Annotated in this window: 44 protein-coding genes and 1 rRNA gene; 16 read left to right on the forward strand and 29 right to left on the reverse strand. The window is 71.3% G+C overall.

The annotated features are described in order from the left end of the window. The 3 genes from ACT2CW_RS44355 to ahcY form a co-directional block, all read right to left on the reverse strand. Positions 1-107, reverse strand: a 16S ribosomal RNA gene (locus tag ACT2CW_RS44355); the annotation flags it as partial. A 651-nt stretch (positions 108-758) separates the two neighbouring features. Beyond that, positions 759-1,376: a hypothetical protein gene (locus ACT2CW_RS44360; protein WP_445520705.1), complete on the reverse strand. Its 618-nt coding sequence runs from the start codon at positions 1,374-1,376 to the stop codon at positions 759-761. Positions 1,377-1,512: 136 nt separating this feature from the next. Continuing rightward, the gene (ahcY, locus tag ACT2CW_RS44365) at positions 1,513-2,970 is read right to left on the reverse strand and encodes an adenosylhomocysteinase (RefSeq protein WP_164436916.1); all 1,458 of its coding nucleotides are present in this window, start codon (positions 2,968-2,970) and stop codon (positions 1,513-1,515) included. A 515-nt stretch (positions 2,971-3,485) separates the two neighbouring features. Here ahcY and ACT2CW_RS44370 point away from each other — a divergent pair. Then, the gene (locus tag ACT2CW_RS44370) at positions 3,486-5,627 is read left to right on the forward strand and encodes a fructose-specific PTS transporter subunit EIIC (protein ID WP_445520751.1); all 2,142 of its coding nucleotides are present in this window, start codon (positions 3,486-3,488) and stop codon (positions 5,625-5,627) included. Positions 5,628-6,485: 858 nt separating this feature from the next. On the opposite strand, the gene ACT2CW_RS44375 is transcribed toward ACT2CW_RS44370, so the two are convergent. The 7 genes from ACT2CW_RS44375 to ACT2CW_RS44405 all read right to left on the reverse strand — a co-directional run bounded on the left by ACT2CW_RS44375 (position 6,486) and on the right by ACT2CW_RS44405 (position 14,938). Continuing rightward, entirely contained in the window at positions 6,486-7,409 is a 924-nt protein-coding gene (locus tag ACT2CW_RS44375) for a cation diffusion facilitator family transporter (RefSeq protein WP_445520706.1), read from the reverse strand. 106 nt (positions 7,410-7,515) lie between these two features. Further along, complete coding sequence (manA, locus tag ACT2CW_RS44380) at positions 7,516-8,712, reverse strand: mannose-6-phosphate isomerase, class I (RefSeq protein WP_445520752.1); 1,197 nt, start codon at positions 8,710-8,712, stop codon at positions 7,516-7,518. Positions 8,713-8,872: 160 nt separating this feature from the next. Further along, a complete protein-coding gene (locus ACT2CW_RS44385) occupies positions 8,873-10,195 on the reverse strand; it encodes an SIS domain-containing protein (RefSeq protein ID WP_445520707.1) in 1,323 nt (440 codons plus the stop codon). A 103-nt stretch (positions 10,196-10,298) separates the two neighbouring features. Further along, positions 10,299-10,481 (reverse strand): Trm112 family protein, encoded by a 183-nt coding sequence (locus ACT2CW_RS44390; protein ID WP_037954286.1) that lies wholly within the window; start codon positions 10,479-10,481, stop codon positions 10,299-10,301. A gap of 538 nt (positions 10,482-11,019) precedes the next feature. Continuing rightward, a complete protein-coding gene (locus ACT2CW_RS44395) occupies positions 11,020-12,378 on the reverse strand; it encodes a phosphomannomutase/phosphoglucomutase (RefSeq protein WP_445520708.1) in 1,359 nt (452 codons plus the stop codon). Between the two features lie 205 nt (positions 12,379-12,583). Continuing rightward, a complete protein-coding gene (locus ACT2CW_RS44400; protein WP_138915325.1) occupies positions 12,584-14,200 on the reverse strand; it encodes an L-lactate permease in 1,617 nt (538 codons plus the stop codon). 288 nt (positions 14,201-14,488) lie between these two features. Next, the gene (locus ACT2CW_RS44405) at positions 14,489-14,938 is read right to left on the reverse strand and encodes a DUF3499 domain-containing protein (protein ID WP_020870815.1); all 450 of its coding nucleotides are present in this window, start codon (positions 14,936-14,938) and stop codon (positions 14,489-14,491) included. Positions 14,939-15,284: 346 nt separating this feature from the next. Here ACT2CW_RS44405 and ACT2CW_RS44410 point away from each other — a divergent pair, with 346 nt between their 5' ends. Continuing rightward, positions 15,285-15,707, forward strand: a complete 423-nt coding sequence (locus ACT2CW_RS44410) for a metallopeptidase family protein (RefSeq protein WP_206282499.1) — start codon at positions 15,285-15,287, stop codon at positions 15,705-15,707. Between the two features lie 261 nt (positions 15,708-15,968). Here the strand turns inward: ACT2CW_RS44410 and ACT2CW_RS44415 are convergent, their stop codons facing one another. From ACT2CW_RS44415 to ACT2CW_RS44425, 3 genes are all read right to left on the reverse strand, one after another. Next, positions 15,969-17,546 carry a DUF5719 family protein gene (locus ACT2CW_RS44415; RefSeq protein WP_445520709.1) on the reverse strand — a complete coding sequence of 526 codons (1,578 nt, stop codon included), beginning with the start codon at positions 17,544-17,546 and terminating at the stop codon, positions 15,969-15,971. After that, positions 17,543-21,613, reverse strand: coding sequence for a glycosyltransferase family 2 protein (locus tag ACT2CW_RS44420; protein ID WP_445520710.1), 4,071 nt, complete (start codon positions 21,611-21,613; stop codon positions 17,543-17,545). Before ACT2CW_RS44420 ends, ACT2CW_RS44415 begins: the two co-directional genes overlap by 4 nt. A gap of 380 nt (positions 21,614-21,993) precedes the next feature. Further along, on the reverse strand, positions 21,994-22,257 hold the full coding sequence (locus ACT2CW_RS44425; RefSeq protein WP_004952403.1) for a WhiB family transcriptional regulator: 264 nt from the start codon (positions 22,255-22,257) through the stop codon (positions 21,994-21,996). A 707-nt stretch (positions 22,258-22,964) separates the two neighbouring features. On the opposite strand from ACT2CW_RS44425, the gene ACT2CW_RS44430 reads away from it, so the two are divergent. The 4 genes from ACT2CW_RS44430 (at position 22,965) to ACT2CW_RS44445 (ending at position 27,111) form a co-directional block, all read left to right on the forward strand. After that, a complete protein-coding gene (locus ACT2CW_RS44430; RefSeq protein ID WP_445520711.1) occupies positions 22,965-23,486 on the forward strand; it encodes a cysteine dioxygenase in 522 nt (173 codons plus the stop codon). 49 nt (positions 23,487-23,535) lie between these two features. Then, positions 23,536-24,498: a 2-phospho-L-lactate transferase gene (gene cofD / locus ACT2CW_RS44435; protein WP_164437226.1), complete on the forward strand. Its 963-nt coding sequence runs from the start codon at positions 23,536-23,538 to the stop codon at positions 24,496-24,498. Positions 24,499-24,514: 16 nt separating this feature from the next. Then, positions 24,515-25,903 (forward strand): coenzyme F420-0:L-glutamate ligase, encoded by a 1,389-nt coding sequence (locus tag ACT2CW_RS44440; protein ID WP_445520712.1) that lies wholly within the window; start codon positions 24,515-24,517, stop codon positions 25,901-25,903. A 296-nt stretch (positions 25,904-26,199) separates the two neighbouring features. Then, entirely contained in the window at positions 26,200-27,111 is a 912-nt protein-coding gene (locus tag ACT2CW_RS44445; protein ID WP_445520713.1) for a DNA-3-methyladenine glycosylase family protein, read from the forward strand. Between the two features lie 458 nt (positions 27,112-27,569). Here the strand turns inward: ACT2CW_RS44445 and ACT2CW_RS44450 are convergent, their stop codons facing one another. Together ACT2CW_RS44450 and ACT2CW_RS44455 are read right to left on the reverse strand one after the other, a co-directional pair. Further along, positions 27,570-28,676 carry a sugar phosphate nucleotidyltransferase gene (locus tag ACT2CW_RS44450; RefSeq protein WP_164437220.1) on the reverse strand — a complete coding sequence of 369 codons (1,107 nt, stop codon included), beginning with the start codon at positions 28,674-28,676 and terminating at the stop codon, positions 27,570-27,572. A 71-nt stretch (positions 28,677-28,747) separates the two neighbouring features. Further along, positions 28,748-30,313: a peptidoglycan recognition protein family protein gene (locus ACT2CW_RS44455; protein ID WP_445520714.1), complete on the reverse strand. Its 1,566-nt coding sequence runs from the start codon at positions 30,311-30,313 to the stop codon at positions 28,748-28,750. Positions 30,314-30,441: 128 nt separating this feature from the next. Between ACT2CW_RS44455 and ACT2CW_RS44460 the strand changes: the two genes are divergently transcribed. The 4 genes from ACT2CW_RS44460 (at position 30,442) to ACT2CW_RS44475 (ending at position 36,163) form a co-directional block, all read left to right on the forward strand. Further along, positions 30,442-31,194, forward strand: coding sequence for a TIGR03089 family protein (locus ACT2CW_RS44460; protein ID WP_445520715.1), 753 nt, complete (start codon positions 30,442-30,444; stop codon positions 31,192-31,194). Between the two features lie 239 nt (positions 31,195-31,433). After that, positions 31,434-32,552, forward strand: a complete 1,119-nt coding sequence (locus ACT2CW_RS44465) for an LCP family protein (protein ID WP_414082299.1) — start codon at positions 31,434-31,436, stop codon at positions 32,550-32,552. A gap of 227 nt (positions 32,553-32,779) precedes the next feature. Further along, positions 32,780-34,471 carry an LCP family protein gene (locus tag ACT2CW_RS44470; protein WP_445520716.1) on the forward strand — a complete coding sequence of 564 codons (1,692 nt, stop codon included), beginning with the start codon at positions 32,780-32,782 and terminating at the stop codon, positions 34,469-34,471. 69 nt (positions 34,472-34,540) lie between these two features. Beyond that, positions 34,541-36,163, forward strand: coding sequence for an LCP family protein (locus ACT2CW_RS44475; RefSeq protein ID WP_164434506.1), 1,623 nt, complete (start codon positions 34,541-34,543; stop codon positions 36,161-36,163). Positions 36,164-36,270: 107 nt separating this feature from the next. On the opposite strand, the gene ACT2CW_RS44480 is transcribed toward ACT2CW_RS44475, so the two are convergent. Beyond that, complete coding sequence (locus tag ACT2CW_RS44480) at positions 36,271-37,287, reverse strand: glycosyltransferase family 2 protein (protein WP_037954319.1); 1,017 nt, start codon at positions 37,285-37,287, stop codon at positions 36,271-36,273. Positions 37,288-37,508: 221 nt separating this feature from the next. Between ACT2CW_RS44480 and ACT2CW_RS44485 the strand changes: the two genes are divergently transcribed. Further along, entirely contained in the window at positions 37,509-38,966 is a 1,458-nt protein-coding gene (locus tag ACT2CW_RS44485) for an LCP family protein (protein WP_445520717.1), read from the forward strand. Between the two features lie 38 nt (positions 38,967-39,004). On the opposite strand, the gene ACT2CW_RS44490 is transcribed toward ACT2CW_RS44485, so the two are convergent. Next, on the reverse strand, positions 39,005-39,580 hold the full coding sequence (locus ACT2CW_RS44490; RefSeq protein ID WP_182472573.1) for an acyl-CoA thioesterase: 576 nt from the start codon (positions 39,578-39,580) through the stop codon (positions 39,005-39,007). Between the two features lie 107 nt (positions 39,581-39,687). Between ACT2CW_RS44490 and ACT2CW_RS44495 the strand changes: the two genes are divergently transcribed. Further along, positions 39,688-41,007: an LCP family protein gene (locus ACT2CW_RS44495; protein WP_445520718.1), complete on the forward strand. Its 1,320-nt coding sequence runs from the start codon at positions 39,688-39,690 to the stop codon at positions 41,005-41,007. Between the two features lie 87 nt (positions 41,008-41,094). On the opposite strand, the gene ACT2CW_RS44500 is transcribed toward ACT2CW_RS44495, so the two are convergent. Next, entirely contained in the window at positions 41,095-42,270 is a 1,176-nt protein-coding gene (locus ACT2CW_RS44500; protein ID WP_267950773.1) for an acyl-CoA dehydrogenase, read from the reverse strand. Between the two features lie 165 nt (positions 42,271-42,435). Between ACT2CW_RS44500 and ACT2CW_RS44505 the strand changes: the two genes are divergently transcribed. Both ACT2CW_RS44505 and ACT2CW_RS44510 read left to right on the forward strand, forming a co-directional pair. Next, positions 42,436-43,776, forward strand: a complete 1,341-nt coding sequence (locus ACT2CW_RS44505; RefSeq protein ID WP_164434500.1) for a UDP-glucose dehydrogenase family protein — start codon at positions 42,436-42,438, stop codon at positions 43,774-43,776. A gap of 140 nt (positions 43,777-43,916) precedes the next feature. Next, on the forward strand, positions 43,917-44,285 hold the full coding sequence (locus tag ACT2CW_RS44510; RefSeq protein WP_445520719.1) for a VOC family protein: 369 nt from the start codon (positions 43,917-43,919) through the stop codon (positions 44,283-44,285). 24 nt (positions 44,286-44,309) lie between these two features. Here ACT2CW_RS44510 and ACT2CW_RS44515 read toward each other — a convergent pair whose 3' ends face one another. The 3 genes from ACT2CW_RS44515 to ACT2CW_RS44525 all read right to left on the reverse strand — a co-directional run bounded on the left by ACT2CW_RS44515 (position 44,310) and on the right by ACT2CW_RS44525 (position 47,411). After that, positions 44,310-45,512, reverse strand: a complete 1,203-nt coding sequence (locus ACT2CW_RS44515; RefSeq protein ID WP_164434495.1) for a dipeptidase — start codon at positions 45,510-45,512, stop codon at positions 44,310-44,312. 238 nt (positions 45,513-45,750) lie between these two features. Next, a complete protein-coding gene (gene purE / locus ACT2CW_RS44520; RefSeq protein WP_445520720.1) occupies positions 45,751-46,275 on the reverse strand; it encodes a 5-(carboxyamino)imidazole ribonucleotide mutase in 525 nt (174 codons plus the stop codon). Beyond that, a complete protein-coding gene (locus tag ACT2CW_RS44525; RefSeq protein WP_164434491.1) occupies positions 46,272-47,411 on the reverse strand; it encodes a 5-(carboxyamino)imidazole ribonucleotide synthase in 1,140 nt (379 codons plus the stop codon). The genes purE and ACT2CW_RS44525 overlap by 4 nt, the downstream gene beginning before the upstream one ends. 162 nt (positions 47,412-47,573) lie before the next feature. On the opposite strand from ACT2CW_RS44525, the gene ACT2CW_RS44530 reads away from it, so the two are divergent. Next, positions 47,574-48,101: a GtrA family protein gene (locus tag ACT2CW_RS44530; RefSeq protein ID WP_164434490.1), complete on the forward strand. Its 528-nt coding sequence runs from the start codon at positions 47,574-47,576 to the stop codon at positions 48,099-48,101. Between the two features lie 22 nt (positions 48,102-48,123). On the opposite strand, the gene ACT2CW_RS44535 is transcribed toward ACT2CW_RS44530, so the two are convergent. Both ACT2CW_RS44535 and ACT2CW_RS44540 read right to left on the reverse strand, forming a co-directional pair. Then, positions 48,124-49,374, reverse strand: a complete 1,251-nt coding sequence (locus ACT2CW_RS44535; protein WP_044574320.1) for an ATP-binding protein — start codon at positions 49,372-49,374, stop codon at positions 48,124-48,126. 22 nt (positions 49,375-49,396) lie between these two features. Beyond that, complete coding sequence (locus ACT2CW_RS44540; RefSeq protein ID WP_020870789.1) at positions 49,397-50,077, reverse strand: response regulator transcription factor; 681 nt, start codon at positions 50,075-50,077, stop codon at positions 49,397-49,399. A gap of 326 nt (positions 50,078-50,403) precedes the next feature. On the opposite strand from ACT2CW_RS44540, the gene ACT2CW_RS44545 reads away from it, so the two are divergent. Beyond that, the gene (locus ACT2CW_RS44545) at positions 50,404-51,930 is read left to right on the forward strand and encodes a peptide MFS transporter (protein WP_414082291.1); all 1,527 of its coding nucleotides are present in this window, start codon (positions 50,404-50,406) and stop codon (positions 51,928-51,930) included. A gap of 99 nt (positions 51,931-52,029) precedes the next feature. Here the strand turns inward: ACT2CW_RS44545 and ACT2CW_RS44550 are convergent, their stop codons facing one another. The 6 genes from ACT2CW_RS44550 to ACT2CW_RS44575 form a co-directional block, all read right to left on the reverse strand. Continuing rightward, positions 52,030-53,448 (reverse strand): hypothetical protein, encoded by a 1,419-nt coding sequence (locus ACT2CW_RS44550; RefSeq protein WP_445520721.1) that lies wholly within the window; start codon positions 53,446-53,448, stop codon positions 52,030-52,032. Between the two features lies 1 nt (position 53,449). After that, complete coding sequence (locus ACT2CW_RS44555) at positions 53,450-54,529, reverse strand: hypothetical protein (protein ID WP_445520722.1); 1,080 nt, start codon at positions 54,527-54,529, stop codon at positions 53,450-53,452. Further along, positions 54,526-55,551 carry a COG1470 family protein gene (locus ACT2CW_RS44560; RefSeq protein WP_445520723.1) on the reverse strand — a complete coding sequence of 342 codons (1,026 nt, stop codon included), beginning with the start codon at positions 55,549-55,551 and terminating at the stop codon, positions 54,526-54,528. The genes ACT2CW_RS44555 and ACT2CW_RS44560 overlap by 4 nt, the downstream gene beginning before the upstream one ends. Positions 55,552-55,577: 26 nt before the next feature. Next, positions 55,578-56,372: an LPXTG cell wall anchor domain-containing protein gene (locus tag ACT2CW_RS44565; protein ID WP_414082287.1), complete on the reverse strand. Its 795-nt coding sequence runs from the start codon at positions 56,370-56,372 to the stop codon at positions 55,578-55,580. Positions 56,373-56,542: 170 nt separating this feature from the next. Then, positions 56,543-57,070: an ATP-binding protein gene (locus tag ACT2CW_RS44570; protein WP_445520724.1), complete on the reverse strand. Its 528-nt coding sequence runs from the start codon at positions 57,068-57,070 to the stop codon at positions 56,543-56,545. A gap of 183 nt (positions 57,071-57,253) precedes the next feature. After that, entirely contained in the window at positions 57,254-57,622 is a 369-nt protein-coding gene (locus ACT2CW_RS44575; RefSeq protein ID WP_037954359.1) for an STAS domain-containing protein, read from the reverse strand. Positions 57,623-57,671 lie beyond the last annotated feature (49 nt).

A 57,671-nucleotide genomic window follows, 5' to 3' on the forward strand; every position in this document is an offset into this window, starting at 1 on the left:
CACCCGTTCGCCACTAATCCCCGGCCGAAACCGGTTCATCGTTCGACTTGCATGTGTTAAGCACGCCGCCAGCGTTCGTCCTGAGCCAGGATCAAACTCTCCGTGAATGCCTCCGGGATATCCCGGTAAACACTGCACGAGAGCGGAACCACCAGAGGAATAATCCAGTGGTTCACAGCGTCCTCGCTGTGTTTTTCTTCAAAGGAACCTCGTCCACGAGTGGACGGGGTATCAACATATCTGGCGTTGACTTTTGGCACGCTGTTGAGTTCTCAAGGAACGGACGCTTCCTTCGAAACCGTTTCACCGGTTTCTCCGGGCGCTTCCCTTCGGTGTTTCCAACCTTACCAGATCCGATTTCCGGTCGTTTCCGATCCGAATTCCGTTTCCGGTGGCCGCTTGGAGGGCCTTGCCTTTCGGCGTGTTTTCGACTTTAGCAGATGATCATCGGCCGAACCTAATCGGCTTCGCGTGATGCCTGCGGGTGTCAAAAGGTGCTCCGTTTGGATTTCCATCCGTCTGCGGAGCGGTTCAGATGCGCTTGGGGGGTGAGCAGACCCTGCTCACCACAACCGTTTAAACCTACCTCCCCGGACTACCTCGGTCAAGGACTCCGGGCAAGATTCTTTGTGCGGTCCGGCCGGAGGGCCTGTGCACTCCGTTCACCGCGACCTTCAAACGTACGCATCGGGGCTCCCCGGGTCAATAGGTTCCCGGAGATTTCTCATCGCCGCAGGTCAGAGGCGGTGAGATGACCGTCAGGCCGCGAAGGACGACGGTGGGCTCTCCAGGTGCTCCAGCTCGATACCCGGGGCGGCGAGCACCACGTCGCCGGCGATGTGGACCGTCCGTAGCTCTCCGGTGTCCAGCTCGGTCACCTGGTACTCGTCCACAACGAGCGGCCCGGTGTCGGTGGCGTGACCCTTTCTGTCGAGAAGTGCCCAGGACTGATCCAGGGTGAGGGGCGCGAGGACCGGATCGGTGAAGGCCACGAGGCGTACGCGGACGGCTCCGGCGCCCGGTTCCAGGCGTAGCAGCCGGGAGACGGCGACCAGGAAGGCCGGGGAGGCGCCGGTGAAGGAGTGGGCTCGGACATTGCCCTCGGTCGCGTGCTCACCGGTGGGGTCCGTGCGGACCCAAGTGACCCCCTCCAGGGCGGCGCCCCTGACCTGCCAGCTGGATGCGTGCAGCTCCACCCTCAGCGGGCGGCCGAGCTCGTCGAGGGTGAGGTCCACGGACCCGGTGTGATCGCCGGAGGGTGAGGTCCGCTGTGCGACATAGCGCCAACCACTGGGGCCGGGAGCGCACTGGAAGTGCTCCTCGCCCAGGGGGGCGTGATCGTGCGGGTCGTGGAGGGAGTAGCGGCCGCGGGGCATGGTGAGGTCCTTGACGAGCGTCGGGCCCGCCCGGCCGGATGGCGCGGACAGGCCCTGGGGCCCCCGCCGGGGCGGGGGCCGGGTCAGCGGCCGCCGACGGGGTGGTCGGCGGCGCCGGTGCGATCAGCGGATGCGATCAGTAACGGTAGTGGTCGGGCTTGTACGGGCCCTCCACCGGGACGCCGATGTAGGAGGCCTGCTCGGGCCGGAGCGTGGTCAGCTTGGCCCCGAGCGCGTCCAGGTGGAGACGGGCGACCTTCTCGTCCAGGTGCTTGGGGAGCACATAGACGTCGGTCGGGTACGACTCCGGCTTGGTGAAGAGCTCGATCTGGGCGATGGTCTGGTTCGCGAAGGAGTTGGACATCACGAACGACGGGTGACCGGTCGCGTTGCCGAGGTTCAGCAGACGGCCCTCGGAGAGCACGATGATCTTCTTGCCGTCGGCGAAGGTCCAGGTGTGGACCTGCGGCTTGACCTCGTCCTTCACGATGCCCGGAAGAGCGGCGAGCCCGGCCATGTCGATCTCGTTGTCGAAGTGGCCGATGTTCCCGACGATCGCCTGGTGCTTCATCTTGGCCATGTCCGAGGCAAGGATGATGTCCTTGTTGCCGGTCGTGGTGATGAAGATGTCGGCGGTCTCCACCACGTCCTCCAGGGTGGCGACCTGGTAGCCGTCCATCGCGGCCTGGAGCGCGCAGATCGGGTCGATCTCGGTGACGATCACCCGGGCGCCCTGACCGCGCAGCGACTCGGCGCAGCCCTTACCGACGTCACCGTAGCCACAGACGACCGCGACCTTGCCGCCGATCAGCACGTCGGTGGCGCGGTTGATGCCGTCGACCAGGGAGTGGCGGCAGCCGTACTTGTTGTCGAACTTGGACTTGGTGACCGCGTCGTTCACGTTGATCGCCGGGAAGAGCAGCGAGCCGTCCCGCTGCATCTCGTAGAGGCGGTGAACGCCGGTGGTGGTCTCCTCGGTGACCCCGCGGATCTCGGAGGCCAGCTGCGTCCACTTCTGCGGGCTCTCCGCGATGGTGCGGTTCAGCAGCTCGAGGATGACACGGTGCTCGTCGTTCTCGGCGGTGGCGACGTCAGGGGCGGCGCCGGCCTTCTCGTACTCGACGCCCTTGTGGACGAGGAGGGTGGCGTCGCCACCGTCGTCCAGGATCATGTTGGGCCCGCCGGTGGGGGTGCCGGGCCAGGTCAGCGCCTGCTCCGTGCACCACCAGTACTCCTCCAGGGTCTCGCCCTTCCAGGCGAAGACCGGGATGCCCTGCGGGTTCTCCTGGGTGCCCTCGGGGCCGACGGCGACCGCGGCCGCGGCGTGGTCCTGAGTGGAGAAGATGTTGCAGGAGGCCCACCGGACCTGGGCGCCGAGGGCGACCAGGGTCTCGATCAGCACGGCGGTCTGCACCGTCATGTGCAGCGAGCCGGTGATACGGGCACCGGCCAGCGGCTGCTGCTCGGCGTACTCCTTACGGATCGCCATCAGGCCGGGCATCTCATGCTCGGCGAGGGTGATCTCCTTACGGCCGAAGGCAGCCAGAGAGAGGTCCGCGACCTTGAAGTCCTGACCGGAGACGGCTGTCGTCATAAGTGCTGCTCCTCCTCGATCGTGTGCGAGCGAGAGTGGTTCGGCTGGGCATGCGAGGCGTCGGGCAGGGTCCCGCGACAACGGGCACACCTGTCCCCTTCTACCTCACAGTGCGCAGTCCGTCGGAGGCCCTCTCTCCCTCGGCCGACCCGCGGTGCGGGCCGCCCGACCGCCATCAGCAGCGACGTCTGGCTCGGTCACGAATCTACACCGATCGGCGGAGCGAACCCCAGCCCCCATCGGTCATCTTCGGCCGTACGGCTATGACCAGGGACGACGGTCAGGGCGACGACCAGGGCAACGACCGGGAGCGACAGCCAGGGGGACGACCGGGGCGACGGGTGTGCTGCTCGGGGGTTCTCGGTCTGCGTCGTTCGGGGGCCGATGCTCGCGGTGTTTCCGGAGTCGGGGGTTCAGGTCGTCGCTTTGATCACGCCCGGATGTATTGCACGATGCCGCGAGCGCGGGGACGCTGGCAGCTTCCCGCGCCCGCTCAACGCGTTAAGGAGAACCACGTGACCAGTCCAGCCGATCCCCCCAACGGTGCGGGGGCCAGCGGACCGGGGCTCAAATTGCTCGCGGTGACCGCATGTCCCACGGGTATCGCCCATACCTATATGGCCGCTGAGAAGCTGGCCCAGGCGGCGGAGTCGCTCGGCCACAGCATGAAGGTGGAGACCCAAGGCTCGATCGGGGCCGAGAACGTACTGTCTGACAACGATGTCAGCGAGGCCGACGGCATCATCATCGCCGCTGACAAGGACGTCGACCGCAGTCGCTTCGTCGGTAAGAGGGTGCTTGTCGTCGGGGTCGCCGATGGCATCCACCGGCCGCAGCGGCTGATCGAGCAGGTGCTGGAAGCGCCGGTGTACGAGGGCGACGGCTCCGGTGCCGGGCGCGGTGCCTCGGGGGCGGCGGCTTCCGGGGGTGGTGGCGGTGGCGGTGGCGGCAGTAAGGGGCGCAGCGTCACCTATAAGGCGCTCATGAACGGTGTCTCGTACATGATCCCGTTCGTGGTGGTCGGCGGTCTGCTGATCGCGGTGTCGCTGGCCCTGGGCGGTGATACGACGTCCAAGGGCATCGTCATCCCCGACGACTCCTTCTGGAAGACGGTCAACGACATCGGGAGCATCGGCTTCGAGCTGATGATCCCGGCCCTGTCCGGCTATATCGCCTACGCCATCGCGGACCGGCCGGCGTTGGTGCCCGGCATGGTGGGCGGCTGGATCGCGGCGCACGGCGAGCTGTACGACAGTGAGGCGGGCGCCGGGTTCATCGGGGCGATCGTCACCGGCTTCCTGGCCGGTTATCTGGTGCTGTGGATCAAGCGGGTCAAGGTTCCCAAGTTCGTCCAGCCGATCATGCCGATCATTGTGATCCCGATCGTGGCGACCTCGGCGCTCGGCCTCTTCTTCATCTATGTCCTCGGCGAGCCGATCTCCTGGGTCTTCGAGCAGCTGACTGATTGGCTCGGCGGGCTGACCGGCACGAGTGCGGCGGTGCTCGGCATCATTCTCGGGCTGATGATCGCGTTCGATATGGGTGGTCCGGTCAATAAGACGGCGTTCCTCTTCGGTGCCGGGCTGGTGTCCAAGAACCCCGAGGTCATGGGGGCGTGTGCGGCGGCCATTCCGGTGCCGCCACTGGGTCAGGGGCTGGCCACGCTGCTGCGCCGCCGGATGTTCGACGACCAGGAGCGGGAGACCGGGCTCGCGGCGCTCTTCATGGGCTTCTTCGGCATCACGGAGGGCGCGATTCCGTTCGCGGCGGCGCGTCCCGCGCGGGTCATTCCGGCGAACATGGTGGGCGGTGCGGTCGCCGGGGCGATAGCCGGGGTGGCGTCGGTCGAGGACAACGTGCCGCATGGGGGGCCGATTGTGGCGGTGCTCGGTGCGGTTGGTGGGGTACCGATGTTCTTTGTCGCCGTGGTGATGGGTACGGCGGTGACGGCGTTGGTGACGATTGGGTTGATGTCGGTGGGTGGGGGTGCTGTTGGTTCGGGGGCTGCTGCGGGTGGTTCTTCCGGGGCTGCGTCGGGTGCGGCTGAGCCCGTTCTTGCCGGGGTGGGCGGCGGTGAGCGTGCCGGGGAGGCGAGTGGTGCTGCGGGTGCCCGTAAGGCGGTCGCTTCTCAGGGGGTGGCCGCCGCCGCCGAGACCGGCGAGACCGGCGAGACCGGCGAGGTCGAGGCTGTCCCTGAGGGGCAGGTGCTGTCCGGGTATCTCACTGAGCAGACCGTGAAGGAGCGGCTGGCGGCCGACGGTAAGGACGCCGCGATCCGTGAGATGGCTGAGTTGCTGGCCGCGACAGGCAAGGTCGCGGATGCGGAGGAGCTGGTGCGGGCCGCGTTTGCCCGGGAGGACCAGGGCACGACTGGGCTCGGCGAGGAGATCGCGATTCCGCATGCCAAGACGGATGCGGTGACCGCTCCGGTCGTCGGCTTCGCGCGGTCCCCTGAGGGGATCGAGTGGGGTGCGCCGGATGGGACGAAGGCTCGGCTGGTGTTCATGATCGCGGTGCCGGAGGCGGATGCGGGGGATGAGCATCTGCGGATTCTGGCGTTGCTGTCGCGGAAGTTGATGGCTGAGGAGTTTCGGGAGCGGTTGTTGGGGGCGGGGGATGTGGAGGGGATTTTGGGGGTGCTTGGGGAGATTGAGTAGGGCGGGGGGGGTGGGTTTCTCCCCCACCCCGCCCCTTCCCGAAACCGGGGGCAAAGCCCCCGGCCCCCCACCGGGGCTTCGCCCCGGACCCCAGCTCAGGAGCGCGGCCCGGGCTCCGGGCTCCGGTTCGGAGCTGTGCCGGGGCCCGAGCCCGAGTGCTCCGCACCGGGCCCCGGTTCGGGGGTCTGCCCGGCCCCAGTCGAGTGCTCCGCACCAGGCCCCGGTCCGGGGACCTACCCGACTCCCAGCCCAGCGCTCCGGCCCAGACCCCGGCTCAGGGGCTCTGCCCCTCCCCCAACGAGCGCTCCGCCCCAGACCCCGGTCCGGGGACCTACCCGACTCCCAGCCGAGCGCTCCGGCCCAGACCCCGGCTCAGGGGCTCTGCCCCTCCCCCAACGAGCGCTCCGCCCCAGGCCCCGGTCCGGGGACCTACCCGACTCCCAGCCGAGCGCTCCGCCCCAGGCCCCGGCTCAGGGGCTCTGCCCCTCCCCCGTCGAGCGCTCCGCACCGGGCACCGGTCCGGGGACCTACCCGACTCCCAGCCGAGCGCTCCGCCCCAGGCCCCGGCTCAGGGGCTCTGCCCCTCCCCCGTCGAGCGCTCCGCACCGGGCACCGGTTCGGGGACCTGCCCGACTCCCAGTCGAGGGCTCCGGCCCCCGGGGTTCCGGTTTGGTTCCTGGGGGCGGAGGCTCGGTTCCCCCGGCCCCTGCCCCCGGCCCCTGCTCCGCCGGCCCGGCGGGGCAGGGGCGGCGCATGCCGTTGGGGTTGGTGGTGCGTTGTCGGGTGCGGGCTGTGGCCGGTTTGTGCCCGCCCGTTCCGCCCTGCGGAACAGATGCGCACAAACCGGCCGGGTCTCGCTCAGGCGGACGTCGTGGTGCGGAGGATGTCGGGTTCCAGGTAGATGACTCGGGCGATCGGGACCGCCTCGCGGATGCGGGCCTCCGCGGCGTCGATCGCGCGGGCGACCTCCGCGGCCGTGTCGTCGTGTTGGACCGCGATCTTGGCGGCGACCAGGAGCTCCTCGGGGCCGAGGTGGAGGGTGCGCATGTGGATCACGCTGGTGACGGTGTCGCCGTCCACGACGGCTTCGCGGATCTTGGCGACCTCCGTGGCGTCGGCCGCCTCGCCCAGCAGCAGCGACTTGGTCTCGGCCGCGAGCACCAAGGCGATCAGCACCAGCAGGATGCCGATGCAGAGGGTGCCGATGCCGTCCCAGATGCCGTCGCCCGTCAGCAGGGTGAGACCGACGCCGCCGAGCGCGAGGACCAGGCCGACGAGGGCGCCGAAGTCCTCCAGGAGGACGACGGGGAGTTCGGGGGCCTTGGCGCGGCGGACGAACTGGGACCAGCTCTGCTTGCCCCGGATCTCGTTGGACTCCTTTATGGCCGTACGGAAGGAGAAGCCCTCGGCGATGATCGCGAAGACGAGCACCCCGACCGGCCAGTACCAGTGCTCCAGCTCATGGGGGTGCTGGATCTTCTCGTAGCCCTCGTACAGCGCGAAGACACCACCGATGGTGAACAGCACGATGGAGACGAGGAAGCCGTAGATATAGCGCTCGCGGCCGTAGCCGAAGGGGTGCTCGGGGGTGGCCTCGCGCTTGGCCTTCTTCCCGCCGAGGAGCAGCAGCCCCTGGTTGCCCGAGTCGGCGATCGAGTGCACGCCTTCGGCGAGCATCGACGACGAGCCGCTGAAGGCGAACGCCACGAACTTGGCTGCGGCGATAGCCAGGTTCGCGCCCAGCGCGGCAACAATCGCCTTGGTTCCGCCTGATGCACTCATATGTGCCGAATTTCCCTTCCGCTTACATGGCAGCTCATGGCGGCTTTGCCAGTGCTTTACCGCCTCACGGCGGGCCATTGTTCCAGCCCCTCGAGCGGGCCGTACCTCAGGCGTTCACTGTGGCCCTGAACACAGTGCCATCACCGCTCAGGGCGGCCTCCTCGCCGGCCGGTACGAAGGCCGACTCCCCGCGCTTCAGCGGGAGCGCGCCGTCCGCGCCGCGCAGCGAGACCTCGCCCGAGGCGCAGAGCAGGATCTGCGGGCCGCCCGCTGGCAGCGGGCGGGGTGCGGCGCCGTCGGCGAGGACGTGGCGGGAGAGCCGGAACTCGTCGATCGGGGTGGTGTAGAGCTCCTCGCCGGAGGGGTCCGCCTCGGGGCGCAGCACGGCGGGGGCGGCGCTCTCGAAGCGGACGACGCGCAGCAGCTCGGGGACGTCCACGTGCTTGGGCGTCAGTCCGCAGCGCAGCACATTGTCGGAGTTGGCCATGATCTCGACGCCCAGGCCTTCGAGGTAGGCGTGCGGTACCCCGGCGCCGAGGTAGAGGGCCTCGCCGGGCTGGAGGGTCACGAAGTTGAGCAGCATCGCGGCGATCACGCCGGGGTCGCCCGGGTAGTGCCGGGCGATGGAGGCGTACGCCGTGTACGCCGGGGCGTGCGGCCCGTCCTGCGCGCCGAGCCGCTCGGCGGCGGCGGTCGCCGTCCTTACGGTCTCCGCCATCGCCTCCGGGTCGGCTGTAAGGACGGCGGTCAGCACCTCGCGCAGGGCGTGCGACTCCGGGTGGGCGTGCAGGATGTCGACGTACGGCTTGAGCGAGTCGACCTCGAGGGCGGCCAGCAGCCCGGCCGCCTCGTTCGGGTCGCGGAAGCCACACAGCCCGTTGAACGGCGTGAGCGCGCATATCAGCTCGGGCTTGTGGTTGGCGTCCTTGTAGTTGCGGTGCGGGGCGTCGGCCGGGACGCCGCGCTCCTCCTCGTCCGCGAAGCCCTCCTTGGCCTGCGCCAGGTCCGGGTGGACCTGGAGCGACAGCGGCGAGGCGGCGGCCAGCACCTTCAGCAGGAACGGCAGCCGGGGCCCGAAGAGGCTCACGGCGTCCGCGCCGAGCTCGCCCTCGGGGTCCGCGGCGATCACCTCGGAGAGCGCGACGGAGCCCGCGCCCCGGTCGACCCGGGACGGCGCCCCCGGGTGCGCCCCCATCCACATCTCGGCCTGCGGCTCCCCGGTCGGCCGGACGCCCAGCAGCTCCGGGATGGCGGTGGTGGAGCCCCAGGCGTAGGGGCGCACGGTGTTGACGAGGCGGTCCATGCGGTGCGGTTCCTGACTGTGCAGTGAGGGACGTGGGGCGGGTGGTGCGTGCCTTACGGCCTTGAGCACGGCCTTGGCTTCGAGTACGGCCATACCGCTTTGAGTACGGCCTTACGGTCGTACGGTCGTGCTCAAGGCCTGCTCAAGGTCTATGACGGCCTCAAGTTCTATCCGGCGAAGCGAGCGCGAGGTAAACGGCGGCGAAATCCGTGATGGCGAGAAGTTCCGCGGCGCTCTCCAGTGAGGTGCCCTCGGCAGGTTCCAGCTCGCTGAACGCGGTCTCGTGCGCCAGCGCGAGCTCCCGGGCGGTCGGCACGGCCGAGATGGGGCCCACCGGCTCTTCGTGGAGCAGCACGATCCGGGCGCGGAGCGCCTCGGGCTCCTCCACCCGGTCGCGGAAGAAGTCGTCCGGGTCGGCCCCGCCCGCGAACGCCCCGGTCAGCAGCGCGCCATGTGCCGCGAGCGCCCCTGGGAGCTCGGCGACGAGCGCGGGGCGCCCGGCGAGCGCCGCGAGCAGCCCGGAGAAGCGCCGTCCGGTCGCGGCGGCGACCGGGCCCTCGGTCCACAGCAGCGGCAGCGCCCCGGCGAGCTCGGCCGCGAGCGTCTTGGCGGGGTTGGTGTAGGTGGCGATGGCCGGGCCGCAGCGCTCGGCGACCTGGTCGAGCCGGTCGGCGACCTGCTGGAGCGCGGTGGGCGGCGCGGACACCAGGCCGATTCGGTCGACCAGCAGGAGCAGCGGGGTGAGCAGGGCCCACAGCGTGCCGGGCAGCGCGGGGCCGGTCATCTCGTCGGGGGCGGTGCCGGGCGGCTCGACGGGCTGCGGGACGGACGGCGTCCCGTACGGGGCGGGGGCGTCGCCCAGGGCGCCCTCGGCGAGGGCGGCGTCCTCGGTGCCGGGCGCGCCGGGCGCATGCAGGTCCCCGCGGTACGGGTCGGTGCCGTACCCACCGGGGTCGTACCCGCCGGTGGCATACGGGGCCGAGCCGTACGGCGCCGTGGCCAGCGGCACCATCAGGCCGCGGGCCTGGGCGACCGCGTCGGCCAGCGGGGACTGGCCCGGGGCCACCGAGACGATCGCGCAGCCGCGACGGTACGCCTGCTCGACCAGGCGCGGCAGGCCCGGTTCCGTGCCATCCGGGGTCGCGAGGACCAGCAGGTCCAGCGGGCCCGCCCAGCCGGGCAGCGTCCAGCGCAGGGCGCCCGGCGCGGGGGCCACGCCGGTGGGCGCGATCAGGCTGACCGGGCAGTTGCCTCCGCTCAGCGCGCCGAGGAGGTCGGCGGTGCAGCTTCCGGCCGCCCCCGGGCCCGCGACCATGACGGCGCGCGGGCGCCCGTCCGGCTTGAGGTCGCCTATACCGGCCTCGGCGGCGTGCCGGGCGGCGGTACGGACGCGGGCGCCGGCCTCGGCGGCTCCGCGCAGCAGCCCGCGGGTATCGGCGCGGGCGAGTGCCTCGGGGGCGTCGAGGAGGGATTCGTCGAGCATCGTGCTTCGGCCTCCGATCGCCGTGGCGGGCGGTACGCGTGGGATCGCGCGGGGCTTACGCGTGGGACCGCGCGGGGCTGGGCCCCGGCGGCGGGCCGCCGGGTCAGGCCGGGCGGCGCGCCTCGTCGACGAGCAGCACGGGGATGCCGTCCCGCACGGGGTACGCGAGACCGCACCCCTCGCCCGTGCACACCAGCTCGAGGGTCTCCGGGGACTGCTCCTCGCGCAGCGGGGCGTGGCACGCCGGGCAGGCGAGGATCTCCAGAAGACCGGCTTCGAGCGGCATGAGGTCGTCCCTTCGGGTATGCGTCCAGCCGGACATCGGTCCGGCGAGGTCAGCGTACCGCCGGGCGGGCCCGGGGCGCGGCCGGTGTGCCCCGGAGCCCGGGGACGGGCGGCCCACGTATGCCGCGGCCCGCGTATGCCGGAGCCCCCGGGGACGTCCCCGGGGGCTCCGGTTGTGGTGTGGGTCCCGCGCGGCCTCCGTACGGACGCGAGGGCCTCCGCAAGGGCGCACGCGGCTGCGGGAGCCGCGCCGATGGCCGTAACCGCCGCAGGGGCGCTGCGGACCTCCTGCTGGCCCATCCGCCTCGCTCGGGAGTCGGATGGCCCCGCGCCGAAAAGCCGTAAGGGCTGCGGGGTGTCCCGCGGATCTTTCCCCAACTCCGCCCCTTCATCCCGTAACCAGGGGCCGACGAGCCGACCGCCGTCGGCCGCGGTCAGCCCGCCGGTCAGGACGCCGGGGTCTGGGGCGGAGTCCCAGTTGAGGGAAGGGGCGGGGAGGGGAACAGCCCGCCGCAGGCGTCAGGGTCCGTCGGGCGCCCCTAGGCGCGGACGATGGAGAGGACCTCGTCGCGGACCTCGGCTGCCGTCTCCTCGTCCCTGGCCTCGACGTTCAGGCGGAGGAGCGGCTCGGTGTTGGAGGGGCGGAGGTTGAACCACCAGTCGGGGGTGGTGACCGTAAGGCCGTCGAGTTCGTCGAGTTCGGCGCCCTCGCGGCGCTCGTACGCCGCCTTGACGGCCTCCATGCGCCCGGCCTGGTCGTCGACGGTGCTGTTGATCTCGCCGGAGGCCGCGTACCGGTCGTACTGGGCGACCAGGTCCGACAGCGGGCCCTTCTGGCCGCCGAGTGCGGCCAGGACGTGCAGGGCGGCCAGCATGCCGGTGTCGGCGTTCCAGAAGTCGCGGAAGTAGTAGTGCGCGGAGTGCTCGCCGCCGAAGATCGCGCCGGAGCGGGCCATCTCGGCCTTGATGAAGGAGTGGCCCACACGGGTGCGGACGGGGGTGCCGCCGTTCTCCTTGACGACCTCGGGGACCGACCAGGAGGTGATGCAGTTGTGGATGACCGTCCCGCCCGGGTGCTTGGCCAGCTCGCGGGAGGCGACCAGGGCGGTGATGGCGGAGGGGGACACCGGCTCGCCGCTCCCGTCCACGACGAAGCAGCGGTCGGCGTCGCCGTCGAAGGCGAGGCCGATGTCGGCGCCGGTCTCCCGGACCCGGGCCTGGAGATCGACGATGTTCTTGGGGTCGAGGGGGTTGGCCTCGTGGTTGGGGAAGGTGCCGTCCAGCTCGAAGTAGAGGGCGTCGAGCTCGAGCGGGAGGCCCTCGAAGACGGTCGGGACGGTGTGGCCGCCCATGCCGTTGCCCGCGTCCACGACGACCTTCAGCGGCCGGATGGCGGTCAGGTCCACCAGCGAGCGCAGATGGGCGGCGTAGTCGTCGAGGACGTCCCGCTGAGTGATGGTGCCGGCCTCGGCGGCGGGCTCGGGCGCGCCGCCCTCCGCCCATTCCTCGACCAGGGCGCGGATCTCGGCGAGCCCGCTGTCCTGGCCGATGGGGGCGGCGCCCGCGCGGCACATCTTGATGCCGTTGTACTGCGCGGGGTTGTGGCTGGCGGTGAACATCGCGCCGGGCAGATTGAGATATCCGCTCGCGAAGTAGAGCTGATCGGTCGAGCACAGTCCGATCTCGGTCACATCCACCCCGAGCGAGGCGGCGCCGCGCGCGAAGGCCCGCGCCAGACCGGGCGAGGAGGGGCGCATGTCATGGCCGACGACGATCGCGTCCGCGTCGGTCACCCGGGCGAAGGCGGCGCCGAAGAGTTCGGCGAGCGACTCGTCCCACTGGTCCGGGACCACACCGCGCACGTCGTAAGCCTTCACGATCTGCGACAAGTCGGGCACAGCCAACCCCTTCTGGAGGTCCTGGTGGAGATGTCTCTACGGACGTCTCCGCGTACGTCCCATGCGGAGTACGTCCCCGCGGAGCACGTCCCTGCGGTACGTCCCCGCGGAGCACGTCCCCGCGGACCTCAAAACCTACCCGCAGGACCTGGGCCGGAACTGTGAGCCCCGTCGCGCGGCGTGCTACCAGCCATCCCGGACAGGGTCACGGCAGCATCCAGCTCAGCAGGAACGACGACTGCGCGACGACGATCAGGCACATCACCAGCAGCAGCACGAGGCTCCACGGCAGCACCTTACGGAGCAGATCGCCCTCGCGCCCCTTCAGACCGACCGCCGCGCACGCGATGGTGAGGTTCTGCGGGGAGATCATCTTGCCGAGCACCCCGCCCGAGCTGTTGGCGGCGGCCAGCAGATCCGGGGACAGCCCGGACTCGCGGGCGGCGGTCACCTGGAGGGCGCCGAAGAGGGCGTTCGCGGAGGTGTCCGAACCGGAGACGGCGACGCCGAACCAGCCGAGCACCGGGGAGAGGAAGGCCAGCCCGGCCCCGGCGGCGGCGACGAAATGACCGATGGTGGCGGCCTGCCCGGAGAGATTCATGACATAGGCGAGCGCGAGCACCGAGGTGACCGTAAGGATCGCATGGCGCAGTTCGCGCACCGTGGCCGCCCACTCCCGCAGGGCGTCGCCCGCGGTCACCTTCAGCACGGCGGCGGTGGCCACCCCGGCCAGCAGCACCAGAGTGCCGCCGGTGGCGATCAGCGGCATCGAGAAGACATTGGCGCCCACCGCCTTTCCAGCGGGGTCGGCGACGTCCAGGAACGGCCAGTCGAAGGTACGGGTGGCCTTGGCCAGGAGGTCCTTGACCGGGCCGATCTGGGCGATGGAGAAGATCGCGACGATGAGTGCGTACGGGGCGTAGGCGCGCACCACCTCCCGGCGCGGGTCCTCGCGGTCCAGGTCGTCGCTGCGTACGCCGGTGAGCACGGCGGCGCGCACCGGCTCCTCGGCCGGGCGGCGGGCGGCGGGCACGGCCATCAGCACGGCCGCGCCGACCAATGCCGCCGCGATGTCGGCGAGCTGGACGGAGAGGTAGTTGGAGACGGTGAACTGGGCGATGGCGAAGGCGACCCCACAGGCGAGCGCGGGTGCCCAGGTCTCGCGCAGCCCGCGCCGCCCGTCGACGAGCACGACCAGCAGCAGCGGGACGACGAGGGCGAGCAGCGGGGTCTGGCGGCCCACGACGGAGGCCACGGAGTCCAGCGGCAGCCCGGTGACCTGAGCGAGCGTCACCACCGGGGTGGCCATGGCACCGAAGGCGACCGGCGCGGTGTTGGCGACGAGCGCGACGACGGCGGCGCGCACCGGGTCGAAGCCGAGCGCCACGAGCATGACCGAGCAGATCGCCACCGGTGCGCCGAACCCGGCGAGCGCCTCCAGGAGCGCACCGAAGCAGAAGGCGATGACGAGGGCCTGGACGCGGGGGTCGTCCGAGAGCCGGCCGAAGGAGCGGCGCAGCACGTCGAAATGGTCGGTGCGGACGGTCATCCGGTACACCCACAGGGCGTTGACGACGATCCACAGGATGGGGAAGAGGCCGAAGAGCGCCCCCTGGGCGGCGCTGGAGACGGCCTGGCCGACGGGCATCCCGTACGGGAGGCAGGCGACGAGAGCGGCGACGACGAGCCCTATGGGGCCCGCGTAGTGGGCGCGCATCCGCACCCCGCCGAGCAGGACGAGGACGGTGACGAGGGGAAGGGCGGCGACGAGGGCGGACAGGGAGAGTGAATCGGCGACGGGGTCCAGCTGCTGCACGAACACACGGGCCTCCCGGCATGGGCCATCCCTGGAAGGTCACATCCGTGATGCGGAAACGGAGGACCCTGGGGTGCACGCATGGTCGTGTCCGCGCCAAGTCACAGTCAATGCTCCGTCAGCAAGTGATCCCGGGGAACGCCGTGGAATGCCTCGGAACGAGGGAAGACCGCGTAACGCGGGAAGATCGCGGAGAAAGTGGGGCGGGGTACGCGCGAAGGTCGCGGGAGATCGCCGGAGCGAAACCGATCAGGGCTCGGGTGGGGAACCAACCAGGACTCGGGTGGGGACCGATCAGGGCTCGGGTGACCGCAGGACTCGCAGATGGCCGCGGCGCGCGACCTCACGCGGGTCGCCCTCCCGGCCGCCGTGACCGCCTCCGGAGCCGCCGGAACCGGCCGCCGCCCCCGCCGCGCGCTCATGCGGGCGTGCGGCCTCGCGGACCGCGTTGGCCAGCGCCTCCAGATCGTCACCGCTGGGCCGGGGCGGACCGCTGTCGACGGCGAGCCGGACGACCTCCCAGCCGCGCGGGGCGGTGAGCCGCTCGGAGTGCTCCGAGCACAGGTCGTAGCAGTGGGGCTCGGCGTAGGTGGCGAGCGGCCCGAGAACGGCGGTCGAATCCGCATAGACGTACGTCAGCGTCGCGACGGCGGGGCGGCCGCAGGCGGTGCGCGAACAGCGACGTACAGGGCTCACGACGTTGGACGGTACCGCACTCTTGAGCGGGCCGCGACGACTCTCCACCAGCTCACTCCGCCGTGTCGTCCCGGTTCGCACCGTGCACCCGAAACGTGAACTTACTGGTTGACCAGCGTGGACCGCTGACGCGGCCAGAACCGCCGACAACGAATCCGGTCAGCAGTCGAACCGAGAGGGATCATCCTGGGCCAGGGAAGCGACTCAAGAGACGTCCGTTTTTGGACCCAAGCATGGCTGGAATGCTCATTTGGCGACATCCGGCACGGCTGTCCGGTAAGCGCATGAGGGTGGGTCGGCGACGGCTACCCTCGGAGTGATGACCAGGCCCGTACACCCTCACCCTCAGCAGTCCGAGCCGCGTCCCCGTCGTCGCGATCGCCACGGACGAGGTATGCGCGGCCCCATCGCGCCTCCCCAGGTGCCACTCTCGGTCAGCCGCGCGGAGTCATTCGTCGATCTTGTGCAGGACTCGGCGGAGCGGCTGGAGAGACGCTGGCCACAGCTGTCCGGGGTCGACTTCACGGTGCTCGAGGTGCCCACGTCGGGGCTCGGCGGCCCGGGGTCGGGCGGTGGCCCGGGCGGGCCGCCGGGCGGGGCGGACGGCTGGGACGGCGAGTCCGTGCCGCTCGGGCGCTTCATCGCGGCCCGGGGGGACGCGCCGGACCGGATCGTGATCTACCGCCGCCCGGTCGAGATCCGGGCGAAGAACCGGGACGAGCGGGCGCTGCTGGTGCATGAGGTTGTGGTCGAGCAGGTGGCGGAGCTGCTGGGGCTGGCGCCGGAGTCTGTGGATCCGCGGTACGGGCAGGACTAGGCCGTGGGGCGGGTGGGGGCGGCCTGCGGTAGGGGCCGGGGGCAGCGGGCACGCCGTACGGGCAGGGGCGGGGGCGGGGGCGTCCGGGGGGCGTGGCGCCTGCGGCGGGGTGCTTTCCCCTACCCGCCCCTTCCCGTAACTGGGGCTCCGCCCCAGACCCCGCTCCTCAAGCGCCGGAGGGGCTGGAAGGCCAAACGTCGGAGGGGCTGGAAGGTGGGGCTCCAGCCTCGGCCTGGTCGTCGTTGAGTCCCCAGCCCCGCCCTAGTCGTCGTTGAGTAGGGACAGGTCCTGGCCCGCCTCGGGTACCGCGACCGTGCCTCGGTCGTCCGGGAGCGACTGGATCGTGAACATCGGGACGCCGTCCTGCGGCAGCGCCAGCATCCGCGAGGCGTGCACCGGGCCGCCGGAGAGCCGCTCGACCGTCACCGCGTACGGGCCCTTGCCCGAGGTTGGGCGCGGTGGTTCCAGGGCCTTGGTGGTGCCGCCCTTGACCTCGTAGGTCTTGCTGACCGGGCTGCCGCCCCCCGCGCCCGCCGAGGCGGTGACGCGCACCTTGGCGGACCCGCGCGGGGCCACCAGGGAGAGCGTGGAGCCCTTGGTGCGGTTGTCGGCCGCGGTGGCGCTGCGCTCGATCGGGGCGGTCGCGGGGATGAACGCCGTCTCCTGGTCGCTGCCCTTGCCCCGGGTCACCTGGAGCGCGGCCACGACCGGTGTGGCCCGGCCCTCGCCGCCCTCGGGGGTGAGCAGCAGCGAGCCGGGCTCGCCCTTGGTCACGTCGCCGAGGTCGATCGCGCTTGTCATCCCGCTCTTGACGTGCAGCGACTCATGTCCGGCCGGGGCGATCGCGTTGTTCGGCCCGGCCAGCCGCACCTTGAGGTCCGCGTCGTCGGACCCGGGCGCGAAGACGATCAGGCGGGCTGAGGTGGCGTCCTTGGGGATGCCGGGGATCGCGACGCTCGTCGAGGGCACCGCGGAGGCCGGGAGCCAGTCGCTGCCCGCCTTCTGGTCCACGGCCTGCACGGCCGCCCCGATCCGGCCGGTGCGGGCCGTCACATGGAGCGAGGCGCCGGCCGCCCGCTGGTCGGTGAGGGTCGAGAGCAGGATCGGGACCGTGGAGCGGGGCGGGACCGTGATCGCTTCGTCGGTGGAGGGCTTCAGCCGGCCGCTCGGGCCGTAGAGCTTCAGGTCCACCTCCGCCGCGGCGTCGTCCGGGTTCGTCAGATGGACGAAGTCCTGGCGGTTCCGGTCGGTGCTGACGCCGGGGAGCCAGAAGTCCGTGTCGGGCGCCGTGCACGCGGTGCCCAGCAGGCCGCGCCCGCTGCCCGCGTCGACCGTGGTGGTCTGCTGGACGGTCCAGCCGGGCGCGAAGCGGCCGTCGGCGGTGCCGATGAGCGCGGGCGCGCCCGCGCTGCTCTCCTCGGTGGTGACGGGCTTGCCGGGCTCCTTCAGGGGCAGCACGGGCTTGTCGCCGCCCGGGGCCGCCTGGCCGCCCTTCCCGCCGTCCTTGCCGTCCTTACCGTTCTTGCCGTCGTCCTTACCGCCGTCGCCGCCCGGATCCGCCGTGTCGTCGGCGGGGCTCTGGGCGGGCAGCAGTTCGGCGGTGCCGTCCGTGGCGTCCACGCCGTCCCGCTTGGGCGTGTACGCGGTGTAGGTGGTGCTGCTCACCTCCGAGGAGGAGGGCGTCGGGCACAGCAGCGTCGAGCGCTGCACGGGCAGCCGGGTGGCGGCCTTGGCGGAGGCGTCCGCGTCGTCGGAGGAGCCCCCGGTGAGGGCCGCGACGCCGGTGACGGCGGCCAGCGCCGTGGCGGCGCCGATCAGGGACAGGGTGGTGCGGTTCATCGCTGCTGATCGCTCCCGTCGCGGCGGTCCTCGGGGTCGGCGCCGCCGTACGTCGTGTCGCCCTGCGGGGAGTAGCCGCCGTCGGCATAGGGCTGCTGCTGGTCGTAGCCGTAAGGGTCGGCGTACTGGCCGCCCGCGTACTGGTCCGCTGAGTACTGGCCCTCCTGGTCCGCCGGGTACTGGCCTTCCTGGTAGCCGGCCGGATACCCGGTGTCCTGATAGCCGCCCTGGTAGTCACCGGCCGGGTACTGGCCGGTGGAGTACTGGCCCGCGTAGCCCTCGCCCTGGTACTGCTCGCCCTGGTACTGCTCCCCCGCGTACCGCTGCTCTCCCTGGTACTGACCGGCCGGGTACTGGCCGTATCCGGCGTCGGCGTACGTCTGCGCGTCCCACTGCTGCCCGTACTGCTGCTGGTGCGGCACCGCCGCGTACGGGTCGCCGGCGGCCGTCTGGTCGCCGTAAGGGTCGTTCGCCATCGCGTTGTCGCCGTAAGGGTCGCCCATGGCGGCCGGCTCGGCGGTCGGCCGCATCGGCGGTTCACCCGGCATGGGCGGCTCGCCCGGCATCGGCGGCTCCCCCGGCTGCGGGGGAATCTCGCCCGGCTGCCCGGGCATGGCGGCCGCGGCGGCCTGGTCCGTCTCCGGCAGCCCCTTGGCGCCCCCGTCCTGGCCGCCCCCGTCCTGACCGGCCTGCGCCGCCTGCGCCTCCGCGGCGGCCCGCAGCCGCCGCGCCCGGCGGCCGTCGCCCGCCAGGTCCTCGGCGGTGACGGCGGCGGCCGCGCCCTCCGCGTCCGGCATGTCGTCGTCGATGTTCCGGCGGCGGCCCGGCAGCGCGAGCACCAGCAGCACGACCGCGAGCAGCCCCTGCGCCCACACCCATGCGGTGTGCGTGATGGGCGTGTCGTACGTGAGGTCCAACCGGCCGCCGCTCGCCGGGAGTTCGAAGCCCTGCGCCCAGCCGTCGACCGTCGTCGGCTTCAGCGGCTTGCCGTCGAGCGTGGCCTGCCAGTCGGGCGCGGACCGGTCGGCGATCCGCAGCACCCGCCCGGCCGTGCCGTCCGGGACCGTGGTGTGCGCCTCGACGGGGCCGGAGGCCACATGCACGGGCTTGGCAGCCGCCCCGCCCGCCGGGCGGCCCGAGGACTCGGCCGGGACGATGGAGACCCGCGAGACCCGCTGGTCGACCCGCCACAGCACGCCGCCGTGCTCCCGGCTGAGCTGGGTGAGGCCCGGGGTCGCGTTCAGCACCCGCTCCATCTCGGGCGGCGCGCCCTTCTGGACGTACACATAGCGCACCGCGTAGCCGCCGAGCTGACGGGTCTGGTCGGCGCCGGAGCCCGCGATCAGATTGGCCACCACGCCGTCCAGCCGGGTGTCGGAGCCGCCCGCGGCCGCGAGTTCGCCGTCGCCGAGCCGAGCACCGGAGCCGCGCACCAGGGCGTAGTCGGTGTGGGCGGCGCCGCTGTCGCCGCCGAGCACCAGGGTGCGGGCCTGGTCCTCGGTGGCGCTCTCGGCCGCCACGAACGCCGGGACCTGCGAGGGGTCGCGCCGCCCGACCGGGCCGTCCGCACCGCCCGTCATCCAGGTGACGGCGGTGTACAGCGGCGCGGCGACCGTGGCGACCGCGATCAGCAGCGCCACCGGCTGGCGCCAGCCGAAGCTCTGCGCCGCCACCCGCTCCTTCGCGTCCTCGGCGCCGACCACGGCGGCGGTCAGCAGCGCCAGGCCGTAGACGAGGGTCGCGGGCCCGGCCCAGCCGGAGCCGTTCGTGAGCGCCGCGAAGAGGAAGCCGGTGAGCGCCACGGCCCACGCGGTGCGCACCACGGTCTGCCGTTCCCCGCGCATCAGGGCGGCGAGCGCGGCCAGCACGAAGCCGAGCAGCAGCAGCGTGCCGCCGCCGTTGGGGCCGCCGGGGCTGAGCGCGAGCAGGTCCAGGGCGGACGCGGACCCGGCGCCGCGGTCCAGCCCGGCCTCCTTGAGGAAGCGGGCCGGGTCGGTGAGGAGGTCCAGCGACCAGGGGGCGAGCACGACGAGCGGGGTGCCGACGAGGCTCAGGAACCGCAGCCCGTACCCCATGAGCTGCTCGGTGCCGCTCTGCCGGTGGCGCAGCACGAGCACACCGGCGCCCAGGAGGAGCGCCATCGGCCAGACGACCGGGGTGAAGGCCATGGTGAACGTCAGCAGCAGCGCGTACGCCCACGTCGCCCGCCAGCTCGGCAGCCGCGTCCCGTTGCCGGTGAAGCCGGTCGCGGCGGCCGCCGCGCGGGCCATCAGCGGCAGCAGTACGGCGAGCACGGCGGTGCCGAGCCGTCCGCCCGCGAGCGCCCCGGTCGCGGCCGGGAGGAAGGCGTACGCGACGCTTCCCCAGGCGCGCAGCAGCCGGGACTCGACCAGCGGCCGGGAGGCGAAGTACGCGATGAATCCGGCCAGCGGCACCGAACACACCAGCAACAGGGTCAGCGTGAAGCCCGTGGAGCCCAGGAAGACCGTGGCCAGCGAGGCGAGGGCGGCCAGATACGGCGGCGCGGACTGCGTGCCGCCGGTGCCGACCGGATGCCAGCCGTCCACATAGCTCGACCACAGCTCGGAGACATGGGCGGGCGCGGGCAGCAGGGCCCCGCCCGCGAGCGCGCCGGCGCCGAGCAGATCCCGGCAGGCGACCAGGGAGACCACCAGCAGCACGAGGAAGAGCATCGGGCCGGGCTTGCGCGCGATCCGCTTGAGCCGGGCGAACTGCTCGATCTCCAGGAAGTCGGCGTCGTCGCCGCCGGGCCCGGACTCGACCGCGCCGTGCCGCCCGCCTGAGGACAGCTCGGGCTCGGAACGGCCGCCAATATTGCTGGCGACTTGCTCCACCGTCGCCCTTACGGTCGCGCCGGGCGGCGGGAAGAGCGGCCGCAGCTCGCTCGGCTCCGTCGCGGGGCGGCCTCTGCGCTTACGTGCGGCGAGGATCCGCCCCGGCCGCAGCAGGACGCCGAAGAGACCGGCGACCTCGTCCAGGGCCTGCCCCGGCACCTTGCCCACGAGATAGGCCAGGGTGCGCAGCAGCGTGCCGAACATCAGCCGCAGCATCACATAGGGCAGCAGCGCGCCGCGGGTGTTGACCAGCAGGGTGTAGACGGCGCCCGCCTTGTCCACGCGGTGCGGGTTCGCTACCGAGCGCCCCACGCAGTCGATGGGCCGCCGCTCGCGCGCGGACGCCTCCGCGTGCCGCAGTACGGCGTCCGGGGCGACCAGCACCTGGTGCCCGGCCGCCTGGGCGCGCCAGCACAGGTCGACGTCGTCGCGCATCAGGGGCAGCCGGGAGTCGAAACCGCCCAGCTGCTCCCACACATCGCGGCGCACCAGCATGCCCGCGCTGGACACCGACAGCACCGGGCGCACCTGGTCGTGCTGGCCCTGGTCCTGCTCGCGCCGCTCCAGGCCGGTCCAGCGGCGGCCGCTGCGGGCGATGCTGACGCCGACTTCGAGCAGCTGCCGGCGGTCGTACCAGCCGCGCAGCTTGGGTCCGACGATCGCGGGCTCACGGTTGGCGGTGAACTCGGCGTCGACCACCCGCAGCAGCTCGGCCAGGGCGTCGGGCTCGGGGGCGCAGTCGTCGTGCAGCAGCCACAGCCACTGGACGGGCTCGCCGTGCGGCAGCTCCGGCATGTCGTACGCGTCGTCGCGCCAGGTGCGGTTGACGGGGTCCCAGCCGCTGGGGCGCTTGAGGTAGGTGAGCTCCTCGGGGCCCAGCACCGGGGCCGTACGGACCGCTTCGGCGACGGCCGTGCCGAAGCCGCTGCGGCGCGCCATGTGCAGCACCCGCTCCTCGCCGAGGGTCTCGGTGAGGAGCCGGGCGGAGTCGTCGGCGCTGCCGGTGTCGGCCGCGATGACGCTCTGGACCGGGCGCTCCTGGCCGAGCAGACCGGACAGCGCGTCGGGCAGCCAGCGGGCGCCGTCGTGGGCGACCAGGACGGCGGTGACGACATGACGCGGATAGGCCGGTGTCTGAACCGGTTCGTGAACGGGCGCAAACGCGGCGGTGGCGGCCGGGTATTGGGCCGCCGGGTGGCTGTGCACGGACATCGAGGTACGGGCCCCGGTTCGCTGGACTGCGGTGGACGCGCGCACCCCATGGGGGCGTTGGAGCGTCTCGGACGGGGCCCCACACTAACGGCTGTGTATGCGGCCGGTCCGCCTCCCGTCGCCATGGGCTCGGGGGCGGACCGGTCGCGGTGGCTCACTCCGCCGTGAACTGTGCGGATATGTCAGCGCGGGTCATGCGGTTCTGCCAGGGCCGACGGATCCGGCGGCCCTGACGACGGGCCCAGCGGATCCTGGCGACGGGCCCGGCGGATCTGTCCGATGTCGGGCGCCGTGGGTCGGACGGCGGGTGTCGGACGCCGTGGGTCGGACGGCGGGTGTCGGACGCCGTGGGTCAGACGGCGGGTCCCGGACGCCGTGGGTCAGACGGCGGCCTTCTTCAGGCGGCGGCGCTCGCGCTCGGACAGACCGCCCCAGATGCCGAAGCGCTCGTCGTTGGCGAGGGCGTACTCGAGGCACTCGGAACGGACCTCGCAGGCGAGGCAGACCTTCTTCGCCTCACGGGTGGATCCGCCCTTTTCCGGGAAGAACGACTCGGGATCGGTCTGGGCGCACAGCGCGCGCTCCTGCCAACCGAGCTCCTCGTCCGCCTCTTCGACCAGCAGTTGCTGGAACAACTCGGTCATGTGCGCCCCTCGTCTGTCTTTGCGTCCCCGTGCCTGATGCCGTTGGTGAAGCGGCAGAACGACACGAGTGAAATTACAAGTGTGCCGATCCGGGCCAGTCAAGCCGAGATCTGCTATTGGGCCTCTTATTCACTCTGCGGAACCAAGGCTGCGCGGAAAGTGTTCAAATCGGCCTAAACGCGACACCTTCCCCATCCGTTGCCCGGGGTCCCTCCTCTCACTCACTGAGGAGGACGCCATCGGCGCCGGTCCCGTTGCATCGCGTGGGAGATGGTGCGGAGTGGGCGGGTGGTGCGGGAGTGACGCGTTGATGCGCCGTGTCACCAATACAACGCGCGCACAAACCTTTCTGCCTCCACAGCGACCGGATGAGGTGAACCTTGACCTGAAACGTGAGATGAAGTTGACAGCGGCGCGGCGCTCCGGGTCTCCTAGGTCGCATGTCAGTGACCCACGCGCCCCTGCCGACCCGTGACCACGGGTTCCGCTGCGCTGTGCGGGCTCGCTGTCGCTGTTCGAGCTGTTGATGCCTTCCGAGCTCCAGCTGCCCCCGCGTTCCGCACGCGGCGTCTCGTACTGAGACCGCACACCGCGTCCAGATCGCACCTCGCGCCCTTACCGCGCACCTGCCGCCCCATCGCGTCCTTACGGCGCTCACGTCCTTACGGCGCCCTCTCCGCGCCCTTCCCGCCGAGGAACCCCACCGCATGAACAGCGACGTCCAGATCGCCGGTGACCCGCTCGCCATCCCGCATCTGCTGCCGCCCGTACCCGCGCACCCCGCCACCGTCTCGGCCTTCGCGGGCCTGGCCCGCACCATCGCGGCCGACCGCGACGGCTGGGCGCCCCTCGTCCAGTACGACGCCACCAGCCGCTGGTACCACCGGCTGCGCACCGGCCCCGGCTATGAGGTGTGGCTGCTCAGCTGGGTGCCCGGACAGGGCAGCGGCGCCCATGACCACGGCCGCTCCTCCGGGGTGCTGACCGTGCTCCAGGGCGAGCTCACCGAGCGGGTGGGGACGCGCGGCGCGCGGCATGCGCTGCACGCCGGCGCACAGCGCGTCTTCGCGCCCGGTTATGTGCACGACGTGGTCAACGACGCCCTCGAACCGGCCGTCAGCCTGCACATCTACTTCCCCGGGCTGACCGAGATGCCGCTGCACCCCACCCAGAGCGCCGAGTTGCCCGCCGGGGCCGGGGCGGAGGCGCTGGGCGCCCTCGGCGGCTGAGCCGCCCCGAACGCCCCCGATGTCCGAGGCTGCTGCAAGACTGTGCTCCATGCGCATTGTGGTTCTGGCAGGCGGTATCGGCGGCGCCCGTTTCCTTCGCGGTCTGATGTCGGCGGCTCCGGACGCCGACATCACCGTCATCGGGAACACCGGCGACGACATCCACCTCTTCGGCCTCAAGGTCTGCCCCGACCTCGACACCGTGATGTACACCCTCGGCGGTGGCATCCACGAGGAGCAGGGCTGGGGCCGGGCCGACGAGACCTTCACCGTCAAGGAGGAGCTGGCGGCGTACGGGGTGGGACCCGAGTGGTTCGGCCTCGGCGACCGCGACTTCGCCACGCACATAGTCCGTACGCAGATGATGGGCGCGGGCTATCCGCTGAGCGCCGTCACCGAGGCGCTGTGCGCCCGGTGGCAGCCGGGGGTGCGGCTGCTGCCCATGACGGACGACCGCGTCGAGACCCACGTCCTGATCGACGCCCCCGATGGTGAAGGCCGTAAGGCCGTCCACTTCCAGGAGTACTGGGTGCGGCTGCGCGCCTCCGTGCCCGCCCACGCCGTCGTTCCCGTCGGCGCCGACCAGGCCAAACCGGCGCCTGGCGTCCTGGAGGCCATCGCCGACGCCGATGTCGTCCTCTTCCCGCCGTCCAACCCGGTCGTCAGCGTCGGCACGATCCTCGCCGTGCCCGGCGTGCGCGAGGCCATCGCGGACGCCGGGGTCCCGGTCGTGGGCCTGTCCCCCATCGTGGGCGACGCGCCCGTGCGCGGCATGGCCGACAAGGTGCTCGCCGCCGTGGGCGTGGAGTCCACCGCCGCCGCCGTCGCCAAGCACTACGGCTCCGGGCTGCTGGACGGCTGGCTCGTCGACACCGTGGACGCGGGCGCGGTCGAGGAGGTCGAGGCCGCCGGGATCCGCTGCCGGGCGATCCCGCTGATGATGGCGGACCTCAAGGCCACGGCGGCCATGGCGGCCGAGGCGCTGGCGCTGGCGGAACAGGTGCGGGGATGACGGAAGAGGTGCGGGGATGACGGAACGTGCGTCGTACCAGGTGTGGGCCCTGCCCGGGATGCCCGAGGTGCGGCCCGGTGACGACCTCGCCAAGCTGATCGCCGACGCCGCGACCTCGGGTGGTCTGCCGGGGCTCGCGCACGGCGATGTGCTGCTGGTCACCTCCAAGATCGTCAGCAAGGCGGAGGGGCGCGTCGTCGAGGCGGCCGACCGCGAGGCGGCCATAGACGCCGAGACGGTGCGGGTCGTGGCGCGGCGCGGCCGCACGCGGATCGTCGAGACCCGTCACGGTCTGGTCATGGCCGCCGCCGGGGTCGATGCCTCCAACACCCCTTCCGGGACCATCCTGTTGCTCCCCGAGGACCCCGATGCCTCGGCGCGGGCGATCCGGGCCGGGCTGCGGGAGGTGCTCGGCGTGGGGGTCGGCGTCATCGTCACCGACACGTTCGGGCGGCCGTGGCGGAACGGGGTCACCGATGTCGCCATCGGGGCCGCCGGGGTGCGGGTGCTGGACGATCTGCGCGGCGGAGTCGACGCGTACGGGAACGCGCTGAGCGCGACCGTCGTCGCCACCGCTGATGAGCTGGCCGCCGCGGGTGACCTGGTCAAGGGCAAGGCCGAGGGGCTGCCGGTGGCCGTCTTGCGGGGGCTTCCGCAGGTGGTGGCGTTCGAGGGGCTGGACAGGGTTGAGGGAGCTGAGGGGCCTGAGGGAGCTGAGGGGTCTGATCGGCGGGGGGTTGATGAGGACGAGGGCGCGCGGGCGTTGGTGCGCGGCGCCGCGGACGACATGTTCCGGCTGGGTACCTCCGAGGCCGTACGGGAGGCGGTGACGCTGCGCCGTACGGTGCGGGAGTTCACCGATGAGCCGGTGGACGGCGCGGCGGTGCGGCGCGCGGTCGCCGCCGCCGTCACCGCGCCGGCGCCGCACCATACGACGCCGTGGCGGTTCGTCCTGCTGGAGTCGGAGGAGTCGCGGACGCGGCTGCTGGACGCGATGCGGGACGCCTGGATCGCCGATCTGCGCGGGGACGGCTTCTCGGAGGAGAGCATCGCCAAGCGGGTGCGGCGCGGGGATGTGCTGCGCAAGGCGCCGTACCTGGTGGTTCCGTGCCTGGTCGCCGACGGCGCCCATACGTATCCCGACCCTCGGCGGAACACGGCGGAGCGCGAGATGTTCGTGGTCGCGGCCGGGGCCGGGGTGCAGAACCTGCTGGTCGCGCTGGCGGGTGAGGGGCTCGGCTCGGCGTGGGTGTCGTCCACGATGTTCTGCCGCCCGGTGGTGCGCGAGGTCCTGGGCCTGCCGGACGACTGGGACCCGATGGGCACGGTCGCGGTCGGCCAGGCGGCGGTGCCGCCGGTGGCGCGGCCGGAGCGGGGGGTCGAGGGGTTCGTGGTGGTGCGGTAGGTGGGGTTCGCGGTGGGTGGTTGCGGTGGGTGTGCCGTGAGGGCTTGGGGTCGGGTTGTGCGGAGTGGTGGTGCGGTGGGGTCGCGTGCGCGGGGGTTGGGGGCGCGCGTTGTGCGGAGTGGGGGTGCGGGGGCGGGGGTGGTTGCTGGGGTGCGCCTTGGGGTTGGCCGGGGGTGGTTGGGGGTGGTGGTTGGGGGTGGTGGTTGGGGGTGGCTGGGCGCCGTGGGGGCGGTGCGCGGTCGGTGGTGTGGTGGGTGCCGGGCCGGTGGGGCGGCGGTGGGTCGTAGGGTGGCCGCGTGTGTGTGAGACGTGTCTGGAGTCCCCCAGGCCCCTGTGACCTCGCGCGTAACCTCGGTGTGTTGCAGCGAGGGCCGGGGGATCCCGCGTTTCAGGTCGGCGCGGACGGTGCGTTCTGGCGGGCGAGCCGGACTCCGGCCGGGCCCGGGACCCTACGGATCGCGCGCAAGGGCGCGGAGATCGAGGGGCGGGCCTGGGGGCCGGGGGCGGAGTGGCTGCTGGACGGTCTGCCCGCGCTGCTCGGGGCGGACGACGACCCGTCCGCGTTCGTGCCCCGCCATCGGCTGGTCCACGAGACGCACCGGCGTCATCCCGGCCTCCGGCTCATCCGGACCGGACTGGTCCTCGAGTCGCTGATCCCCTCGATCCTGGAGCAGAAGGTCACCGGCGTCGAGGCGTACCGGGCCTGGCGGCTGCTGCTCCAGCGCCATGGCGAGCCCGCGCCCGGGCCGGCCGAGGGGATGCGGATGCGGGTCATGCCCGATCCGCGGGGCTGGGCGCTGATTCCGTCGTGGGAGTGGCATCGGGCGGGCGTGGATGCGAAGCGCTCCTCGACGATTCTGCGGGCGGTGCGGGTTGCTGGGCGGCTGGAGGAGGCGGCGTCCATGGACCTTGCCGCTGCCTCGGCTCGGCTGCGGGTGATTCCGGGTATTGGGCCTTGGACGGCGGCGGAGACGTTGCAGCGCAGTAATGGGACGCCGGATGCGGTCACGGTTGGTGATCTGCATTTGCCGGGGATTGTCGGGTATGCGTTGGCGGGGGTGCGGGGGGTGGATGATGAGGCGATGCTTGAGCTTTTGGCGCCTTATGCGGGGCAGAGGTATCGGGCGGCGCGGTTGATTTTGTTGTCCGGGCGGGTGCCGGGGCGGCGGGCGCCGCGGTTGGCGGTGCGGGACTTTCGGGGGATGTAGGGCTTCGGGTTTTTGGGTGTGGTTGCCGTCGTTGTGGGTGCGGGTGCGGGCGCCGTTGCCGGGTGCGGTTGCCGTTGCCGGGTGCGGGCGCCGTTGCGGGGGCCGTGGGCGCCTTCGGCGATGAGCCCCACCCCGCCCCTTCCCGAAACGATGGGGCTCCGCCCCCTCGGCCCCCGCCGGGGCTCCGCCCCCGACCCCGCTCCTCAATCGCCGGAGGGGCTGGAATGCGGGGCTCCGCCCCGGGCTCGGCTGCTCCTCGGACGCCGGGAGGGCTGGGGTTGCGGGGCTCCGCCCCGGGCCCCGCTCCTCAATCGCCGGAGGGGCTGGATTTTCGCCGGAGAAGCTGGGTTCCTGCCGGAGGGGCTGGGGTTTCGCCGGAGAAGCTGGGTTCCTGCGGGGAGGCCAAGTTTCCGCCGTGGGCGGCTGAGGGTGGGTTGGGGGTGGTGGGCGTCAGGGCGTTACTGGTCGGAGGAGAAGCGGACCGCGCCCGCCGGGATGTCGGCTCCGCACCACACGCGCACTCCGTCTCGTAGCTCGTTGTCGGGGCCGACCAGGGCGCCGTCGCCTACTACCGCGCCCTGGAGGACCGTGCGGGCGCCGATTCGGGCGCCGGCGCCGACGAGGGAGTCGCGGACCTGGGCGCCCTCTTCCACGATGGCGCCCTCCAGCACCGTGCTGCCGTCGATGCGCGCGCCCGCGCCCACCCGGGCCTGGCGGCCGATGACCGTGCCGCCGGTCAGTTTGGCGTCGACCGCGACCGAGGCGCTGTCCAGGACGAGGCGGTCGCCGCAGCGGCCCGGCACGGCCGGGGAGGGGGCACGGCCGAGCACCAGGTCCGCGGAGCCGCGGACGAACGCCTGGGGGGTGCCCAGGTCGAGCCAGTAGGTGGAGTCGACCATGCCCTGGAGGTGGGCGCCCGCCGCGAGCAGACCGGGGAAGGTCTCGCGTTCCACGGAGACGGGGCGGTCGGCGGGTATCGAGTCGATGACCGAGCGGTTGAAGACGTACGCGCCCGCGTTGATCTGGTCGGTGACGATCTCCTCGGGGGTCTGCGGCTTCTCCAGGAACGCGGTGACCCTGCCCCGTTCGTCCGTGGGCACCAGCCCGTACGCGCGCGGGTCCGGGACCCGGGTGAGGTGCAGGGAGACATCGGCGCCCGTCGTGCGGTGGTTGTCGACGAGGGCGCGGATGTCGAGGCCGGTGAGGATGTCGCCGTTGAAGATGAGCACCGGGTCGTCGGGGCCCGAGCGCAGCCGGGAGGCGACGTTGCGGATGGCGCCGCCGGTGCCGAGCGGCTCCTCCTCCGTCACGTACTCCAGGTGCAGGCCGAGCGCGGAGCCGTCACCGAAGTACGGCTCGAAGACCTCCGCCAGGTAGGACGTGGCGAGCACGATGTGCTCGACCCCGGCGGCGCGGGCGCGGGCGAGTTGGTGGGTCAGAAACGGGACGCCCGCCGCCGGGACCATCGGCTTGGGAGTGTGCACCGTCATCGGGCGCAACCGGGTTCCCTTGCCGCCGACCAGGAGGATCGCCTCTGGCGATGGCGTTGCTGGCGCGTTGGTCACGTACGTCTCTGCTTCCTGCTGGGGCTCGCCGGTCGGCGGCCAGTGTATGCAGATCCCCGGACCGCGCCTGATCAGCGCCCCTGGAGGCGGGCGGCCGTCTTCCGTACCGAACCGAGCTTCTTGTAGAGACGCTTGCCGGGACACTCGGTGGCGAAGCCGTCGCGGTGACCCGCGATCACATGGAGCTTTACGCTGGTGCCCTTTTTGTACTTGTTGCCGCCGCCCGACACCAGATGCGTCGTACCGCGCGGATTCCGCTTGAAGAGGCCCAGTTTCCACGCGGTGAGCTTGGCGACGGCCTTCACGGCCTTGGCCGAGGGCTTCTTCGAGGTGAACGTGCCGAGGACGGCGATGCCCATGCTGTTGGTGTTGAAACCCAGCGTGTGCGCCCCGCGTACGGCTTTGGTCACACCGCCCGAGCGGCCTTCGTAGATTTTCCCGCACTTGTCGATGGTGAAGTTGTAGCCGTAGTCACGCCATCCCAGGCTCTTCACGTGGTAGCGGTAGATACTGCGCAACACGGAGGGCGCCTGTGAGCAGCTGTAGTTGTTGCCCGTCACGGTGTGGTGGATGAAGGCGACCTTCACGGTCTTGCTGTAGACATGGCCCGTTTCGCGGATCTTCTCGTCGGCGCCCCAGCCCGCACGCGTGACGATGCCGGGCCGCGGCGCGCTGTAGCGGGCGGCGCCCGCCGTGGCCGCCTCGGCCTCGGCGTCAGCATCGGTGTCGGTGTCGGTGTCGGTGTCGAGCGCGCTGGGCGGCGGGGTGGTGGTTACGGGTACGGAGGCGGAGGGTCTGGGGGTGGTCGGCTTCGCGGACGGCGCGGACGGTGTGGGGGGCGAGGACGGTTTGACGGACGGCCCGGAGGGCCCCCAGGACGGCCTTCCCGGCGAACCCACCACCGTCGGCTTCGCACCCGGCACGCCACCCCCTGACGCCGGCGCCCCGCCCCCCGCCGTCGGTGCCGGATGCCCCGGAAGCGCGCGGAGCGCGGCCCGGCCCGGGTCCGGCGGCGCCGGGGGCTCACCCGGGTCGATCAGCTCCAGCCGCAGCCCGGACGGCAGGTCCGCCGCCCCCGCGCCCTCCGCCCCAGCGTCCGACGCCCGCGCGTCCGCCCCCGCCCCCGCATCCGCCCCCGCCGACCCCACCCCTTCCGGCCGCACCCGCGCCTCGACCGCGTCCGAGGCGCCGACCCACAGCGGCGCGGTGCCGCCGTGCGCCCGTGCGCCACGGAGTTCGGGCGAGTCCGGGTCTGGGGCCTCGTCCCCGTACGGCAGCAGCTCGCGCCATGGCGACCACGCGCCGCCGACCGCGCGGGTACGCACCTGCGCCCGGCCGCGGAGCTCCGCGGCGGGCCGGTCCCAGACGACGCCGACGAGCGAGAACGGCCGTACGCCCGACGCGGTGACGCCCCGCTCGACCGCGGCGTCACCGCGCCCGGCGGCCACGCCCCGGTCCGTCCCGCCGCCCACACGCGAGTCCAGCGAGTCCAACGGGCGCAGCGGCAGCGACCGCGTGGAGCCCGCGGCGACGGTCCGCTCGGCCCGGGCGTGGGCGGTGCCGGGATGCAGGGCGAGGGGAAGGGCGAGGGCGGCGGTGCACGCGACGCCGATCGAGGATGCCAGGTATGCACGCATGATTGAAATCGTCTACATAAGGGGACAAACCTGTCCATTCGGAAGAGCGCACACGTCGCGGACCGTCCGCCGACCCGGACCCCACCGACCCCATCCGCGCGGCATCTTCGGCGCGTAGGCTTGCGCGGGTGAACGCCACCGATCGCACCCCCGCCGACCTGCTGGGATCCGCGCTCGACGCGGACCCCTCCCGCCCGCTCGTGACCTTCTACGACGACGCCACGGGCGAACGCGTCGAACTCTCCGTGGCCACCTTCGCCAATTGGGTGGCGAAGACCGCCAATCTCCTCCAGGACGATCTCGCCGCCGCGCCCGGCGACAGATGCGCACTACTGCTCCCCGCCCACTGGCAGACCGCCGTGTGGCTGGTGGCCTGCTCCTCGGTCGGGGTCCTCGTGGACATCGGGGGCGACCCGGCCTCCGCCGACCTCGTCGTCAGCGGCCCGGACAGTCTCAAGGAGGCACGGGAGTGCTCCGGGGAGCGGGTTGCGCTGTCGCTCCAGCCGCTGGGCGGCCGCTTCCCCCAGCTGCCGGAGGGGTTCGCGGACTACGCCGTGGAGGTGCCCAGCCAGGGCGACCGCTTCGCCCCGTACTCCCCCGTGGACCCGGATACGCCCGCGCTGGCCGTCGGCGGTGTGGAGCTGACGAGCGCCCAGGTGGTGGAGCGGGCGAGCGCCGACGCCGCCGGGCGGGGGCTCGGGCCCGGTTCGCGGATCCTGTCGGGGCTTTCGTACGGCACCTGGGAGGGGCTCTCGTACGGGCTGTACGCGCCGCTGGCCAGTGGCGGTTCGGTGGTGCTCTGCCGCCATCTGGACCGGCTGGACGAGAAGGAGCTGGCCGGGCGCAAGGAGAGCGAACGCGTCACCGCCACCACACCCTGAGGTGACGGCCGCCACCCACACCCTGAGAACAACAGCCTCCAACCCCAGCCCTCCACCCCTCCCCTGACCCGTCCGGCGGACCGAGAGCCGAGTCCACGGGCCGCGCCGCCCACCCCGCGCGATGATCTACGGATACGTACAACCATGTACGGGCTTCGCATGTCTGTTCCGTTAATCGGTATCCCGGCATGCGATGCCGCTCCGCCCCCCGGGCGGAAGACGGGTGGGAGGACGCGGACGTGACGACCGACAGCTCTGAGCCCGCGCCGAGACGCAGGCGCCGCTGGCCGCGCGTCCTGGCGCTGGGCGTGGCCCTGCTGGTGCTGTCGGCCGCCGGGGTGGGCTGGTGGTTCTACGAACGCCTCGACGGCAATATCCGCACCGACACCCGGACCGCGAACGAGCTGAAGAAGTACGAGGCCGAGCGGCCGGTGTCGGTGGTGCGGGACGCGCAGAACATCCTGCTGATCGGCTCCGACAACCGGGGCGGCAAGGGCAACGGAAAATACGGCAAGGACACCGGCACCCAGCGCTCGGACACCACGATCCTGCTGCACCTCCAGGCCGGCGGCAAGAGCGCCACCGCCGTCTCCATCCCGCGCGATCTGATGGTGGACATCCCCGCCTGCGAGGGGCCGGACGGAAAGCGCACCCAGGCCCGGTTCGCCCAGTTCAACTGGGCGTTCGAATCCGGTGGCGCGGCCTGTTCGATCCGCACCGTCGAGAAGCTGACCGGGATCCGCGTCGACCACCACATGATCGTGGACTTCAGCGGCTTCAAGCGGCTGGTGAACGCGGTCGGCGGAGTGGAGATGTGCCTGAAGGAGCCCGTGGACGACGCCGAAGCGCATCTGAAGCTGCCCGCGGGCCGTCAGGTCCTCCACGGCGAGCAGGCCCTGGGCTATGTGCGCGCCCGGTACAGCATCGGCGACGGCAGCGACACGGAGCGTATCGGGCGGCAGCAGGAGTTCCTGAGCTCGCTTGTGAAGAAAGTGCAGAGCAATGGTGTGCTGCTCAATCCCGCGAAGCTGTATCCGGTGCTCAACGCCGCGACGTCCTCGCTGACCACGGATCCGGGCCTGGATTCGCTCAAAGATCTGTACGCTCTGGTGCGCGGGGTGCGGGACATCCCGCGGGACAAGATCCGCTTCCTCACGATTCCGCGGCAGCCCTACACGTACAACAAGAACCGCGATGAGCTCGTCCAACCCGACGCCGACCGGCTGTTTCGGCAGTTGCGGCTGGACCGGCCGGTGCCGGTGTCCCACGCCGTCACGGCCTCGGCGGGTGGCGGACCCGAAGCCGCCGATCTCACCGGGTACCAGGGGACGACCGCGGCGCGCGGCATCTGCGAGTAAAAGAACCATAAGGGCAGCCCATGAATCGTGAAGGATCAGATAAGGATTGGGCAGATTGCCCAGTTGTAGGGAAGTGGAATTTGTCACCGGCGTCGCTTGACGCTGATCTGGACGGATAGTGTGAGCGATCCGGTGCGCTCTACGAGGTGGCCGCGCACTGCACGAAGACAGATGGAGCGCCTTGAGGGGGAGGCGCCGCGTGGCACCGACGGAGGACACAGGCGACCGTGGACGCGCAAGGCCCTGGCGGGGCGGGTGACTTCGACCCAGCCGATCAGTGGGTGTTCGACCCGAATACGGGCAACTACGAGCTGCGGCTGAATCCCGCCGAGACATCGGCGGACGACACCACGGAGCTGCGACGGGTCTCCAGATCATCGAGCGATGACGGCACCACCGGCTCCGAGCCCAGAGGGCGCCGCCGCGCGGCCAAACGGGAGGCGGAGAAGGAGCAGGCGGCCGGCCCGGTCAGCCGTCGCAAGCCGAAGCCGAAGAAGTCGAAGACGAAGAAGGCACTCTACTGGGGCAGCGGCACCCTGGCCTTCCTGCTGGTGGGCGGTTCGGCCGCGGCGTACTTCGTCTATCAGCACCTGAACAACAACATCAGCAAGGTCGACGTCGGCGAGAACAACGCCGCGGTCTCCGACGGCCCGATGAACATCCTGCTGATCGGCACCGACCGCCGGGACGGCAAGGGGAACGAGGGCTACGGCGACGCGGGGAGCGTCGGCCACGCCGACACCACCCTGCTGTTCCACGTCTCCGAGGACCGGTCGAACGCGACGGTGCTGAGCTTCCCGCGCGACATGATCACCGACATCCCGGACTGCACGGTGAAGAAGGACGGCCGGAGGAAGAAGATCCCGGGCGAGGACGAGGTGCGGTTCAACACCAGTCTGGGGCAGGAGGGCCGCGACCCCGGCTGCACCTGGCAGACGGTGGAGAAGATCACCGGGCTGGAGATCGACCACTTCATGATGGCCGACTTCAACGCGGTCAAGAGCATGTCCACGGCGGTCGGCGGGGTGGACATCTGCCTCGGCAAGGACATCAACGACCCCAAGTCGCACCTGAATCTGAAGAAGGGGCGGCATACGGTCAAGGGCGAGCAGGCCCTGGCGTTCGTCCGGACCCGGCACGCCGTCGGCTTCGGCGGCGACCTGGACCGGATCAAGCTCCAGCAGCAGTTCCTGAGCTCGCTGATGCGCAAGATGAAGGCCAGCGGGACGCTCACCAACCCGGGCAAGATGTGGGACCTGGCCCAGACGGCCACCAAGGCGCTCACCGTGGACACCGGGATCGGCACCGTCTCCAAGCTGGCCTCGCTGGGGAAGAACCTGAGCAAGGTTGATCTCAAGAACGTCACCTTCGCGACGGTTCCGGTCGTCGACAACACCGACGGTGCGACCGTGCTGCTCGACAAGACCAAGGCCGAGCCGCTCTTCTCCATGGTCCGGCAGGATGTCTCGCTGACCGAGGTCAAGAAGAAGGAGAAGGCGGCCAAGAACGAGCAGGCGGAGCGGCTGAAGGGGCCGAAGGCCGATCCCGCCGATGTCCGGGTCAAGGTGCTCAACGGCAGCGGGCAGTTCGGCGCCGCCCAGGAGACCGTCGACTGGATGCAGAACACCGAGGGGATGTCCCGCACCAGCAACGGCGGAAACGCTCCGTCAGAACTGAAGAAGACGACGCTGGAGTACGCTCCCAACCAGGCCGACCAGGCGCGTCGGCTGGCCGACAGCATGGGGCTGCCCGCCTCCGCCATGAAGGAAGGCACGAAGGACGCCGAGCCGATGGCGGAGATGACCCTGACGCTGGGCGCGGACTTCAAGGGCGCCGGCACACCGATCTCCGCCCCGTCGAAGGCGCCGAAGGACATTCAGAGGGTCGAGGCCGACGACAAGGACGTCTGCGCCAAGTGACCGTCGCCGGCCAGCGGATCCACCCTCGTCCATCGGGCCGGACGACCGAGAGACTGCGGGGAGGGCCCGATGCGGGAGAGCAGTGTGCGGGGGGAGAGAGGGCGGCGGGCCACCGTTCCCGAACCACGTGACAACGGTGAGGACGACAGCCCGCCGGAAGGGGAGGGCCCCGCGTCGCACGGCGCGGGGCGCCGGCCGGGTGGTCAGGGGCGGCCGAAGCGGAGCCGCGGGGTGCGGATCCTGCGCTGGACCGCCCTGACGCTGGCCGTGCTGGTGCTCGGCGCGGCCGGCGCCGGATATTTCTACTACGAACACCTGAACGGCAATCTGAAGAAGGAGGATCTGGACCTCGGCGACAGCAAGATCGGCAAGCCCGAGCCCAACGCCGAAGGACAGACCCCCCTCAACATCCTGCTCATCGGCTCCGACAGCCGGAACACCGCGGAGAACGTCAAGCTGGGCGGTGCCAAGCAGGACGCGGACCGCAAGCCGCTGGGCGATGTGCAGATGCTGGTGCACGTCTCGGCCGACCGCGGCAACATGTCGGTGGTCAGCATCCCGCGCGACACCCGGGTGACCATCCCCCGGTGCACCGATCCGCATGACGGCACGGTGTATCCGAAGACCGAGGGGGCCATCAACCAGTCGCTCCAGCACGGCGGCCCGGGGTGCACGGTCGCCACCTGGAAGGAGCTCACCGGCGTCTACATCGATCACTTCATGATGATCGACTTCTCCGGGGTGGTCTCCATGGCGGACGCCATCGGCGGCGTCCCGGTGTGCGTGGACAACAACGTCTACTCGCATGACAGCAAGGGCCATGGCTCCGGGCTGAAGCTGACCAAGGGCACCCACAACGTCAAGGGCGTCCAGGCCCTCCAGTGGCTGCGCACGCGCTACGGCTTCGAGGACAACAGCGACATCGGCCGGGCCAAGGCCCAGCACATGTATATGACGTCGATGATCCGCCAGCTGAAGTCGGGCACCAAGCTCAGCGACCCGGGCAAGCTGATGGACCTCGCGGAGGCCGCCACCGACGCGCTGACCGTCGACCACGGCCTCGGGACCGTCAAGAAGCTGTACGACCTGGGCAATGACCTCAAGCGGGTGCCGACCAAGCGCACCACGATGATCACCATGCCCTGGGAGTACGGCGGTGGCGGGGGGTACGTACTGCCCAAGCCGGGCGACGCCGAGCAGACCTTCTCGCTGCTGCGCAACGACATAAGCCTGGACGGCAGGGACAAGAAGAAGCCCGACGCCACCCCGGCGCCCACCGCGCCCAAGGAGCAGCTCCCGGTGGTGGTGCAGAACGGCACCGCGAGCACCGTCCTGGGGCCGGTCTCCGGCCGGGCGGCGGTCATCACCTCCGAGCTGGCGCGGCTGGGCTACGCCAAGGCCACCGCGAACACGGTGCTCATCTCGCAGGCCGACACCACCGTCCTCTACCCGGACGAGCCCCGGCAGGGCGACGCCCTGGCCGTGGCCAAGGCGCTGAAGCTGCCGAAGTCCGCGGTGAAGTCGTCGAAGTCGGTGCGGGAGATCACCCTGGTGGTCGGCAACGACTGGCGCGAGGGCACCGCCTATCCGAAGGCGGCGGCGGACGACGGCGACAAGACGCCCAAGAGCGCGGACGCGCTCAACGGCGAGGAGAAGGGCTGTATGAAGGTCAACGCGGGCTACACCTTCTGACGACCGACCGACCGCCCGTCACGGCATGCGGAAGGGGCCGGACCCGATTGCGGGTCCGGCCCCTCCGGCGTACGGGGCGTATGCGCGTACGGGGCGTACGGGCGCGGCTACGGCGCCATGACCGCAGGGCGACGGCTGGCGATGACCTTCTTGGCGAGCGCCCGCGGGCTGGTCAGAAAGCCCCAGCCCCACGACATGTGCATGGTCGCGAGCGCCACCGGGATCCGCAGCCGGGCCGCCACCGGAAGCCCCTTGCCCGCCGGGAGCGAGCCCGCGACGATCGCGGCCAGATAGCCGCCCGGGATCACGAAGCCCCACGGGGTGACGGCCGCGCCCACCACGATGCCCGCCGCGATGGCGACGACGGCGGTCGGCGGGGCGAGATAGCGCAGATTGATCGAGCCCTGGTGGAAGCGGGCCACCACATGGCGCCAGCGGCCGTAGTCCTTGTACTGCTTGGCCAGGGCCCGCACATTCGGCCGCGGCCGGTAGGAGACCTTCAGCTCGGGCGAGAACCAGATCAGCCCGCCGGCCTCGCGGATCCGGAAGTTCAGCTCCCAGTCCTGGGCGCGGATGAACTCCTCGTTGTACCCGCCCTGCTGCTCCAGCGCCTCGCGCCGGAAGACGCCCAGATAGACGGTCTCGGCGGGGGCCGCCTCACCACCGGTGTGGAAGGCCGCGTTGCCGACCCCGATCTTGGAGGTCATGGCGGCGGCGACGGCCTTCTCCCAGTCGTTCTCGCCCTCGGCGTGCATGAGCCCGCCGACGTTCTGCGCGCCGGTCTCCTCCAGGAGCCGTACGGCGGTCGCGATGTAGTCGGGCGAGAGCATGCCGTGGCCGTCGACCCGGACCACCACCGGATGGCGGGACGCCTTGATCGCCGCGTTCAGGGCGGCGGGGGTGCGGCCCGTGGGGTTGGGGACCGTATGCACCCGAGGGTCCTCAGCCACCAGTTCGGCGGCGATCTCGTCGGTGCGGTCCGTGGACGGGCCGAGCGCGATCACCACCTCCATCTCACCGTCGTACTCCTGCTCCAGGATGTGCCGTACGGCGTTGCGCAGATGGCGTTCCTCATTGAGCACCGGCATGATCACGGAGACGGCCGGGAGCTGATGCGGGGGCATGGCACCTCGGGGTTCGGGGGCCGGGCCCCAGGAGACTGGCGGCGGGGGCCCCAAAGGACTGCGGTTTCCGGGCCACGTTACCGCGAATGGTGGACACCGGAGCGCGCCGCCCGGGTGGCAGCGCCCCGTACGGGCGGCGTGGGGCCGTCAAGGCGATCGTCGTATGGGCCTACGGTGAGGCGGTTCCGCCCAGCCCGCCGAGTTCACGGAGGTCCCCTTAAGTGAGTGCACCGGCCCGATCGCCGCGCCCGTCGCGCCCCCGCTCCCGCCGCCCCCGCTGGGGGCTGCGGCTGGCCACGGGCGGCGCCTGTCTGGTGCTGGCGGTCAGCGGTATCGGGCATCTGCTGGTCAGGGAGCTCGACTCCGGGATCCACCGGGTGGATGCCTTCGGCGGCCTGGACAACCGGCCGAAGAGCACCGGCGGGGGCGTCAACTTCCTCGTGGTCGGCACGGACGGACGGGAGAAGATCACGCCTCGGGAGAAGGCGCTGTACAGGCTGGGCGGAGCCCCCTGCCGCTGCACCGACACGATCATGCTGATGCATCTGTCGGGCGACCACCGCCGGGTCAGCGCGGTCAGCCTGCCCCGCGACTCGTACGCCAGGATCCCCGCGTACACCGACGCCACCGGCAAGCGCCATCCGAGCCATCCGCGGAAGCTCAACGCCGCGTACGCCGAGGGCGGGCCGAGTCTGACCGTGCGCACCGTGGAGCATCTGACCGGCGTCCATATCGACCACTACCTCGAGGTGGACTTCACCAGCTTCATGAAGACGGTCGATGTGCTCGGCGGGGTGAAGATCTGCACCGCGCGGCCACTCAAGGACGACCACACCGGTCTCGACCTGCCGGCCGGCACCCATGTGCTGAACGGCGGCCAGGCGTTGCAGTACGTCCGCTCCCGGCATGTGGACGGCACCTCCGACCTGGGCCGGATCCAACGGCAGCAGCGCTTCATGGCCGCCGTGGTCCACCAGACCACGGCCGGGCGCATCCTGCTCAACCCGGTGCGGTTCAACCGGGTGGCCGGGGCGCTGCTGGGCTCGGTCCGCGCGGACCACGGCTTCAGCGCGGAGGACCTGGTCGCCCTGGGGCGGGCGATGAGCGGGGTCACCCCCGCGTCCTCGGAGTTCGCCTCGGTACCGGTGGTGCTGCCCGGTGTGCCGGTGAAGGGGGCCGGCTCCACGCTCCGCTGGAACCGGGCCAAGGCCGAGCGGCTCTTCACCACCCTCCGCGAGGACCGGCCGCTCGTCACCCACCGCCCGAAGCGTGTCCGGGCCACCCCGGTGGACGTGGACCCGGCCCGGATCCGGGTCCATGTGCTCAACGGCACCAATACGACGGGGCTCGCCCGCCGCGCGGACCGCGCGCTGCACGCCACCGGCTTCGCCACCACCGGCTCCCCCGCCGACGCCGCGACCCCCGACGTCCGGCACACTGTGATCGCGTACGACCCCGTCTGGGACCGCTCGGTGCGCTCGCTGGCGGCCGCGCTGCCCGGGGCCCGGCTGAAGCCGGTGGTCGGGCAGGGCGCGGTGATGCAGATCACGATCGGCGCGGACTACAAGGGCGTACGGCCGGTCCGGCTCGAGGCGCCGAAGACCGACACCGCCGGGTTCGGTGCCGTCACCGGCGACGAGGTCGTCTGCCCCGAGGGCGGCGCCACGCGCTCCCTCTGACCCCGGGGGTCACGGGCGGTCGGCGGCGGCCCCGGGGGTCACCGCCGGTCGGCGCCCTCGGTGGTGTCGTCGGCGCGCCCGGCGGTGTTGCGCTGGGCGCGGAGTTCCTTGATCGCGCGGCGGCGGGCCAGCCGGTGCGTCCGGCGGATCTCGGCCTCCTGATAGCGCCGCTTGTCCCGCTCGCTCTCCGGGATGACCGGGGGCACGGGCCGGGGCTTGCCGTCGGCGTCGACGGCGGCGAAGACCAGATAGGCGCTGCCGACCTGGGTGGCGGGCGTGGACTCGTTCCACCGCTCGGCCAGCACCCGCACCCCGATCTCCATGGAGGACCGGCCGGTCCAGTTGACCTGGGCCTTCACATGGACGAGGTCGCCGACCCTGACCGGTTCGAGGAAGGCCATCTCGTCCATCGACGCGGTGACCGCGGGCCCCTCGGAGTGGCGTCCGGCGACCGCTCCGGCGGCATCGTCCACCAGCTTCATGATCACGCCGCCGTGGACGGTGCCGAGGAGATTGGTGTCACTGCCGGTCATGATGTGTGACAGCGTGGTACGAGAGGCGGAGGTGGGCTTTCCCGGAAGCTCCGGTTCCGCACCCTGGGCCTGTTTGGTCATGTCGTCCACCTTATGCGGACCAGATTCTTATCAGGTCTGCAACAGCCCTGCCGCGATCCGGCACCCGCCCTGTAATGCGACCCGCCCGACCAGGCACACTGCCTTGCATGAGCGAATGGCCCCAGGGATGGTCCGGCGACGGTAGCGGCCGGTACGGACGTGGTAGCGGCAGCGCCGAGCCGGAGGGGGCTCGCGCGATGCCACAGGTGAGGCGCGGCGCGCCCGGTGCGGGCGGTCCGCCGCCGTACGACGAGCCCCCGCTGCCGCCCGACCTCTCGCCGCACGGCACCGTTCCGCGGCAGCAGCCGTCCCAGGGCTATGACGACTACGACGACGGTTACAACACCGGTCAGGTCTACGGCCGCGGCAACGGCGGACCGGGCGGCGGCGACCACGGCCCGGGTGGCCCCGGCGGCCGCGGCCCGCGCCCGGTGAGGCCGAAGAACTGGAAGCGCCGGATAACCATCGGCCTGGTCACCCTGATCGTCCTGCTGCTCGCCGTCGGCATCGGCACCTACATCTGGGCCGACTCCAAGCTCCGCAACGAGGTGGACCTGAGCAAGGTCGAGGACCGGCCGGGCGGCGGCAAGGGCACCAATTACCTGATCGTCGGTTCGGACAGCCGCGAGGGCATGTCCGAGGAGGACAAGAAGAAGCTGCACACCGGCTCGGCCGACGGCCGGCGCACCGACTCCATGATCCTTCTCCATGTCGGTGAGAACGGCAACACCATGATCAGCCTCCCGCGTGACTCCTGGGTCACCATCCCGGCCTTCACCGGCTCGACGAGCGGCAATCGGATCCCGCAGAGCCAGAACAAGCTGAACGCCTCGTACTCCTCCGAGGGCCCCGGGCTGCTGGTCCGCACGATCGAGTTCAACACCGGCCTGAAGATCGACCACTACGCGGAGATCGGCTTCGACGGCTTCGCCAACCTGGTGGACGGCGTCGGCGGCGTCGACATCGACGTCCCGCAGGACATGAAGGACAAAAAGTCCGGCAATGACCTGAAGAAGGGCAAGCAGACGCTGAACGGCCAGCAGGCGCTCGCCTTCGTCCGGCAGCGCTACGGCCTCGCGGGCGGCGACCTGGACCGCACCAAGAACCAGCAGAAGTTCCTGTCCGCGCTGGCCAACAAGGCGGCCTCGCCGAGCACGATCATGAACCCGTTCAAGCTCTACCCGACGATGGGCGCCGGCCTGGACAACCTGGTCGTCGACAAGGACATGAGCCTGTGGGACGTGAAGGACATGTTCTTCGCGATGAAGAGCGTCTCCGGCGGCGACGGCAAGCAGATGAACATGCCGATCTCCAACCCCGGCCTGGCCACCTCCAAGGGCAGCGCGGTGCAGTGGGACATGGCGAAGGTCAAGCAGCTGATGAGCGAGCTGAAGAACGACGACAAGGTCACCGTCTCCAGCAACTGATCCGGACCACCACCAAAGACCGCTGCCGGGCCCTCGGGCCCGGCAGCGGTCTTTGGCCTTTGGTCTTTGTCTTTGGTCTTTCGAGGGCTACGGAAGGTTGCGCGCCATCACGATGCGCTGGACCTGGTTGGTGCCCTCGTAGATCTGCGTGATCTTGGCGTCACGCATCATCCGCTCGAGCGGGTAGTCACGGGTGTAGCCGTAGCCGCCGAGCAGCTGGACGGCGTCCGTGGTGATCTCCATCGCGGCGTCGGAGGCGTAGCACTTGGCCGCGGCGCCGAAGAACGTCAGGTCCTCCTTGCCGCCGCCGAGGGACACCCGCTCGGACCGGGCCGCCGCCGCGTAGGTGAGCTGCCGGGCGGCCTCCAGCTTCATCGCCATGTCGGCGAGCATGAACTGAACGCCCTGGAAGTCGCCGATCGGCTTGCCGAACTGCTTGCGCTCCTGGACGTACCCCTTGGCGTAGTCGAGCGCGCCCTGGGCGATGCCGAGGGCCTGGGCGGCGATGGTGATCCGGGTGTGGTCGAGGGTCTTCATGGCGGTGGCGAAGCCGGTGCCCTCGGCGCCGATCATGCGGTCGGCGGGGATGCGGACGTTGTCGAGGTAGACCTCGCGGGTCGGGGAGCCCTTGATGCCGAGCTTCTTCTCCGGGGCGCCGAAGGAGACGCCCGGGTCGGACTTCTCGACGACGAAGGCGGAGATGCCCTTGGAGCGCTTCTCGGGGTCGGTGACGGCCATCACCGTGTAGTACTCGGAGACCCCGGCGTTGGTGATCCAGCGCTTGACGCCGTTGAGCACCCAGAAGTCGCCGTCGCGGACCGCCTTGGTCTTCATCCCGGCCGCGTCCGAGCCCGCGTCCGGCTCGGAGAGGCAGTACGAGAACATCGCGTCGCCCTTGGCGAGCGGGGCCAGGTACTTCTTCTTCAGCTCCTCGGAGCCGGAGAGGATGACCGGCAGCGAGCCCAGCTTGTTGACCGCGGGGATCAGGGAGGAGGAGGCGCAGACCCGGGAGACCTCCTCGATGACGATCACGGTGGCCAGCGCGTCCGCGCCCGAGCCGCCGTAGGACTCGGGGACGTGCACCGCGTGGAGATCGTTCGCGACCAGGGCGTCCAGCGCCTCCTGGGGGAACCGGGCCTCCTCGTCGACCTCGGCGGCATAAGGGGCTATCTTCGCCTCGGCGAGAGAGCGGACGGCGTCCCGGAGCATGTCGTGCTCTTCGGACGGCCGGTACAGGTCGAAGTCGTATCCCGAGGACGCCAAGCCTCTCACTCCCCATAAAGCGCTAACTACCGTTAAGTAACTGAATTCTAGGGGCGACGCCTCGGTAGGTATACGTGAGCTACCTGACAGAGTCGGCTGAGCTCGTACCGCGGTCCCGACTATGCTCAGGCACCGCATCTGCGATCGACCGTTCTGGAGCACTGCATGGCCCTCAAGATCACTGTGATCGGCACCGGCTACCTCGGCGCCACCCACGCAGCGGCCATGGCGGAGCTGGGCTTCGAGGTGCTGGGTCTCGACGTCGTGCCCGAGAAGATCGCGATGCTCACCCAGGGCCGGGTGCCGATGTACGAGCCCGGCCTCGAGGACCTGCTGCGGCGCCACACGGTGGGGATCGAGGGGTCCAGCGGGCGGCTGCGCTTCACCACCTCCTACGAGGAGGCCGGGGAGTTCGGCGACATCCACTTCATCTGTGTGAACACCCCGCAGAAGCACGGCGAGTACGCCTGTGACATGAGCTACGTGAACTCCGCGGTGGAGTCGCTGGCCCCGCATCTGCGCCGCCCCGCGCTGGTCGTGGGCAAGTCCACGGTGCCGGTCGGCAGCGCCGACCTGCTCGCGGCCCGGCTGGCCGAGCTGGCACCGGTGGGAGCGGACGCGGAGCTCGCCTGGAACCCGGAGTTCCTGCGCGAGGGGTTCGCCGTCCAGGACACCCTGCACCCGGACCGGATCGTGGTCGGCGTCGCGGGCGACCGGGCCGAGAAGCTGCTGCGCGAGGTCTACCAGACGCCCATCGGCGAGGGCTCGCCCTTCGTGGTGACCGACTTCCCGACCGCCGAGCTGGTCAAGGTCGCGGCCAACTCCTTCCTGGCGACCAAGATCTCCTTCATCAACGCGATGGCCGAGGTCTGCGAAGCGGCGGGCGGCGATGTGGTCAAGCTCGCCGAGGCCATCGGCTACGACGAGCGGATCGGCAAGAAGTTCCTGCGGGCCGGGATCGGTTTCGGCGGCGGCTGTCTGCCGAAGGACATCCGGGCCTTCATGGCGCGCGCCGGTGAGCTCGGCGCCGACCAGGCGCTGACCTTCCTCCGCGAGGTCGACTCGATCAACATGCGGCGCCGCGGCCATATGGTCGAGCTGGCCCGCGAGGCCGTCGGCGGCGCCTTCCTCGGCAAGCGGGTCGCGGTGCTGGGCGCCACCTTCAAACCGGACTCCGATGACGTCCGGGACTCCCCCGCGCTCAATGTGGCCGGTCAGATACACCTCCAGGGCGCCCAGGTGACCGTCTTCGACCCCAAGGGCATGGAGAACGCCCGGGCGCTCTTCCCGACCCTCGCCTACGCCCCGACCGCCGCCGCGGCGGCGGAGGGCGCCCATGCGGTGCTGCACCTCACCGAGTGGCGCGAGTTCCGGGAGCTGGACCCGGCGAGCCTCGGCGCGGTCGTCGCCGAGCGCCGCATCCTCGACGGGCGCAACGCGCTGGACCCCGACGTCTGGCGCGACGCCGGGTGGACGTACCGGGCGCTCGGGCGTCCGATGGCGTGAGGGCGCCGTAGGACTGCCTGCTTCACGGGGTGTGAGGCTTCCCGTGTGACGGGGTGGGAGGTTTCCCCGTTTGACGGGGGGAGGTTCCCCGTTTGACGGGGCCCGTTCGGTCAACCCGGGACGGGACCCGAGGAGGAGCCATGGCCACCGCCAAGCTGGAACTTGTCGCGTTCGACTGCCCCGACCCCACCGCGCTCGCCCACTTCTACCAGCAGGTGCTGGGCGGTGAGATCAAGAACGAGGGGAAGCCCTGGGTCGATCTCCACCTGCCCGGCGGGGCGCGGCTGGCCTTCCAGGAGGCGCCCGGCTTCGTCCCGCCGAGCTGGCCCTCGGCCAAGGAGTCGCAGCAGCTGCACCTCGATCTGCGGGTGGCCGATATGGCGGAGGCGCAGGAGCGGGTGCTGGCGCTGGGGGCCCGGGCGCTGGACCTCGACGACGAGGGCGGGAAGCGGGACTTCCGCGTCTTCGCCGACCCGGCGGGGCACCCCTTCTGCCTGATTCATCCCTGACCCATTGGCGTCGGTGCCGCTCAGTTACTCGGCGGCGTCCGTGCCGTCCAGTTGGTCGATCGTCGCGATGGACGGGCCGCGTGTGGTCTGCGCCGCGCGTGCCGCGTCTTCCGCGCCGCGCAGCGTACGGACCGCGTTCTGCCAGGTCAGCTTGGCCAGGTCGGCCGGTGACCAGCGGCGGTCGAGGAGTTCGGCCACCAGGTTCGGATAGCCCGCGACATCGCCCAGGCCGTCGGGGGTGAAGGCGGTGCCGTCGAAGTCGCCGCCGATGCCGATGTGGTCGATGCCCGCCACCTCGCGCATGTGGTCGAGGTGGTCGGCGACGGTCGACACGGTGGCCATGGGGCGCGGGTTGGCCTCCTCGAAGGCGCGCTGCACCTTCATCGCGGCGGGCGTCATCTCCAGCGGGTGCAGCCCGTGGGCGCGCATGTTCTCGTCCGCCTCCCGGGTCCAGGCGACCGCTTCGGGCAGGACGAACTTGGGCACGAAGGTCGCCATCGCCACCCCACCGTTGGCCGGGAGCTGGGCCAGGACGTCGTCCGGGATGTTGCGCGGATGGTCGCAGACGGCGCGCGCGGAGGAGTGCGAGAAGACCACGGGCGCCTCGGTCACCCGGAGCGCGTCCCGCATGGTGTCGGCCGAGACATGGGAGAGGTCGACAAGCATGCCCAGGCGGTTCATCTCGCGCACCACCTCCTCGCCGAAGGGGGTGAGGCCGTGTGCCTTCGGCTCGTCGGTCGCCGAGTCGGCCCAGGGGACGTTGTCGTTGTGGGTCAGCGTCATATAGCGCACGCCGAGGTCGTAGAGGGTACGCAGGGTGGCCAGGGAGCAGTTGATGCTGTGGCCGCCCTCGGCGCCCATGAGGGAGGCGATCCGGCCCTCGGCCCGGGCCGCCTCCATGTCGTCGGCGGTGACGGCTGGGCGCAGATCGGTGGCGTACCGGTCGGTGAACCGGCGGACGACGTCGATCTGTTCGAGGGTGGCGCTGACCGCCGTGTCGCCCTGGAAGTCGGAGCGGACGAAGACCGACCAGAACTGGGCGCCTACGCCGCCGGCCCGTAGGCGGGGCAGGTCGGTGTGGGTGTAGGCGGTGAGGTCGGTGGCCATGTCGCGCTGGTCGAGGTCGTAGTGGACCTGCTCGCGCAGGGCCCAGGGGAAGTCGTTGTGGCCGTCCACGATGGGGTGGGTGGCCAGCAGGTCGTGGGCTTGCGCGAGGTGATCCGTCATCCTCGTAGTTTCGTATGCGGTGCGGTGGAAGTCACGTGTTGTGGGGGCGCGTGGGGGTGGGGGCGCGTGGGGTGGGGCGCCTGCGGCGGGCTTTCCCCACCCCGCCCCTTCCCGAAACTGGGGGCTCCGCCCCCAGACCCCCGCCGGGGCTCCGCCCCGGACCCCGCTCCTCAAACGCCGGAGGGGCTAGAAGTTGCCCGGAGGGGCTGGAGTTGCCCCGGAGGGGCTTAGTTGCGGCTCAGTGGCCGAAGCCGAACGAATCCGAGCCGTCCACCTTCGCGCGCAGGCGCTTGCCCTTCTCCGTGGCCTGGGCGTTGAGTTCGGCCTGGAACTCGCGCATCCGGGCCTGGAGTCCGGCGTCGTGGGCGGCCAGGATGCGGGCGGCGAGCAGGCCCGCGTTGCGGGCGCCGCCCACGGAGACCGTGGCCACCGGGACCCCGGCGGGCATCTGGACGATCGACAGCAGGGAGTCCATGCCGTCGAGGTACTTCAGCGGTACGGGCACCCCGATGACCGGCAGCGGGGTGACGGACGCGAGCATGCCCGGGAGGTGGGCGGCGCCGCCCGCGCCGGCGATGATCGCTTTGAGGCCGCGGTCGGCCGCGTTCTCGCCGTAGGCGACCATCTCGCGCGGCATGCGGTGTGCCGAGACGACATCCACCTCGTAGGGGACCTCGAACTCGTCGAGGGCCTTGGCCGCTTCTTCCATGACGGGCCAGTCGGAGTCGGAGCCCATGACGATGCCGATCACAGGAGCGCTCATTCGGTGATGGTCCCTCGGAGGTAGTCGGCGGCGTGGCGGCCGCGCTCGCGGACGTCGGCCAGGTCGTCGCCGTAGGTGTTGACGTGGCCGACCTTGCGCCCGGGCTTCACGTCCTTGCCGTACATATGGATCTTGAGCGCCGGGTCGCGGGCCATGCAGTGCAGATACGCCGCGTACATGTCGGGGAAGTCGCCGCCGAGCACATTGGTCATCACCGTCCACCGCGCGCGCGGGCGCGGGTCGCCCAGCGGGAGGTCGAGCACGGCCCGTACATGGTTGGCGAACTGGGAGGTGACGGCGCCGTCCTGGGTCCAGTGGCCGGAGTTGTGGGGGCGCATCGCCAGCTCGTTGACCAGCAGCCGGCCGTCGCGGGTCTCGAAGAGCTCGACCGCGAGATGGCCTACCACCCCGAGCTCGGCGGCGATCTTCAGCGCCATCTCCTGCGCCTGGCCGGACAACTCCTCGGAGAGGCCGGGGGCCGGGGCGATCACGGTGTCACAGACCCCGTCCACCTGGATCGACTCCACGACGGGGTAGGCGACGGCCTGGCCGTGCGGGGACCGTACGACATTGGCGGCGAGCTCGCGGGCGAAGTCGACCATCTCCTCGGCGAGGACGGGCACGCCCGCGCGGAACGGCTCGGCCGCCTCCGCCGCGCCGCGGACGACCCAGACGCCCTTGCCGTCGTAGCCGCCGCGCACCGTCTTGAGGACGACCGGGAAGCCGTCGCCCTCGTCCGCGAATCGCGCCACGTCCTCGGGGTCGGCCACGATGCGGTGGCGGGGGCACGGCACACCGGCCGTACGCAGCCGCTCGCGCATCACACCCTTGTCCTGGGCGTGCAGCAGCGCCTCGACTCCGGGGCGGATGACCACGCCGTCCGCTTCCAGGGCGCGCAGATGCTCGGCCGGGACATGCTCGTGGTCGAAGGTGACCACATCACAGCCCTGTGCGAAAGCACGAAGGGTGTCCAGGTCGCGGTAGTCGCCGATGACGACATCGCTGACCACCTGGGCCGCCGAGTCCTGGGGGGTGTCACTGAGCAGCTTGAACCTGATACCGAGGGGGATGCCCGCCTCATGGGTCATACGGGCGAGCTGGCCGCCGCCGACCATGCCGACTACCGGGAATGTCACCCTCCCAGAGTAACTTCCCCCTCCGACCGGCCCTGACCTGCGTTGGAGGAACCTCCAGAGAATCCGCCGGGCCCAGCCTCGCGGCCTGAAGGGCGCGGGGCGCGCCCGCTGGTTAGCATGGGGGGATTGACAACGCCGACGGGACGGGGCTGAACGATCACCATGAGTGAACGGAGCACACTCGGTGGGCTGCGTGCCCGGATGGGGCAACTGACCCGCGAGATCGCGAAGTTCGGGGTGGTCGGCGGTGCCGGCGTCTTCGTCAATCTCGCGGTGTTCAACCTGGTGCGCGGGGTCACCGAACTCCCCGTGGTGCGAGCCAGCATCGTGGCCACGGTGGTCGCCACCGGCTTCAACTACCTGGGATACCGGTACTTCACCTACCGGGACCGGGACAAGCAGGGCCGCACCAAGGAACTCAGCCTCTTTCTGCTGTTCAGCGCCATCGGCCTGATCATCGAGAACGGTGTGCTCTACACCGCCACCTATGGCTTCGGGTGGGACAGCTCACTCCAGAGCAATGTGTTCAAGTTCCTCGGCATCGGCCTGGGCACGCTCTTCCGCTTCTGGTCGTACCGGACCTGGGTGTTCCGGACGCTGCCCGCACGGGAGGCCGTCGAGCGCGCGGAGGCCTTCCTGTCCGAGGCGCCGCCCGCCCAGGCCACCCGGAAGCAGCCGGTCCGGAAGTAGCCCAGCGGCACGGCGGGGCCGCTCAGGAGGCCGAGGGGTCCTCGGCCTCCCGGCTGAGGAAGAGCGCGAACACCGGCGGATGCTGCTGGAGCAGCTCCAGCCGGCCGCCGTCCGCCTCCGCCAGGTCCCGCGCCACGGCGAGCCCGAGACCCGTGGAGTTGCGTCCGCTGACCGTGCGCTCGAAGACCCGCGCCCCCAGGTCGGGCGACACCCCCGGGCCCTCGTCGGAGACCTCCACCACGGCCTGGTTGCCGGTGACGCGGGTACGCAGCGCGACCGTGCCGTCACCGTGCATCAGCGAGTTCTCGATCAGCGTGGCCAGCACCTGGGCGACCGCGCCCGGGGTGCCCACCGCGCGCAGCCCCTTCTTGCCCGAGCGCACGATGGCACGGCCCTCGCTGCGCGAGGCCGGGCGCCACTCCTCGATCTGCTGCTTGACGACCTCGTCCAGGTCGAAGGCGACCGCGGAGCCGCTGCGCGGATCGCGCGAATTGGTCAGCAGCCGCTGGACGACATCGGTGAGCCGCTCCACCTGGCCCAGCGCGATCGTCGCCTCCTCCTTGACCGTCTCCGGGTCGTCGGTGAGCGTGATCTCCTCCAGCCGCATCGACAGCGCGGTCAGCGGCGTACGGAGCTGATGGGAGGCGTCGGCGGCCAGCCGCCGCTCGGCGGTGAGCATCCGGGCGATGCGCTCGGCGCTCGCGTCCAGGACATCGGCGACCCGGTCCAGCTCCGGCACCCCGTAGCGCCGGTGGCGCGGCCGGGGGTCCCCGGAGCCCAGCCGCTCGGCGGTCTCCGCGAGATCGGTGAGCGGGGCGGAGAGCCGGTGCGCCTGGCGTACGGCGAGGGCCACCGCGGCGAGCACGGCGAGCAGCGCCACCGCCAGGATGATCAGCATGGTGCGGCCGATCTCCCGGCTCACCGTGGAGCGGGACGCCTCGACCCGTACGACCTCGCCCTGCTCCCCCGGCTCCTCGGCGGAGATGACACTGCCCGTGGGGCGCTTGCCGATCTCCACCGTGCGGTGGTCGGGCATCCTGATCACGGCGTAGCGCCCGGGCTCGATCTGCTCGCGCAGCACCCGGGGGGTGACCCCCTCGCCGCCCAGCAGCCTGCTGTCGACGATGCTGACCAGGCGCACGGCGTCGGAGCTCACGCTCTCCTGGGCGCTGTTCTCGATGGTCCGGGTCTCGACGATGACCAGCGAAAGCCCGAAGACCGCGATGACGACGAGCACCACGGCCAGGGTGGAGTTGATCAAGCGACGGCGCATTGCCCTACCGTGTCAGCTCTGGTCAGCTTTTCTCGAATCTGAAGCCGACACCGCGGACGGTGGCGATATAGCGGGGGTTGGCCGCATCGTCACCGAGCTTCTTGCGCAGCCAGGAGATGTGCATGTCGAGGGTCTTGGTGGAGGACCACCAGGTGGTGTCCCACACCTCGCGCATCAGCTGATCGCGGGTGACCACCCGCCCGGCGTCCCGCACCAGGACCCGCAGCAGATCGAACTCCTTGGCGGTCAGCTGGAGCTCCTCGTCGCCCATCCAGGCGCGGTGCGACTCGACGTCGATCCGCACCCCGTGGGTGGCCGGCTGCTGTTGCTGCGTCTCGACCGCGCCGCGCCGCAGCAGCGCCCGGACCCGGGCGAGCAGCTCGGCGAGCCGGAACGGCTTGGTCACGTAGTCGTCGGCGCCGGCGTCCAGGCCGACCACCGTGTCCACCTCGTCCGCGCGGGCCGTGAGCACCAGCACCGGAAAGCCATGGCCCTCGGTACGGAGCCGACGACAGACCTCGAGCCCGTCCATCCCGGGCAGGCCGAGGTCGAGGACGATCAGATCGACGCCTCCTTGCAGACCGGCGTCGAGCGCGGTGGGTCCGTCCTCACGCACCTCGACCTCGTACCCCTCGCGGCGCAGGGCGCGGGCGAGCGGCTCCGAGATGGATGCGTCATCCTCGGCGAGCAGTACTCGGGTCATGGGGGTGATGGTAGTCCGCTGAGGTCGGAGCACGGGGCGCGTACGGCGCGACGGACGGAGCACGGACGGTTGCACACCTCCCCGTGAGCTTTCTCTCACCGTCCCCAAAGGTGTCAAGAACGTGTCGTATGGTGATACAACGTCTGTAGCACTCCTCCGGGACCTTTGGTGGCGACGACGCACCCAAAGGTCTCTGTCATGTCCGGAGCGGGACGGGGTCGGCACAACCGGCCCGGCCGCGCCCGGCCGCTCAGTCGCTCAGCCATCCCCCCACAGGGCGCTGGCCCCGCCTGGCAGCGCTCCCTGAGCACACAAGGAAACCCACCATGGCGTCCAGCCTGACGAAGGGCGCCACCGCGCAGGGGACCCCTGCCGGCGGCAAAACCTTCTTCGGCCACCCCCGCGGCCTGGCCACTCTCTTCATGATCGAGATGTGGGAGCGGTTCAGCTTCTACGGTATGCGGGCCCTCCTCGTGGTCTATCTGATCTCCGGTGGCCCGGACGCCAAGGACGGCGGGCAGGGCGGCGGACTCGGGATGACCGAGGGCAACGCGGTGGCCATCTACTCGGTGTACCTGGCCATGGTCTATCTGCTGGCCATGCCGGGCGGCTGGTTCGGCGACCGGGTCTGGGGTCCGCGCAAGACGGTGGTGATCGCGTCCGGTGTCGTCATGGCCGGGCATCTGGCGCTCTCCGTCCCCGGCCAGGCGACCTTCTTCGCCGGCCTCGGCCTGGTGGCGCTCGGCTCCGGTCTGATCAAGGCCAATATCTCGACGATGGTGGGCCAGCTCTACGACGGTCCGCAGGATCCGCGCCGGGACGGCGGCTTCACCATCTTCTACATCGGCATCAACCTCGGTGCCTTCGCCGCCCCCCTGGTGATCGGCACCGTCGGCCAGTCGTACAACTGGCACCTGGGCTTCGCGCTCGCCGCCCTCGGCATGGCGCTGGGCCTGGTCCAGTTCCTGATCGGCACCCGCCACCTGAGCGCGGAGAGCAGCGTCGTCCCCACCCCGCTGGCCGCCGAGGAGCGCCGCTCCTGGCTGCGCAAGGCGATGATCTGGCTGATCGTGGCCGCGGTCTTCTACACCGGCGTGGTGCTCAGCGGCAGCTGGACGCTCAACTGGGTGCTGATCCCGATCACCATCCTCGGCCTGATCATCCCGACCGGGGTGCTGATCCGGATCAAGCGCGACCGGGAGCTCTCGGCGGTCGAGCAGACCAAGGTGAGCGGCTACATCTGGTTCTTCGTGGCCGCCGCCGTGTTCTGGATGATCTACGACCAGGGCGGTTCGACGATGTCGGCCTTCGCCGACTCCAAGACCGCGGACACGATCTTCGGGCTGCACTTCCCGTCCTCGTGGTTCCAGTCCGTCAACCCGCTGATGATCATGGCGCTGGCGCCGGTCTTCGCCTGGCTGTGGCTGTGGCTGGCGCGGCGTGACCGGGAGCCGAACACCACGCTGAAGTTCGCGATGGCCCTGGTCCTGGTCGGTGCCTCGTTCTTCGTCTTCGTCGTGCCGATGGGGATGGCCGGGGACGGGACGAAGGTCAGCCCGCTGTGGCTGGTGTCGATCTACATGATCCAGACGATGGGTGAACTGTGCCTGTCGCCGGTCGGCCTGTCGGTGACCACCAAGATGGCGCCGGCGAAGTACGCCAGCCAGATGATGGGCGTGTGGTTCCTGGCCGTGACCGCGGGCGACTGTGTCACGGGGCTGCTGTCCATCGCCGGGGTCGACCTGAGCGGGGGCGGGGTGATCGCGCTGGAGGCGACGATGGCGGCGCTCGCGGGCTTCGCGGTCTTCATGTACCGGAAGAAGGTCGTGGCGTTGATGGCCGACGTCCACTGACGTCGGTAAGGGCGTCCACTGACGTCCTTACGGGGCTCACGAAGGGCCCGGCGCGGGGGATCCGCGCCGGGCCCTTCGCCATTCCCTGTCCGCCAATGGTCAGCGGGTGGTGCCGCGCAGCTTGCGCCACGGGGTGAGGGTAAAGATGGCGCCGCCGAGCAGCACGGTGGTCCCAGCGATCAGGGCGAGCGCCTTCAGCCCGCCGTGGTCACTGGCGCCGGTGTCGGCGAGCCCGCCGCTGGTGGACGAACCGCCGCTGCTGCCCGAACCGCCGCCGCCGGAGGTGGAGCCCCCGGAGCCGCTGCCGCCGCCGGTCGAGTCACCGCCGGTGGTGCCGCCGGGCTGGCCGGTGGTGTCCAGTTCCAGCGAGGCGCCGGGGTCCTTGGACGGGGTGCAGGTGGTGGTCGTACCGAGCGCCTTGACCGTCAGCACCCCGGGGGTGAGCGTCGACTTGCCGCTCGCGCCCGGCTTGTAGGTGCCGGTGAGGTCGGGGATCTCGATCGGATCGCCGGACTTGATGGGCTCCTTGTTGGTCGGCCCCGCCACGGCGACGGTGCCCTTGTCCGCACCGCCGACCTTGACGGCCATCGACGGCTTGACCGAATCGGCGGGGATGTCGGCCGGGCTGTCCATCACGGACTTGCCGAACTTCACGGTCAGCGCGAAGTTCCCGCCGCTCTTCTTGGCGTTGATCTGCACCGGGGAGGTCGCGTTCTTGTCGCCGATGGGGGTCTTGCAGGCGTAGGCGACCTGAACCTCCTTACCGGTGTACGAACCGCCACCACCGTCCCCGCCACCGGTGGTACCGCTGGTGGTACCGCCCGTGGTGCCACTGGTCGTCCCGCTCGTGGTGCCGCTCGTGGTACCGCTGGTCGTACCACTGGTGGTGCCGCTCGTGGTACCGCTGGTCGTCCCGCTCGTGGTACCACTCGTCGTACCGCTGGTCGTCCCGCTCGTCGTGCCGCCCGGACCGCTGCCGCCGTCCGTCACCTTGATGGTCGCGGCGGCCTTCACGTCCTCCTTCGCCGAGCACTTGGTGTCCGTGGGCAGCGGCTTGCTGACGTTGATGTTGTAGCCGCCGGGCGTCAGCGTCACCTCTCCCGCCTTGGTGAGCTTGAGCTTCCCCTTCATGTCGGAGAGCTTCATCTCACCGCCCTTGGGGATCGCCGGGTTCTCCCGCGGCCCCTCCATGGCCAGTTCGCCGGTCTGGGCGCCGCCCACCGTGACGGTGCCGGTCGGCAGCACGGTGTTGGCCTCCAGGTCGAGGATGGGCGGGTTCTTGGAGGCGGCCTGCACCGTCTTCCACACCACCTCGACCTCGTCCCCGACCTTGGCCGTCTCCGGTGCCGTCACGGCCACGGTCGTGGTGCCCTCCACCGGGGGCATGCCGGAGATGGGGGGTGGTAAGCACTCGGTCTTGTACGAGACCTCGGCGCCCTCCGCGCTGCCCGCGCCGAGCAGCACGCCCGCACCGCCGAGCAGCAGCGCGACGGCGGCCGCACTCACTCTTGGTCGCATCTCACGTGGTTCCTTTCGGGGTCGGTCGGATCTCCTCGGTCGGTGCGGAAATCTGGTGGTGCGGCCGAGCCTCCGGCGCGGTGTCCGGGGTGAACCAGGGCAGCGCCGGCGGTGCGCCGTCCGCCGCGGCCGGTCCGGACGGCGACGGCGGCGGCGGCGGCGAGGGCGGGAACGGGGGCGGTGGCGGCGCGGTCCGGGCCGTACGGGGCCGTACCTTGTCCACGACGGCCATGCCGATCCGGAAGACCGTCGCCGAGACCACCACGCACAGCAGGACCCAGAAGAGCGTGACGCCCCAAGGCCGTCCCACCGCCCACGGCTGTTCGACGAGCAGCTTGTGGCCGTAGCGCAGTGAGACCAGATAGTCGCCATGGGCCCCGGAGGACAGTTCGACGTCCAGCTTGACCTGCTCCTTCTTCCCCGGCTTGATGGTCCCCCGCCAGCGCTGCTCCTCCCAGGACGGGGCGAAGACGCCATGCGAGCTGCCCACTTCGAAGACCGGGTCGCGGGCCGGGGTCGAGCCGAGATTGGCGACGGTGACCACGAGCTTCCGCCTCGGCGGTGCGCCGAACCAGGTCAGCACCCCGCTGGAGCCGTCGAGCCGGGCCGAGAGCACGCTCAGCCGCTCGCCCCCGGTCCGCTCCTTCGGCAGCGGCGCGACCGGGTGTCCGGCGACCTTGAACGCCACGTCCGCGGCGGCGGCTTCGCCGGTGACGGTCGCTATATGGATGACACAGGGGCAGGGTTTGGGCGGCTCGGACACCGGCAGCTTCTTGGTGAACGTGCCGTCCTTGCCGACGGTGACCGCCCTGCCGTCGCCGTTGGCGCACGCGTTGGTGCCGCCGATCATGTTCTGGCCGCAGATGAGCAGGGTGAGCAGGGCGCGCGGCCGCCAGTGGGCGCCGGTCACGGTGACCGTGCCGCCCGTACCCGCCTCGGCCTTGGAGACCTTCGCGGTCGGGCCCTCGGCCGCCGCGGCGCCGCCCGTAAGGGGCGCGCCGAGGGTGGCGAGAACCAGGGCGAGCACGGTGAGCACGGCGGAGGGCCGGACCGGGGTGGCTGGGTGTCGGCGTGCGTTCACGTGGTCGCTCCTGCCCCTGTGCGCTGCGGTTCCGGCTGCGGCTGCGATCGCGGTGTGCGGTGTCGGAGGCGTCTGCGCAGCAGCCAGACGCCTCCCCCGGCGCCCGCCAAGGCGGTCGCCGCCGGTGCGAGCAGCCACCAGGGGACGGCCGTGTAGCCGGCGGTCGCGGTGGCGTGCGCGCCTCCGCCCGCGGTGACGGTGAGCTTCACGTCCACCGAGTCCAGGGCGGGTGGGTCCGGCCAGCTCTCGGTGAGCCGGACCCGTTTGCCCGGCGGCAGCTCGACCGGCAGGGTGCGGGGGGCCCGGCGCAGCACCTGGCCGAAGAGCCCGTCGGCGCGTACGGCCAGCCGGGGGGTGAGCACGGTGTTGCCGCGGTTGACCAGGGCGTAGCGGATGGCCGCCCCGTCCCCGTGGCCCTGGACCGTCACGTCCTCGACGGAGAGGGCGGACAGCGTCGCGCCGCTGATCCGCAGCCGCAGCCGGACCGCGATCTCCCGGTCGCCGGAGGAGACCATGACCGCGCCGGGGTGCTCACCGGGCACCGCGTCGGAGGGAACGGTGACGGTGAAGGGGATGTCGGCGCGGGTGCGGGGCGGCACCGTCACCCGCCGTTCGGCGAGCGCGATCCGGGCGCCGTCGCCGCCGCGCAGCCGGACGGTGCGGGGGTGCTCGCTCCGGTTGGTGACCGAGAGCTTGTCCTCGAGGACGGCGCCGGGCCCGCCTTCGAGGTAGATGTACGGCCGGTCACCCGCGCCCGGCGCGCCGCCGCCCCCGGCGGCGGGGGCCGCCGACCAGTCGGGCCCGGCGGCGGCCGCCGTGGCGGCCCACGAAGCGGGGCCCACCAGGGAGATCAGGGAGGCGGCCAACAGGACCGGGGCACAGGCGCGGACGGCTCGGCGGACGGCCGGACGCCCGGCTGCCCGCACAGCCGGGCGTACGGTTGCCCGCACGGCCGGGCGTACGGCTACCCGCACGGCCGGGCGGATGACGGCATGGACCGTTGTACGGATACGCGACAGCATCGGCGGCTCCTCGGCTGCCGCGCGCGTCAGGAGGTGGGACGCTGACGGCGGGTCAGCCAGAGCGCCCCGGCCACCCCGGCGAGCAGCACCGTGCCGCCGAGGGTGCCGAGCGCGACGGCGGAGTCCGTCGGTCCGGTCTGCGGCAGCTGGCCGTTGCCGGAGCCGCCCTGCGCACCGCCGGATCCGTCCGATCCGCCCGTGCCCGTACCACCCGTACTGCCCGTACCACCCGTACTACCCGAGCCGCCCGTACTGCCCGAACCGCCGGTGGAGCCGGAGTCTCCGCCGCCGCCCGCCGCCTTGACGTCCAGCGTCAGCGAGGGCTTGGGGTTGTTGCCGGGGGTGCAGGTCGTGGTCGTGCCCAGCGCCTTGATGGTGAGCGTGGACGCGGTGAAGGTGACCTTTCCGCTCTTCTTGGGGGTGTAGGTACCCGACAGGTCACTGATCTTGATCGGGGTGTTGGCGGGGATGGCCTTGTCGTTGGTGGGGCCCGACACCGATACCGTGCCACTCTCCGCTCCGCCCAGTTTGATGAGCGCGCTGGGGTGCATGGCGCCCTTGCCGAGCTCGACGGGGCTGGAGGAGACGCCCTTCTGGAAGGACATCGTGAGCTTGTAGGCGCCGCCGCTCGCGACGCTCTTGATGTCGATGGGCGATACGGCGCTCTTGTCGCCGATCGGCGTCTTGCACTTGTAGTCGACGTCCACGGTGTCGGCGTGCGCGGCCGGGGCGGTGAGCAGCACCACGGACCCGGCCAGGGCCGCCGCGAGCGTGAGGGCGCCGCCACGGCCGGCCGGACGGCGTTGGTTGTGGGACACCACGAGATCCCCTCTCGTCAAGCGCCGCAGCCGAATGTAACTGACGGCACATCAGATTGGGCGCTGACGGTACGCCGGGGACCTTGTCAAGGGAAGACAAAGAGCACGCCGGATCGGCGTGGGGCGGAGAAGGGGTGAGGGAAAGCGGGATCGTGGCGCCGGAGCCGTGCTCTTCAGCCCGGCGCGGCCAGCTCGGCCCAGACCGTCTTGCCGGTCCCCTCCACGTTCCGCACGACCCCCCAGTCCAGGCACAGCCGCTGGACGATGAACATGCCATGGCCGCCGGGGCGTCCGGCGCGGTGCGGGGTGCGCGGCGCGGGCGTACCGGTGCCGAGGTCCACGACCTCCAGACGGAGCACTTTGGCGTTGCAGCTGACGCGCAGCTCCTCGGGGCCCTCGGCATGCAGACAGGCGTTGGTGACCAGCTCGGAGACGACGAGCAGCACATCCTCGGCGGCGGCCCGGTGGTCGGCGGTCGCGGCCGGAAGCCACCCCCAGTCGCGCAGCGCCTGGCGGGTGAAGTCGCGGGCGCGCGGCACGGCCCCGCTGGCACCGATCAGATGGAGTCTGCGGATCTGGCGGGTGGGGCCGACGGTCGGGGGGGCGCCGGCGGTCGGGGGGGCCGGTGGGGAGGCCGAAGCGGCTGGGCCGTCCGGGTCCGGGCCGCGGTCGCCCGGCGGGTACGGCCGCGTGGTGCTCATCAGCGCTTCACCTCACCGATTCACCGATTCAGGGACAAGGGATACCTGATCTCTTCAACAGTTTCAGCCTGTCTCCTGCCCGGCCAAAGCGTGAGAACACCCACTACTTCCGCCCCATCGATGTGACGCGGGCAACGCATCGATGACCCATCGATGACACGCCGGAAACAGGAGTGAGCTATGTCACTCGACAAGGGCGGCGTCAAGCGACCCGTGCACGGTAAAGACGGCGTCCGCGCCCGTGATCTCGAACACCCGGGCAACGATCGGCAACATCCCCGCCAGGTGGACCCCGCCGCCCGCGGCCTCGGCCTTGAGCCGCGCGCCGAGGAGGACATTGAGCCCGGTGGAGTCGCAGAACTCCAGCTTCGAGCAGTCCACCACCAGCCGGACACGTCCCCCCTCCACGCATTTCTCAAGCGGCTCGCGCAGCACCTCGGCGGTGTGGTGGTCCAGCTCACCCACCGGCGTGACGACCGCACTCGCCCCGTGGTGCCGAACCTCGACCTGAAGTCGGCCCTTGCTGGCGCTGCCGACCATCCCGCGGTCCATCTGCGCACCTCTTCTGGCGTCTCGTTGCTTTCGATTGCGCGCATCGAAC

The organism is Streptomyces sp. NEAU-174, assembly GCF_052665095.1.

Coding starts and splice junctions, on each gene's coding strand:
- ACT2CW_RS44495 (WP_445520718.1), top strand. CDS start 39,688: ATGAGCGAATGGCCCCAGGGATGGTCCGGCGACGGTAGCGGCCGGTAC.
- manA (WP_445520752.1), bottom strand. CDS start 8,712: ATGGACCGCCTCGTCAACACCGTGCGCCCCTACGCCTGGGGCTCCACC.
- ACT2CW_RS44415 (WP_445520709.1), bottom strand. CDS start 17,546: ATGAACCGCACCACCCTGTCCCTGATCGGCGCCGCCACGGCGCTGGCC.
- ACT2CW_RS44535 (WP_044574320.1), bottom strand. CDS start 49,374: ATGCGCCGTCGCTTGATCAACTCCACCCTGGCCGTGGTGCTCGTCGTC.
- ACT2CW_RS44430 (WP_445520711.1), top strand. CDS start 22,965: ATGAACAGCGACGTCCAGATCGCCGGTGACCCGCTCGCCATCCCGCAT.
- ACT2CW_RS44390 (WP_037954286.1), bottom strand. CDS start 10,481: ATGCCGCTCGAAGCCGGTCTTCTGGAGATCCTCGCCTGCCCGGCGTGC.
- purE (WP_445520720.1), bottom strand. CDS start 46,275: ATGAGCGCTCCTGTGATCGGCATCGTCATGGGCTCCGACTCCGACTGG.
- ahcY (WP_164436916.1), bottom strand. CDS start 2,970: ATGACGACAGCCGTCTCCGGTCAGGACTTCAAGGTCGCGGACCTCTCT.
- ACT2CW_RS44575 (WP_037954359.1), bottom strand. CDS start 57,622: ATGGACCGCGGGATGGTCGGCAGCGCCAGCAAGGGCCGACTTCAGGTC.
- ACT2CW_RS44420 (WP_445520710.1), bottom strand. CDS start 21,613: ATGTCCGTGCACAGCCACCCGGCGGCCCAATACCCGGCCGCCACCGCC.
- ACT2CW_RS44440 (WP_445520712.1), top strand. CDS start 24,515: ATGACGGAACGTGCGTCGTACCAGGTGTGGGCCCTGCCCGGGATGCCC.
- ACT2CW_RS44560 (WP_445520723.1), bottom strand. CDS start 55,551: ATGCTGTCGCGTATCCGTACAACGGTCCATGCCGTCATCCGCCCGGCC.
- ACT2CW_RS44475 (WP_164434506.1), top strand. CDS start 34,541: ATGCGGGAGAGCAGTGTGCGGGGGGAGAGAGGGCGGCGGGCCACCGTT.
- ACT2CW_RS44530 (WP_164434490.1), top strand. CDS start 47,574: ATGAGTGAACGGAGCACACTCGGTGGGCTGCGTGCCCGGATGGGGCAA.
- ACT2CW_RS44375 (WP_445520706.1), bottom strand. CDS start 7,409: ATGAGTGCATCAGGCGGAACCAAGGCGATTGTTGCCGCGCTGGGCGCG.
- cofD (WP_164437226.1), top strand. CDS start 23,536: ATGCGCATTGTGGTTCTGGCAGGCGGTATCGGCGGCGCCCGTTTCCTT.
- ACT2CW_RS44545 (WP_414082291.1), top strand. CDS start 50,404: ATGGCGTCCAGCCTGACGAAGGGCGCCACCGCGCAGGGGACCCCTGCC.
- ACT2CW_RS44540 (WP_020870789.1), bottom strand. CDS start 50,077: ATGACCCGAGTACTGCTCGCCGAGGATGACGCATCCATCTCGGAGCCG.
- ACT2CW_RS44425 (WP_004952403.1), bottom strand. CDS start 22,257: ATGACCGAGTTGTTCCAGCAACTGCTGGTCGAAGAGGCGGACGAGGAG.
- ACT2CW_RS44385 (WP_445520707.1), bottom strand. CDS start 10,195: ATGCTCGACGAATCCCTCCTCGACGCCCCCGAGGCACTCGCCCGCGCC.
- ACT2CW_RS44550 (WP_445520721.1), bottom strand. CDS start 53,448: ATGCGACCAAGAGTGAGTGCGGCCGCCGTCGCGCTGCTGCTCGGCGGT.
- ACT2CW_RS44480 (WP_037954319.1), bottom strand. CDS start 37,287: ATGCCCCCGCATCAGCTCCCGGCCGTCTCCGTGATCATGCCGGTGCTC.
- ACT2CW_RS44510 (WP_445520719.1), top strand. CDS start 43,917: ATGGCCACCGCCAAGCTGGAACTTGTCGCGTTCGACTGCCCCGACCCC.
- ACT2CW_RS44360 (WP_445520705.1), bottom strand. CDS start 1,376: ATGCCCCGCGGCCGCTACTCCCTCCACGACCCGCACGATCACGCCCCC.
- ACT2CW_RS44515 (WP_164434495.1), bottom strand. CDS start 45,512: ATGACGGATCACCTCGCGCAAGCCCACGACCTGCTGGCCACCCACCCC.
- ACT2CW_RS44410 (WP_206282499.1), top strand. CDS start 15,285: ATGCGCGGCCCCATCGCGCCTCCCCAGGTGCCACTCTCGGTCAGCCGC.
- ACT2CW_RS44570 (WP_445520724.1), bottom strand. CDS start 57,070: ATGAGCACCACGCGGCCGTACCCGCCGGGCGACCGCGGCCCGGACCCG.
- ACT2CW_RS44505 (WP_164434500.1), top strand. CDS start 42,436: ATGGCCCTCAAGATCACTGTGATCGGCACCGGCTACCTCGGCGCCACC.
- ACT2CW_RS44490 (WP_182472573.1), bottom strand. CDS start 39,580: ATGACCAAACAGGCCCAGGGTGCGGAACCGGAGCTTCCGGGAAAGCCC.
- ACT2CW_RS44455 (WP_445520714.1), bottom strand. CDS start 30,313: ATGCGTGCATACCTGGCATCCTCGATCGGCGTCGCGTGCACCGCCGCC.